A 55808-nucleotide genomic window follows, 5' to 3' on the forward strand; every position below is an offset into this window, starting at 1 on the left:
ACTTCGGAGTTCTGCTTGCACTCTTTCAGCCAGACGTCGTAGATCGGATGCTCAACGGCATTGAGGCCCGGGCTGTCGGCAAACATCCAGCCGGAAAAGATGCGGCGGATCTTGCGATCGAGCGTGATCTCGTCGACTTCGACGAAAGCGTCGATCTTCTGCGCTTCGGTTTCATCGCGGGAATAACAGACCTTCGGCGTTACCTGCAGGGCACCGAACTGCACGGTTTCGTCAATGTAGACGTCGAAGGTGGTGATGCGGCCGGTGATCTTGTCGATCCCGGAAAACACGGCGACCGTGTTGGAAATACGCGCCGCATGGCTGCTCGCTGCGGGAAGAAACAGACCCGAAGCGACCGTCATCACTGCAATCAATGACACACGCCAAGAACGATCTTGCGTGAAAAGACCCATATTCTCCCGTCTCCAGCATATGCCAACCCCAAACGATCGGCTTTGGAGCTAAACCCCAAATGTGGCCAAAACCGGGGTCAGTTCCCCGGGGTCCAGGCGTCGTAGTCGCCGGTAACGCGCGGCCGTTCGCCGGGAACGGCCAGCGAGCCCGGCGGACGGTAGGCCTGCGGCGTGCCGGTCAGATTGGCGCGGTGCTGCTTCTGCCAGTCGCGGGCGACGTAGTTTTCCTTGCTCGGGGGAACGTCGGTGCGGTGGTGCATCCAGCCGTGCCAGCCAGGCGGGATCGCCGAGGCTTCTGCATAACCGTTGTAGATCACCCAGCGGCGCGTGCGGCCCTCGGAATCCTTGCCGCCCTGGTAATAGACATTGCCGAATTCGTCCTGGCCGACGCGTTCGCCGTGACGCCAGGTGTGGAACCGCGTGCCGATGGTCTGGCCGCTCCACCAGGTGAAAATCTGCAACAGGAGATTCTTCATGTCTTTTCCTTCGGCTTCGCAAAAACGCTTAAAGCGCGCGAAATCTGTTCCTTCGCTTATGCCGCCTGAGGCCGGAATTGTCTAGTGATTCCCGCCGCTGGTCCGCGTCATTTCTCCGCTACTGCGACGTCAAATCGCCGCGCCTCGGCTTACAATATCTTCCTTAAAATAGCGTGGCAGCCGCAAGCCCGGTCATGGAAAACAAGCGACGCGGGGCGTTGTCAAAGCCCAAGCGGCTTTTCGAGAACCACCGTCAGCGGAGCGGGATCGCCGGCAACCTCGATGCGGTCGATCTCGCGCATGCCATGCGCGTGGAAGAAAGCGATAGCGCCGGCATTGCGGAAATCGATCTCCAGCCGGAGGATTTCCGCATCGGGGAAGCAGGTCTCGATTTCCGCAAACAGGTCGCGCCCAACACCCTGCCGCTGGTGGGAGGGATGCACGTAAAGCTGGCGGATGACCGCCGTCTTGGCAAGTCGGTCGGACATTCCGGCAAACGCCATGCCGCCGATCTTGCGGCCGTCGTCGGCGACGAGGAACTCGCCACCCTTTTCGCGCAGAGCGGCCTTCAGCGCCGCCGGCGAAGCGATGGCGGTTGCCATCGCCTCCACCTCGTCGGCGCTGTAGAGCGTGTTGTAGGTGGCGTGCAGCGTTTCCGTCAGCAGCGTGCCCACCTGCGCCAGATCGCGCTCGCCACCGGTGCGGACGAAAAACACCGCTTTACTCCTCGATGCCGAGTTTGGCCTTGACCAGCGCCTGCACCGCCTGCGGATTGGCCTTGCCGCCGGTCGCCTTCATCACCTGGCCGACGAACCAGCCGGCAAGCGTCGGCTTGGCCTGGACCTTGGCGACCTGGTCCGGATTGGCGGCGATGATCTCGTCGACGGCCTTTTCGATCGCCCCGGTATCGGTGACCTGCTTCATGCCGCGGGCCTCGACGATTTCCGCCGGGTCGCCGCCTTCGGCGAGCACGATCTCGAACAGGTCCTTGGCGATCTTGCCGGAAATGGTTTCGGCCTTGATCAGATCGATGATGCCGCCAAGCTGGGCAGGAGAAACCGGAGTCTCTTCAATATCTTTGCCGATTTTGTTCAAGGCGCCCAAGAGGTCGTTGATAACCCAGTTTGCGGCGATCTTGCCGTCGCGGCCTTCGGCAACGGCTTCGAAATAATCGGCAATCGCCTTTTCCGATACCAGCACCGAGGCGTCGTAGACCGAGAGACCGAGTTCACGCACGAACCGCGTCTTCTTGTCGTCGGGCAGTTCCGGCAGATGCTTTTCCAGCCCGGCGACGAAGGCGTCGTCGAATTCCAGCGGCAGCAGGTCGGGATCGGGGAAATAGCGATAGTCGTGCGCATCTTCCTTGGAGCGCATCGACCGCGTCTCGCCCTTGTTCGGATCGAACAGGCGGGTTTCCTGGTCGATGCTGCCGCCGTCCTCCAGGATTCCGATCTGGCGGCGCGCCTCGTATTCGATCGCCTGGCCGATGAAGCGGATGGAATTGACGTTCTTGATCTCGCAACGCGTGCCGAAGGCCTCGCCGGGGCGGCGGACGGAAACGTTGACGTCGGCGCGCATCGAGCCTTCATCCATGTTGCCGTCGCAGGTGCCGAGGTAACGTACGATCGAGCGCAGCTTCGTCATGTAGGCTTTCGCCTCGTCGGACGAGCGCATGTCGGGCTTGGAGACGATTTCCATCAGCGCCACGCCGGAGCGGTTCAGGTCGACATAAGACATGGTGGCGTGCTGGTCGTGCATCGACTTGCCGGCATCCTGCTCCAGGTGCAGGCGTTCGATGCCGATTTCGATGTCTTCGAAATTGCCCTGGCGATCGGGGCCGAGCGAGATGACGATCTTGCCTTCGCCGACGATCGGATCCTTGAACTGCGAGATCTGGTAGCCCTGCGGCAGGTCGGGATAAAAATAGTTCTTGCGGTCGAAGACCGAACGCTTGTTGATCTGCGCCTTGAGGCCGAGACCGGTGCGCACCGCCTGGCGGACACATTCCTCGTTGATGACCGGCAGCATGCCGGGCATGGCGGCATCGACGAGCGACACGTTGGAATTGGCAGGCTTGCCGAACTCGGTCGAGGCCCCGGAGAAGAGCTTGGACTTGCTCAGGACCTGCGCATGGACTTCCATGCCGATGATGACTTCCCAGTCGCCAGTGGCACCGGGAATAAAGCGCTTCGGATCGGGTGTGCGGACGTCAACAAGGGTCATCTTACGCTCGTGATAGGCTGTTTTTTCAGATCCGTGAGGTAGAGCAATTGCGTTGGCGGCGCAAGGCTTCTGACGGCAAACCGGGTGAGAAGGCGGTGGCGCAAGGCTCAGAACCCCGGCCCATAGGTATCCGGCTCCTCGACGGCGAAATATTTGACAAGGCCGACCGTCTCGACATCGCGATCGAGCTTCGGGGAATAGACGAAAGACAGCCATTGAACCGAATAACCGCGCGCGGTGAAAAAACGCACCGCCTGTTCGTTACGGGCATGCGTCTGCAGGCAAGCCTTGTCAAAACCCCTGCTGCGGATTTCTTCCTCGACGACGTCCAGCAGCGCCTTTCCCAGCCCCTGGCCCTCCTGGCTCGGGTCGATCCAGAAATCGGTGATGTTTTCGTCAAGCATTTCGCGGGCAGCCCAACCGACGGGGACGCCATGACGTTCGACGACGGTGATGGTGCGCCAGGAGCCGCGGGTGAAGTTGGTAAAGGCGCTCTCGGCGCCCTTCTCCATCGCCTCGATGTCCCCGACGCTCAGCATCGCCCTGCCCCACGCCCTGATGCCGATCTCGGCCAGAAGGCTCGCTTCGTCGTCGTGTGCATGGCGAATGTTGATCATGGGCACCCCTTTGTTATTCCAGCATTAAACCATCCACATTTCGGTTTTTCCAGCAGCGGCGCGGAATTTCGACAGTCCGCCGCTGCCGGCAACCGGCGCCATCAACGCGTGCTTGACCTGACACGGCCAAACTTCTAGAAAAACATGTCCATTCACGGAGCTTTGATGTTCTCGCCTGAGACCCGGTAAAGGCCCCTGCTCGCGGTATTCTGCGGGCACGGGCCCGAAAAACGAAATCCCTGACGTTTGCAAAAACGCCAGATCGTTTTTCTGCGCCATTACGGCGCCTGTTCGGATCTCACATCAATGGATATTTCCCGCGCAGAACAGCGCATCCTGCATCTCATGGCCCAGGGCGGCCGAATCGAAATCGAACGCGACGACCGCAAGAAGGTCGAAACCGTCAGTTGCTTCACGCGTGACGGCTGGCTTTATCCGGATATCGACATGGCGCTGTTCAGGAAGCTGAAACGGCTGAAAGCCATCCGCTCGTCGGGCGGACAACCCTATCGCATCACCGACAAGGGTTTGCGGCTGGTACGTGCGCAACTCGACAATCGCTGAAGCGGTAAAGGCGCCGCCGGTTTCCCGGCGGCGCCCCGTTCATTCGCCGCGCAACTTGACGATGTCGTTCATCAATCCGCCCGTACCGTTGTGGATGGTCAGGCGCTCGACCTTGCCGGCGATGGCTTCCAGAGCTTCCAGTTCCTTCAGCCGCAGCATCACCGGGTTCTCGGCCATCACCTTTGCCGTGTTGAGCAGCGAACGGGTGGCGTTCGTTTCCTCGCGGCGGCGGATGACGTTGGCCTCGGCCTGCTTCTCGGCCGCGACCACCTGGTTGAGGATCTCGCGCATCTCGCCCGGCAGGATCACATCCTTGAGCTCGATGCCGAGGATCTCCAGGCCGATCTCCGCCATATCAGCGCGCACCTTGTCGGTCGCCTCGGCATGCACGGAAACGCTGCGCTCGAGGATCTGGTCGAGCGTCATCGTGCCCAGCGTCCGGCGGAAGGCGAATTGCAGGGCGCGGTAAAGCGCATCCGCAAAATCCTTCACCGACGTCACGGCCTTCACCGGATCGACCACACGGTATTCCGCCGTGATGTTGACGCGGATGGTTACGCGGTCACGGGTCAGCAACTCCTGCCCCGCGACATCGAGCGACTGCCGCTTCAGGTCGACGGCCTTGACCTGGACGCTGCGACCGACGTTCCAGAAGCCGTGCAGACCCGGCTGCAACAGGCGCTGGTAGATCCCGTCGATGAACAGCAGACCGACCTGGCCGTCCTGCACGGTGCTGTTGGTCAGCAGTTCCGCGCGGCGGGCGGCGACCAGCCGGCGCACCAGCGCCGGATCGACCGAAAGATCGCCGGTGACGTCGAAGCGCGTTTCCTTCCACGGTCCGGCGTCGTTCCAGACGGTCATCTTCTGGTTCGGCGCAAACACCGTGTAGATCTGGCCGTCGCGCTCCAGCACCATCACCTCACCGGTTCCGGTGCGGTACGCCGTCAGATGATGCGCCGCCACGTCCGGCAACCTGTCGAACAATGCCTTTTCGTAGGCCGAGGTGAACGTGACGGAGGCAAGGTCGTGGCGGATCACCTCGAGGTCACCGCCGCGCCGCGGCAGCATGTGCTCGCCCGGTCCGTAGATCCCGAGGATCCGGCCCTTGTGCAAGACAACAACCCGTTCGTTTTCCTTCACCAGGACGCGCTGGCGCCCCAAAATCAATTCAAGAATGCTCGTCATCGTTCCTACTCCTCGGCATGGCTCACGGCATGAACCGATCTTCCTTTCTTTCTCTTTTCCTGGTCCGGACGCATGTGATCCGGAAACCGGTGGCAGGACAAACCCGTGGGCCGGCGGGAGCGGATCGTACGGCGTCACGGCGGGCGCGGGAGAAAACTCCGTTGCCGGCCGTCACGCGGCTTGATCCTCACCGCCGGACGGCGGGCAGTCCCGGCATCGAACTCCAGGTTCCGCCTTTCGGCTTTCCCAAAACTCTCCGCATGCCGGTTTCCGGACCGTATTGAACAGCGTGGTGGCTGGTGCTGGTGTTACCCAGCTTTGAGAAGGATTCGAACCTTCAACAATCAGATTAACAGTCTGATGCTCTCACCCATCGAGCTATCCCTGGAGCATACAGTAGGAATCGAACCTACGACCTCCGGACAAGGTCCGGCGCTCTACCGCTGAGCTAGGTCCGCAAAGACGTCCGGTGCGTCATCCGTACACAGGACGGCAAAGCCGCCTGCGCGGGAGGAGGTTTTGATCTCATCCGTTGATGTGCGCACCCTGCCTATACGCAGCGCCACGCGGCTTTATTCTGGCTCCGGGAAAGATTTGTCGCGACATCGCGAATATGTTGCCGTCCGGCAACACCGGATCAACCGAGCGGTCGCTCCAACAGGATGCGCCGGATGGGAAGGCCCAATGTCTCCGAAAAGGTATCTCCGCGCCACATTTCCGCAAAGCCGCGCTTCAGGTAGAGGCGATGCGCCTTGTGATTGGCCTCGACGACCTCGATGGTCGCCGTCTCGATCGTTTCTGCGCGCATGCGCGACAGCAATTCGTCAATGATAGCCGTACCGATACCTTTTCCCTGCCAGAGCGGGGCAGTCCAGAGATCGGATATGTAGTTCCAGGGCTGCGAGCGGTCGCCCGGGTGATCGCGACTGTCGCGTGCGCCCCAGCCTGCAATCTCATCCGTGACCTGGCAGACGACGACGTCCGCCTGCGGATCATCGGCAAATTTGCGGAAGGCGTCATGGACCCGGCGCTCGACGGCGGGCTCGAACCATTCGGGGTGGAACCGGTCCTCCACCCAGGATTCATAACCGATGCGGGCGACCGCATCGGCGTCTTCCGGCATCATGGTGCGAAGGAAAAACCCTTCGCTCACCACCACTTGTCCGGCGAGAAGCGGCCGGCGGCCTGCTCGATGACATGCGCGGTCCTGAACAGGGTCTCTTCCTCGAACGGCTTGCCGATGAGCTGCAGGCCGAGCGGCAGGCCCTTGTGGTCGAGGCCGGCGGGAACGGCGATGCCCGGCAGGCCGGCCATGTTCACCGTTACCGTGAAGATGTCGTTCAGGTACATCTTCACCGGATCGGATGCGAGGTCCTCGTCGGCGACGCCAAAGGCGGACGACGGTGTGGCCGGCGTCAGGATGGCATCGACGCCCGCATGGAAAGCCAGTTCGAAGTCGCGCTTGATCAGCGTGCGAACCTTCTGGGCGCGCAGGTAATAGGCGTCGTAATAACCGGCCGACAGCACGTAGGTGCCGATCATGATGCGGCGCTTGACTTCCTTGCCGAAACCGGCGGCGCGGGTCTTCTCATAGAGATCGACGATGTCCTTGCCGTCGAGACGCAGGCCGTAACGCACGCCGTCGTAGCGCGCGAGATTCGACGAGGCTTCGGCGGGAGCGACGATGTAGTAGGCCGGCAGGGCATACTTGGTATGCGGCAGCGAGATGTCGACGATCTCGGCGCCGGCGTCCTTCAGCCAGGCGATGCCCTGTTGCCAGAGCGTTTCGATTTCTTCCGGCATGCCGTCGACGCGATATTCGTTGGGAATGCCGATCTTCATGCCCTTGAGCGACTGGCCGAGCGAGGCTTCGTAATCCGGCACCGGCAGGTCCACCGACGTGGTGTCCTTGGCATCGACGCTTGCCATCGACTTCAGCAGGATGGCGGCGTCGCGCACGTCGCGGGCGATCGGGCCGGCCTGGTCGAGCGACGAGGCGAAGGCGACGACGCCCCAGCGCGAGCAGCGGCCATAGGTCGGCTTGATGCCGACGGTGCCGGTGAAGGCGGCCGGCTGGCGGATCGAGCCGCCGGTATCCGTGGCGGTGGCGCCGGCGCAGAGGAAGGCGGCGACGGCAGCGGCCGAACCGCCCGACGAGCCGCCCGGCACGAGCTGCTGGTTGGAGCCCTTGGCGCGCCACGGGTTGATGACCGGGCCGTAATAGGAGGTTTCGTTGGAGGAGCCCATGGCGAACTCGTCCATGTTCAGCTTGCCGAGCATGACGGCGCCGTCATTCCAGAGGTTCTGGGTGACGGTCGATTCGTAATGCGGCTTGAAGCCGTCGAGGATGTGACTGCAGGCCTGGGTGTGGATGCCTTCGGTGCCGAACAGGTCCTTGATGCCGAGCGGGATGCCTTCGAGAGCGCCGGCCTTGCCGCTGGCTATGCGCGCGTCGGACACTTCCGCCATCTGCAATGCCTTTTCCGGCGTTACCTTGACATAGGCATTGATCTTGTCGTTTGCCGCCTCGATCGCCGAGACATAGGCTTCGGTCAGTTCGGTCGCTTTGATCTCCTTGGCAAGGAGCTTTTCGCGCGCTTCGGCAATGGTCAGGCGGATGAGGTCGGTCATGGGAGTCGAGCTTTCGGAGTAGCGGGCGTTTTTCGGCGGAACAGGTCGGCTTATTCGACCACTTTCGGCACCAGGAAGAAATTCTGGTCGGTGACCGGCGCATTGGCGACGATGTCGGCGGCCTTGTTGCCGTCGGTCACCGCGTCGATACGCTTCTTCATTGCCATCGGGGTTACCGAGGTCATAGCCTCGACGCCGTCGACATCGACTTCGGACAATTGCTCCACAAAGCCCAGGATACCGTTCAGCTCGCCCACAATGCGATCAGCCTCTTCTTCGCTGACGGCGATACGGGCAAGGCGCGCAACACGCTTCACGGTGGCGAGGTCTACGGACATCGATTTTCTCCGGTTCATAAGATGCCGTAAATTCCAAACGGCATCTTGTTTTCCCCCGCTATAAATGCCCAGCCGCGCCCGCGCAACGGGGATTTGTCAGAGAGACAGGCTCACACCGGCCTTCGGCGTCTCCACCTTCGTCTTGGCGCCATCCATGCCGGCGACGAATTTTTCCGGCGTCTGGTCGATGATTCCGAACGAGCCGTAGTGGCAGGGAATGGCCGTCTGGAACGAGAAGAAGCGCTGGCAGGCAAGCGCGGCCACGGCACCGCCCATGGTGAACCGGTCGCCGATCGGCACCAGGCCGATCTCCGGCTGGTGCAACTCGTTGATCAGGCCCATGTCGGAGAAGATGTCGGTATCGCCCATGTGGAACAGCGTCGGCTCGTCGTCGAAATGCAGCATCAGGCCGTTGGCATTGCCGAGCGCATGCGAAACGCCGTCCTCGGTGATCTGCGCCGACGAATGCAGCGCATTGGTGAAGGTGACGGTAAAACCGCCGAAACCGATGGTGCCGCCGGTATTGCCCATCTCGATCTTCGGGACGCCCTTCGAGCCGAGCCAGGAAGCGAGGTCGGCATTGGCGAGCACCGTCGCACCGGTTTCACCGGCAAGTGCGATCGTATCGCCGACATGGTCGCCGTGGCCGTGGGTCAGGAGGATATGAGTGATGCCGGCAGCTGCCTCCTTGGCGTCAAGACCGCCGAAACCCGGATTGCCGCTGAAGAAGGGATCGATCAGAATACTTGCCTTGGCAATGTCGAGACGAAAGGCCGAATGGCCGAGCCATGTGATCTTCATGGGGTACTCCTTTGGATTCTCTGGAAGAATATGACATAGGTGGATATACGCAAATGACAGTGAGTGTGAATTGGAAATGACCATGGCGACTGACGATGACGAATATGTGTATGACGAAGCGACCGGCGAATGGCGGCCGGCTTCCGAACTTGCCGCCGCGGCGGCGAAGGAGGCGCTTGTCTACGACAGTGCCGGCAACGTGCTCGCCGACGGCGATTCGGTGACGCTGATCAAGGATCTCAAGGTCAAGGGCGCCGGCACGACGCTGAAGCAGGGCACGGTGATCAAATCGATCCGCCTGACCGACAACAAGGACGAGATCGACTGCAAGCACGACGCCATCAAAGGCCTCGTCCTGCGCACCGAATTCGTGCGCAAGCGCTGAGCACCGGCGTATGGCGACACTGACCATCGAAGACCTGGCCGGCATTCTGACCCGCGGCCAGGCCGTCGCCGGCCTCGATCTCGGCACCAAGACGATCGGGCTGGCGGTCTCGGACATCGGGCGGCGATTCGCCAGCCCGCGGCCGGTAATCAAGCGGGTGAAATTCACCCGGGATGCCGAGGTGCTGCTCGATTTCGCCGCTCGCGAAAAGATCGTGGCTTTCATCATCGGCCTGCCCGTCAACATGGACGGCAGTGCCGGGCCGCGCGTCCAGGCGACACGCGCCTTCGTTCGGTCGATGAGCGAAAAGACCGCCCTGCCCTTCGTCTACTGGGATGAACGGCTCTCGACCGTCGCAGCCGAGCGCGCGCTTCTGGAAATGGACGTGTCACGCAAGAAGCGGGCAGAACGCATCGATTCGGCCGCCGCCAGTTTCATCCTTCAGGGCGCGCTCGACAGGCTGTCGTCCCTGGAAAGGGCCGCCTCCGACGACGCCGGATGACGGCGTCGCCACCAGGCGGCGATCGCCTTGCGGCGACGAAAGCCGATGATGGCGAAGACAACGAGGCTGTCGACGACGATGGCGCGGGCAACGAGCGGCGGAATGGTTTCCGGCGGAATGCCGAGCACGTTGCCGTAGATCTGGAAGACGAGGTCATGCGCCTTGCGGGTCAGCATGAAGATGCCGAAGCTCATGTCGTAATAGGATAGGCCGTACCAGCTGCCGAGCAGCAGGATCGGCCCGGCCCATAGGATCAGAAACCACTTCATGCGGTTTCCTCCTTCCATCCGCCCTCGCCGGATAACAAAAGCCCGTTGACCAGCGCCATGACGCCCAGAACCGTTGCCGGCACGGCGATATCGAGAGCGAGCGCTGCAAAAAACATCATCATGATGAACAGCAACGCAAATCTTGCCAAACGGCTCCGCATGGAATGTCCGGTCGTTAAAATTATCGTTAACCGGACCTTGGCGCGTTAACCCTTTTTTCGCAACGTAAACCCTTTGTTAAGGTTAACGGCGTGGCGGCGAAGCTGTGGATGGCTTGCGGGACACCACCGATGTGTATAGTTTTCCCAACTCATACACATCGGAGATGGTGATGCGTACGAATGTCGATATAGATGACGACCTGATGCGCGAGGCGATGGAAGCCAGCGGCCTGCCGACGAAAAAGGCAGCGATCGAGGCGGCGCTGAAGGAGATGATCCGCCGCCATGCCCAGCGCCAGGCTCTGGATGAGCTCTGGGGTATCGGCTGGGACGGAGATCTCGAAGTGATGCGCGACGAGACAAAGCTCGGCAAGACGGGATGATCGTCGTCGACAGCTCCGTCTGGATCGCCTATTTCCGGGCGATGGATACGGCAGCGACACGGTTTTTGCGGATGAGCGGCCAGGAACATCTGATCGTCGTCGGCGACCTTGTGCTGCTGGAGTTGCTGCAGGGCGCCCGTGACGATCACCATGCCCGTTTTATCGAAGCGCGACTGCGCCAGTTTTCGATCCGGCCGATGGTCGATGCAGATCTTGCCGTCGCCGCTGCCCGCAACTATCGCCTGCTTCGCGAAAAAGGTTTGACCATCCGCAAGACGATCGACCTGATCATCGGCACCTACTGCATCCGCAATGGTTACGGCCTGTTGCACGACGACAGGGATTTTTCGCCGATGGCCCAGCACCTCGGCCTCCGGATCGTCACGCCGTAGGACCACGATTCTCGGAAAATCGGCGCGTTACGCCGCCGGCGGATACAACAGATCGACGATATGGCCCGCGTCGAAGCGGGAATCGAGCATGCCGTAGGTCGAGCGCCAGCCGGCAGCAAGCCGTGTTTCCAGGAAGGCATCGGCGATGCGGCCGGCGCCGAGGCGGTACAGTTCCGCAGCGGCGGCGGCCAGCGCCAGCTGTTCGATCAGCAGGCGCCCTGCCCCCTCGTCGCGCTCGCACAGCGCCATGGCGGCGCGCAGCACCTCGACCGTCTTGCGTCCCGACGGACCGATATCGCGGGCAATGCCGGCAAAAACCGTTTCGAAGAGGTCGCGGCCGCGGCTCAGCACCCGCAGCACGTCGAGCGCCATGACATTGCCCGAGCCTTCCCAGATGGCATTGACGGGCGCCTCGCGGTAATGCCGGGCGATCGGCCGTTCCTCGATGTAGCCGCTGCCGCCGATGCATTCCATCGCCTCGTAGATCAAGGCCGGCGCGATCTTGCAGCACCAGTATTTCGTCACCGGCGTCATGACGCGGGCATAGGCCGCATCCTCGGCGCTGTCGCGCGCCCGGTCGAAGGCATCGGAAAGACGAAACGCGAGCGCGGTGGCGGCGGCGACGTCGAGCGCCATGTCGGCCAGAACCCGGGTCATGATCGGCTGGCTGACCAGCATCTTGCCGAAAACGCTGCGGCCGCGAGTATGATGCACGGCTTCGGCCAAGGAGGCGCGCATGATGCCGGCGGAGGCCAGCGCGCAATCGAGCCGCGTCAGCGTCACCATGTCGAGAATGGTGCGCACGCCGGCATCCGGCTCGCCGAGCAGGAAACCGAAGGTATCGGTGAATTCCACCTCAGACGACGCATTGGAACGGTTGCCGATCTTGTCCTTGAGGCGCTGGAACTGCAGGCCGTTGCCCGACCCGTCTTCCAGTAACCGCGGCACCAGGAAGCAGCCGAGGCCCTCGCGCGTCTTCGCCAGCATGACGAAGGCATCGCTCATCGGCGCCGACATGAACCATTTGTGGCCGGAGAGACGGTAAATGCCCTCGCCGACACGCTCGGCGACAGAGCGATTGGCGCGCACATCCGTGCCGCCCTGCTTTTCCGTCATGCCCATGCCGATGGTGACGGCGGTCTTCTGCATCGCCGGCTTGTTGGCCGAATCATATTTCCGCGACAGGATTTTTGGCGCCCATTCCTTTTGCACCGCCGGCGATGCCATCAAGGCGGCTACGGAAGCGCTGGTCATCGTCAGCGGGCAGAGATGGCCGCATTCTGCCTGCGCCGTCAGGTAGAAGCGCGTGGCGCGCAGCTTGTGCGCCTTGCCCTTGGCCTCCGGATCGGCCTGGCTGTCCCACAGCGAGGAATGCAGGCCGTTCGCCATCGAACGGCGCATCAGCGCATGCCAGGCGGGATGGAACTCCACGACGTCGAGCCGTTCGCCGCGCGGTCCGTGGGTGCGCAGCTTCGGCACGCCTTCATTCGCCATGCGCGCCAGATCCTGCACTTCCGGCGAGGTGACGTAACGGCCGATCGCATCGAATTCGTCGCGCACGCCGCGCGGCAGGGTGGCGGTCATATCCACCAGCAGCGGGTCGAGCCGATAGGCGTTGACGCCGGACCAGGGTTTCGGCTGGTTCAGTTCGGCGAGTTTTTCTTCCGTCCGGCTCATCTTGGTCATGGGGTCTTCTGTTCCTGTCCGCATCCCTGCGTCTAGTGCGATTTGTTTAAGAATGTTTTGGGGATCGCATTGCACTGGGGATCACACGCCAATCCTCATAGCAGAAGCTTGCCCGCCGTGCCGCCAGTCTTTATAGACCGCCTGAACATTGCCCGGAGGCGCCTCATGGTCTTTTTTCCCCACCGCCACCTCATCGGTATCAAGGGTCTCAGCCAGCAGGATATCGGTTATCTTCTCGACAAGGCCGATGAAGCCGTGAAGATCAGCCGGCAGCGGGAAAAGAAAACCTCGACCCTGCGCGGCCTCACCCAGATCAACCTGTTCTTCGAAGCCTCGACGCGCACTCAATCGTCTTTCGAGCTGGCAGGCAAGCGCCTCGGCGCCGACGTTATGAACATGTCGGTCGGCAATTCCTCGGTGAAGAAGGGCGAAACCCTGATCGACACGGCGATGACGCTGAACGCCATGCATCCGGACGTGCTGGTGGTGCGCCATTCCTCCGCTGGTGCTGCCGCGCTTCTGGCGCAAAAGGTCTCCTGCTCGGTGATCAATGCCGGCGACGGCGCCCACGAGCACCCGACGCAGGCGCTGCTCGATGCGCTCACCATCCGCCGCGCCAAGGGCAAGCTGGCGCGCATCATCGTCGCCATCTGCGGCGACGTGCTGCATTCGCGCGTGGCCCGCTCCAATATCCTGCTGCTCAACGCCATGGGTGCGCGCGTGCGCGTCGTCGGCCCGGCGACGCTGCTGCCGGCCGGCATCGCCGACATGAGCGTCGAGGTCTATCACTCGATGGAGGAAGGCCTGAAGGATGCCGACGTGGTGATGATGCTGCGCCTGCAGCGCGAGCGCATGTCCGGCTCCTTCGTGCCGTCGGTGCGGGAATATTTCCATTATTACGGCCTCGATGCCGAGAAGCTGAAATATGCCAAGGAAGACGCGCTGGTGATGCATCCGGGGCCGATGAACCGCGGCGTCGAGATCGCCTCCGAGATCGCCGACGGGCCGCAGAGCGTCATCGAGCAACAGGTGGAAATGGGGGTCGCCGTGCGCATGGCCGTCATGGAAGCCCTGCTGCTGTCGCAGAACAACGGAGAACGGGCATGAGCACGACCACCGTCCTGAAAAACGCCCGCATCATCGACCCCTCGCGCAACCTCGACGAGGTCGGCACGATCGTCATCGAAAACGGCCGGATTGCGGCCGCGGGTGCCGCGGCGCAGAACCAGGGCGTGCCGGAAGGTGCGACGGTGCGCGATTGCAGCGGTCTCGTCGCCGTGCCGGGCCTGGTCGATGCCCGCGTCTATGTCGGCGAACCCGGCGCCGAACATCGCGAGACCATCGCCTCGGCCAGCCGTGCGGCGGCGGCGGGCGGCGTCACCTCCTTCATCATGATGCCGGATACCGATCCGGTCATCGACGACATCGCGCTCGTGGAGTTCGTGCTCAGGACGGCGCGCGACAAGGCGGTGGTCAACGTCTATCCGGCCGCGGCCCTCACCAAGGGGCTTGCCGGCGAAGAGATGACCGAGTTCGGCCTCTTGATGGAATCGGGCGCCGTCGCCTTCACCAACGGCCGCAAGTCGGTGCACGACACATTGGTGCTGCGCCGGGCGATGACCTATGCCCGCGAATTCGGCGCCGTCATCGCGCTCGAAAGCCGCGACAAATATCTCGGCGCCAACGGCGTGATGAACGAGGGGCTGTTTGCCAGCTGGCTCGGCCTCTCCGGCGTGCCGAAGGAAGCGGAAATCATCCCGCTGGAGCGCGACCTGCGCATCGCGGCGCTGACGCGCGCCAAATATCATGCCGCCAAGATCTCCGTGCCCGAATCAGCCGAGGCGATCCGGACGGCGCGCCGGCGCGGCGCCGACGTCACCTGCGGCATCTCGATCAACCACCTTTCGCTCAACGAGAACGACATCGGCGAATACCGCACCTTCTTCAAGCTGTCGCCGCCGCTGCGTTCGGAAGACGACCGCAGCGCCATGGTCGATGCGCTGGCCGATGGCACGATCGACATCATCGTCTCCTCGCACGATCCGCAGGACGTCGACACCAAGCGGCTGCCGTTTGCCGATGCCGAAGACGGTGCCGTCGGCCTGGAAACCATGCTGGCCGCAGCCCTGCGCTTGCATCATAACGGCCGCGTGCCGCTTGCCCGGCTGATTTCCGCCATGTCGACCCGGCCGGCAGAAATCTTCGGTCTCGATGCCGGCACGCTGAAGCCCGGCGCCAAGGCGGATATAACGCTGATCGACCTCGACGAACCCTGGCTGGTCGCCAAGGAACAGCTGCTGTCGCGCTCCAAGAATACGCCGTTCGACGACGCGCGCTTCAGCGGCAGGGCGGTTGCCACCTATGTGGCGGGCAAGCAGGTTTTCGGGGTATGAGAATTCCAGGCTGAGGCTTGGCGGTTGCCGCTTTGCCCCTAACCCTCTCCGTGCCTGCGGGGAGAAGATGCCGGCAGGCAGATGCGGGGCTGTCGCGAATAAGCAGGTGACGGTGGTCGCGAGCCGTTGGACGTCGCGATACGAATACGGGGAGCGAGACGCAATGACCGAAATTTTGATCTGGCAGATCACCCTGCCGCTGGCGCTGGCCTCCCTGCTGCTCGGCTACCTGCTCGGCTCCATTCCCTTCGGCCTGCTTCTGACACGGGCCGCCGGGCTGGGTGACGTCCGCAAGATCGGCTCCGGCAATATCGGCGCCACCAACGTGCTGCGCACCGGCAACCGCAAGCTGGCGCTCGCCACCTTACTGCTCGACGCCTTCAAGGGCACGGCGGCGGTGCTGCTCGCCGATGCGGCCTTTGGCGCCGAGGCCGGCCTGATCGCCGGCTTCGCCGCTTTCCTCGGCCACCTCTTCCCCGTATGGCTCGGCTTCAAGGGCGGCAAGGGCGTGGCGACCTATATCGGCATCCTGCTCGGCCTAGCACCGTGGATGGTGCTGGTCTTCGCGGCCATCTGGCTGACGATCGCTTTCCTTAGCCGCTATTCTTCTCTGTCCGCTCTGGTTGCAACCCTTGTCATTCCGGTTGCATTGTGGATACTGGGGGCTGAAAAAGTGGCACTCGTTCTGGCGTTGATGACCATCATAACCTGGTGGAAACACAAGCCCAACATCGAGCGGCTGATACTCGGCACCGAAAGCAAGATCGGAAAGAAGGGATAAATGTCCAACAGCGGCGCAAGGAAGACGGGAATTGCGCTGACGGACAAACAAAGGATCGCCTGGCTGCGGTTGATCCGCACCGAAAAAGTCGGTCCCGCCACCTTTCGCGACCTCATCAATCATTGCGGATCGGCGGAACTGGCGCTGGAAATGCTGCCGGACCTTTCGCGCCGGGGCGGCGCCGCCCGTCCCATGCGGATCGCAACCGTCGATGAGGCCGAACGCGAACTGGCGGTCGCCCGCAAATTCGGCGCCGCCTTCGTCGGCATCGGCGAACCGGACTATCCCCCTGCCCTGCGCCAGATCGACGGCGCCCCTCCTCTTCTCGCCGTCAAGGGCGATCTCTCGACTGCCGTCCTGCCCGCCGTCGGCATTGTCGGCTCGCGCAATGCCTCGATCAGCGGCGCCAAGTTTGCGGCGATGATCGCCAGGGATACCGGGCGGGCGGGTTATGCCGTCATTTCCGGCCTGGCGCGCGGCATCGACACCGCCGCCCACCGCGCCAGCCTGGAAACCGGCACGATCGCCGCCATGGCCGGCGGGCTCGACCAGCCCTATCCGCCCGAAAACATCGGCCTGCTGCAGGAAATCTGTGACGGACGCGGATTGGCGATCAGCGAAATGCCATTCGGATGGGAGCCGCGGGCACGCGATTTTCCGCGGCGCAACCGGCTGATCGCCGGCGTCGCGCTGGGGGTGGTGGTGGTCGAGGCCGCAAGCCGCTCCGGTTCGCTGATCACCGCCCGGCTGGCCGGCGAGTTCGGGCGGCTGGTGTTTGCCGTACCAGGCTCACCGCTGGACCCCCGCTGCCACGGCACCAACGGATTGTTGAAGGACGGGGCAATCGTCACGACGGAGGCCGCGGATGTGCTGAATGCACTGTCGCCGATCTCGCAAATCGATCTGTTTTCCGATCCCTCCGTCCGGGAGCCGCCCTACGAAAGCGAAAGGCCGATGCTCCTGCCGCCCGGGGAAGAGGAGCGCGACCGCATCATCGATGCGCTCGGCCCGACACCGGTCGAGATCGACGACATCATCCGCCATACGCAAATTCAGCCGGCGACCGTCTACCTGGTCTTGCTGGAACTGGATCTTGCCGGACGGCTGCATCGCCATGCCGGCGGCCTGGTATCATTGGCGATGCCGGATTGAACGGCGGCCAGCCTGGATATCGCCGGCCTCCATATAGGCCATTTCGATGAAGTAGCATAACGTCTCGGCGCCCTCGCTCTGGGCGACCTGACGCAACTCGCCGAGCATCTGCCGGATATAGGCGATGTTCTGCCTCCAAGCTTCACCATCATCGGCCTGTGCTGTCTTGGGGGTCATTTCCACTCTCGCCTTCGTGAGAACCGATATTAGATTAGCGGAACCGGAAAAACCTGTTCGATTCCATGTGGTATGGAAGATAGATCAATTATCTCAAATTGCAATAACTGTCGAAGCTCTCAATGGTTGTATTTTGGTGTGCAGCCCGTAAACGGCATATAAATTGCCCTAAGCCTCTTGACCGCGACGAAATCACTGTCCATGTCGGAAATCCGGAAAACCGCGCTCCTTCCCTCCATGAGTTCCGGTTTCATGGCGCAATCATACTGTTTTAGAGATCCGTGATGAATGTTGTTGTGGTAGAATCGCCGGCCAAGGCCAAGACGATCAACAAGTATCTTGGCCCCGGCTACAAGGTTCTGGCGTCCTTCGGCCATGTCCGCGACCTGCCTGCCAAGGACGGCTCGGTGCTTCCCGACCAGGATTTCGAGATGCTCTGGGAGGTGGACGGCGCTTCGGCCAAACGCATCAAGGATATTGCAGATGCGGTGAAATCCTCCGACGGCCTGTTTCTGGCGACCGACCCGGATCGCGAAGGCGAAGCCATTTCCTGGCACGTTCTCGACCTGCTGAAGAAAAAGAAGGTGCTCGGCGACAAGCCGGTCAAACGCGTCGTCTTCAACGCCATCACCAAGAAGGCCGTGCTCGATGCCATGGCGCAGCCGCGCGACATCGATGTGCCGCTGGTCGATGCCTATCTCGCCCGCCGCGCCCTCGATTATCTCGTCGGCTTCAATCTGTCGCCCGTTCTGTGGCGCAAGCTGCCGGGTGCCCGTTCGGCCGGCCGGGTGCAATCGGTTGCGCTTCGCCTGGTCTGCGACCGCGAGTCGGAAATCGAGCGTTTCGTTTCGGAAGAATACTGGCAGATCTCGGCGCTTTTGAAGACGCCGCGCGGCGACGAGTTCGAGGCCAGGCTGGTTTCCGCGGACGGCAAGCGCCTGCAGCCGCGCGCCATCGGCAACGGCGAGGAGGCCAACCGGCTGAAGTCGCTTCTGGAAGGCGCAAGCTACGTCGTGGAAAGCGTCGAGGCCAAGCCGGTCAAGCGCAACCCCTCGCCGCCCTTTACCACCTCGACGCTGCAGCAGGCCGCCTCCTCCAAGCTCGGCTTCTCGGCGTCGCGCACCATGCAGGTGGCGCAGAAGCTCTATGAAGGCACCGATATTGGCGGCGAGACGGTCGGTCTCATCACCTATATGCGTACCGACGGCGTGCAGATGGCGCCGGAAGCGATCGATGCCGCTCGCCATGCCATCGGCGAGCAGTTCGGTGCCCGTTACCTGCCGGAAAAGCCGCGTCTCTATTCCACCAAGGCGAAGAACGCCCAGGAAGCCCACGAAGCCATTCGCCCGACGGATTTCAATCGCACGCCGGATTCGGTGCGCCGCTACCTCGATGACGACCAGCTTCGCCTCTACGACCTCGTCTGGAAGCGTGGTATCGCCAGCCAGATGGCGTCCGCCGAAATCGAGCGCACCACCGTCGAAATCCTCGCCGACAATGGCGAGCAGAAGGCCGGCCTGCGCGCCGTCGGTTCCGTCATTCGCTTCGACGGTTTCATCGCCGCTTATACCGACCAGAAGGAAGACGGCGAACAGGCCGACGACAGCGAGGACGGCGGCCGCCTGCCGGAGATCAACGCCCGCGAAAAGCTGGTGAAGAACAAGGTCAACGCCACCCAGCACTTCACAGAACCCCCGCCACGTTATTCCGAAGCTTCGCTGATCAAGAAGATGGAAGAGCTCGGCATCGGCCGCCCCTCCACCTATGCCGCGACGCTGGCGACACTGCGCGACCGCGACTATGTGACGATCGACAAGCGCAAGCTCATGCCGCAGGCCAAGGGCCGGTTGGTGACGGCTTTCCTCGAAAGCTTCTTCAACCGCTATGTCGAATATGATTTCACCGCCGATCTCGAAGAAAAGCTCGACCGCATTTCCGCCGGCGAACTGAACTGGAAGGATGTGTTGCGCGATTTCTGGCGCGATTTCTTCGCCCAGATCGAGGACACCAAGGAACTGCGCGTCACCAACGTTCTCGACGCACTGAACGAGATGCTGGCGCCGCTGGTGTTCCCGAAGCGCGAGGACGGCTCCGATCCGCGCGTCTGCCAGGTGTGCGGCACCGGCCAGCTGTCATTGAAGCTCGGCAAGTACGGCGCCTTCGTCGGCTGCTCGAACTATCCGGACTGCAACTACACCCGCCAGCTATCGTCGGAAAACGGCGGCGAGGCGGATGCGGCGGCACTCAACGAACCCAAGGCGCTCGGCAAGGATCCGCTCACCGGCGAGGAGATCACCTTGCGCAGCGGCAGGTTCGGTCCCTATATACAGCGCGGCGACGGCAAGGAGGCGAAACGTTCTTCCCTGCCGAAAGGCTGGACGCCGGCGACCATCGATTACGAAAAGGCCCTGGCGCTGCTGTCGCTTCCGCGCGATGTCGGCCCCCACCCCGAAACCGGCAAGATGATTTCGACCGGCATCGGCCGCTACGGTCCCTTCGTGCTGCATGACGGCACCTATGCCAACCTCGAAGGAGTCGAGGACGTGTTCACCATCGGCCTCAACCGTGCCGTGACCGTGCTTGCCGACAAGCAGACCAAGGGTGCGGGCGGTCGTGGCCGCGCGACGCCTGCGGCGCTCAAGGAACTGGGCGACCATCCCGACGGCGGCGCCATCACCGTGCGCGACGGCCGTTACGGCCCCTATGTCAACTGGGGCAAGGTCAACGCCACCCTGCCGAAGGGCAAGGATCCGCAATCGGTGACGGTCGAGGACGCGCTGGCGCTGATCGTCGAAAAGGGCGGCAAGCCTTCCGGCAAGTCCGCCAAGGCGAAGGCCCCTGCCAAGACGGCAAAAGCCAAGGCCTCCGCCGAGACGAGCGAAACAAAGAAGGCCGCCAAGCCAAAGGCTGCGGCAAAACCGAAGGCCAAGACGGCCTCGAAGACAAAGAAGAGTTAAATGACGAATAGAGAACCGCGCGGCAAGGCAGCACAGACCGGCAAACGGGCTGGCAGGGCCGCCCGCGCGGAGACTGCAAGAAGCGACGACAGCATCATTCAGGGCGTGCTGCCGCCGCGGGACGTGATCCTGCGTTTCATCGCCGACCATCCCGAAAAAGCATCCAAACGCGAACTGGCCAAGGCCTTCGGCCTGAAAGGCGAAAGCCGCGTCGAGCTCAAGAACCTGCTGCGTTCGCTCGAAGAGGACGGCCTCGTCCAGAAGAACCGCAAATCCCTGATCCGCCCCGGCGCCCTGCCGCCCGTTACCGTGATCGACATCACCACCCGCGACAAGGACGGCGAACTGATCGGCCGGCCGGCCGAGTGGCCGGAGGACGCCGGTGTCGCACCGGCGGTGCTGATCCGCCAATCCTCCGAAAAGCGCGGCAAGGGCAAGACGCCGGCCGCCGGCCTCGGCGACCGCATCCTGGCGAAGATCTTCCCGGCGAGCGAACGCGGCGGGCCGGCCTATACGGCGCGCATCATCAAGGTCATCGACAAGCGCATGAACGCCGTGCTCGGCGTGTTCCGCGAGACGCCCGGCGGCGGTGGACGGCTGATGCCGATCGAAAAGCGCGGCGAGGAAATGGTCATCGATCCGGACTCGACCGGCGAAGCCAGGGACGGCGATCTCGTCGAGGTCGAAGTGGCGCGGCTCGGCCGTTTCGGCCTGCCGCGGGCGAAGGTCCTGACGGTGGTCGGTTCCGTCGCCTCGGAAAAGGCGATCTCGATGATCGCCATCTATGCGCACGGCATCCCCTACATCTTCCCGCCGCCCGTCGAGGCCGAGGCAGAAGCCGCCAAGGCCGCGACCATGGCGAGCCGCGAGGACTGGCGCACGCTGCCGCTGATCACCATCGACCCGGCCGACGCCAAGGACCATGACGACGCCGTCTATGCCGAAGCCGATCCTTCGCCGGACAATGTCGGCGGCGTCGTCGTCACGGTGGCGATCGCCGATGTCTCCTGGTACGTCAGGCCTGGCTCGCCGCTCGACCGCGAGGCGCTGAAGCGCGGCAATTCCGTGTATTTCCCGGATCGCGTCGTGCCGATGCTGCCCGAGCGCATCTCCAACGATCTCTGCTCGCTGAAGGAAGGCGTCGACCGGCCGGCACTCGCCGTGCGGATGGCCTTTTCTTCCGAAGGCCGCAAGATCGGCCACACCTTCCATCGCATCATGATGAAGAGTGCGGCCAAACTCTCCTACAGCCAGGCCCAGGCGGCCATCGACGGCGCTCCCGACGACAAGACCGGCCCGCTGCTCGAGCCGATCCTGAAGCCGCTATGGCACGCCTACCACGTGATGAAGCGCGGCCGCGACCGGCGCCAGCCGCTGGAACTCGACATGCCGGAGCGCAAGATCCTGCTCAAGCCCGACGGCACGGTGGACCGCGTCGTCGTGCCGCCGCGGCTCGATGCCCACAAGCTGATCGAGGAGATGATGATCCAGGCGAACGTCGCCGCCGCCGAGACGCTGGAGAAGAAGCGCCAGCCGCTGATCTACCGCATCCACGACGCGCCGTCGCTTGCCAAGCAGGAGACGCTGCGGGAGTTCCTGGCGACGCTCGGCATTCCGCTCGCCAAGGGCGGCAATGTGCGCGCCAACTCCTTCAACGGCGTCCTCGCCAAGGCGGAAGACACGCCGCACCAGACCATGGTCAACGAGATGGTGCTACGCTCCCAGAGCCAGGCGATCTACAGCCCCGACAATATCGGCCATTTCGGCCTCAACCTGATGAAGTACGCCCATTTCACCTCGCCGATCCGCCGTTATGCCGACCTGATCGTGCATCGTGCCCTGGTGGGGTCGCTCGGCTTCGGCGAAGGCGGGATCACGCCGGACGAGGAGGCGTCGCTCGACGATATCGCCGCGGAAATCTCGACCTTCGAGCGCCGCGCCATGGCGGCCGAACGCGAGACGGTCGACCGGCTGATCGCCCATCATCTCGTCGGTCGAATCGGCGAGGAATTTGCCGGCCGCGTGCAGGGTGTCACCAAATCGGGGCTGTTCATCAGCCTGCCGGATTACGGCGCCGACGGCTTCGTGCCGATCTCGACCCTCGGCAACGACTATTTCATCTACGACGAGGCGCACCAGGCGCTGTCGGGCGAGCGCACCGGTCTCGGCTATCGCCTCGGCGATGAGGTGCAGGTGCGCCTGGCCGAAGCGGTGCCGCTCGCCGGCGCCCTGCGGTTCGAGATGCTGAGCGAGGGGCGCAAGATGCCGACGGCGGTGCGTTCGTTCCACAAGACATCGCGGCGTGGTGCCGGGCAACGCAAGCAGCCGGGCACCCGTCCGCCGCGCGGTCGCCGCTAAGGCAATCGCAAAAGACGCTTTCAGGAAGGATCCGATATGGCCACCCAACAGGACAACGAACCGATCCGCTTCGGCGGTCCGGATGTCGCGGAACGACCGGTGGGACGCTCCATCGTCCGCGGTCTGCGCAACACCTGTCCTGCTTGCGGCAGCGGCCGGCTGTTCCGCGCTTTCCTCAAGCCTGTCGATCATTGCGCCGCCTGCGGCGAAGAAATGTTCCACCAGCGCTCCGACGACCTGCCGCCCTATCTCGTCATCTTCGTCATCGGCCACGTCACGGTCGGCGGCTACATGATGACGGATCTGGTCTGGCCGCTGTCGATGTGGACACATCTGGCAATCTGGGCACCCATTACGGTGCTGACGGCGATGCTGTCGATCCAGCCGATCAAGGGCGGCGTCATCGGATTGCAATGGGCACTGCGTATGCACGGCTTCGGCGGGCACAAGGACGAGCTCGACGATCCCAATATCGGAGAACAGCACGAGTGAAACGGCCGGGCGAAAAGACCGAATGGGGCGTCGAAGTCTCTGCCGAGCGCCCGGCCGGTCCCTCCGTTCGTCCGCGCGACGCCGCGACGATCGTCCTGATCGATCGGACGACGGGCTTTCCGCGCGTGCTGGTCGGCAAACGCAGCAGCCGCCATGTGTTCATGCCGGATACCTATGTCTTTCCCGGCGGGCGGCGGGATGCATCCGACCATGCTCTGCCCTTCGCATCCGATCTCCATCCCCTAGTTCTCGCCAGGCTCACCGGCGAACGGGGAACGGAGAAGAGCGCCCGGGCAATCGCGCTGGCAGCCCTCAGGGAACTGCACGAGGAAACCGGCCTTACGCTGGGGGATGCCGCCGGCGGCAGACTCCGGGCAAGCCTGCATACGCTGCGATATGTCGCCCGTGCCGTCACGCCGCCGGGCAACGTGCGGCGTTTCGACACGCGCTTCTTTTCGACCTTTGCCGACGAAGCCGGAATAAATCCCGATCTCATCCGTGATACAGGGGAACTGCATGATCTGCGCTGGCTCGATCTGCGCGATGTCGACAGCCTGAGCATGCCACGGATAACCCGCACCGTTCTCGAAGACTTGAAAAAACTGATGAGCATGGACCCGGCTTTACCGTTTGGCAGCCCAGTGCCGTTTTATTATAGCCGTCGCGGGCAGTCATTCCGCAGCACAGTGTAAGCAGGATCATTTTATGTCTCAGCCGTCCAACGGCGCACCGGGTCACGTCGAGGAAATTCATTGGCCGTCGCTGTTTGCGGCCATTTCGGCGATCAGCGCCGTCGGCATCGCCATCGGCCTCGGCCTGCCCCTGCTCAGCATCATCCTGGAAAAGCGCGGCATTTCCTCGACGCTGATCGGCTTCAACTCCGCCATGGCCGGCGTCGCCGCCATGGCCGCGGCCCCGGTGACGACATGGCTCGCCCACCGTTTCGGGGTGGCCAATACCATGCTCTGGGCCGTGCTGCTGGCGGCCGTCAGCGCGCTCGGCTTCTATTACGCCGAAGCCTTCTGGATGTGGTTCCCGCTGCGGGTGGTCTTCCACGGCGCCACCACCACGCTCTTCGTGCTTTCGGAATTCTGGATCAACGCCGCCTCCCCGCCCTCCCGGCGCGGCATGGTGCTCGGCATCTATTCGACGGTGCTGTCCATCGGCTTTGCCGCCGGGCCGCTGATCTTCTCCATCGTCGGCAGCGAGGGCGTATTTCCGTTCCTGATCGGCGCCGGCGCGATCCTGCTCGCTGCCATACCGATCTTCATCGCCCGCTACGAAAGCCCCGTGCTGGACGAGAAGCCGGAACTGCACTTCTTCCGCTACGTCTTCCTGGTGCCGAGCGCCACGGCGGCGGTCTTCGTCTTCGGCGCGGTCGAGGCCGGCGGCCTGTCGCTGTTTCCGATCTATGCCACCCGCTCGGGCTTCACCGAGGCGCAGGCGGCGCTGCTTCTGACCATCATGGGCATCGGCAACGTCATCTTCCAGATCCCGCTCGGCATGCTCTCGGACCGGATCTCCGACCGTCGTACACTGCTCTTCATCATGGCCGTCATTGGCCTCGTCGGCGCGATGACCTTGCCGCTGCTGGCCGGCAACTGGCTGATGATGGCGGCCGTGCTGTTGTTCTGGGGCGGCTGTGTCGCCGGTCTCTACACGGTCGGCCTCAGCCATCTCGGCTCGCGACTCACCGGCGCGGACCTGGCGGCCGCCAATGCCGCCTTCATCTTCTGTTATGCCATCGGCACCGTCGCCGGCCCACAGGCCATCGGCGCCACCATCGACATGACCGGCAATGACGGGTTTGCCTGGGCAATTGCCGCCTTCTTTGGCCTCTACGTGCTGCTTTCGGTGGCTCGCCTGCTTTTCGGGCCAAAACGGACTTGACTTTTCACGCGCGATTTGTAGTTTCGCGCCAGAAATAGCCGTGGACCCTTTCCGGCCGTCCACGGCTTCGTTTTTATTAAAGGCAGGACCACGACCATGGCGAAAGCTACAACCATCAAGATCAAGCTGCTGTCGACCGCCGACACCGGGTTCTTCTACGTCACGACGAAGAACAGCCGTACGATGACGGACAAGATGACGAAGACCAAGTACGACCCGGTTGCCAAGAAGCACGTCGAATTCAAGGAAACCAAGATCAAGTAAGATCTGCTTTCTGGAAGTTTAAAAGAAAGCGCGAGCCCTCGGGTTTCGCGCTTTTTTATTACCGCCTGCCAGCCGCCGTTTCCCTCCCATGCCTGAACCGCCGGAAATAAAAAACGCCGCCTCCCGGGGGAAGCGGCGTTTGAAAAGGGGGCCGGTTGACATGCAGCGGCACGAGGAACCGCGTGTAGCATATCAACCGGCCAACCCCACGACCCAGGAGATGCGGCGGACCTGAGCATCATGGGGTAAGACTGCCCTCTTTCCGAGGAGCGTTGTCTCTTTGTATGACGCATAATTTGCTCAAAATGAAAAGAAAATCAACAAATTCTTAATGCTTAGACGGACCCTTGTCCCTTTATGGTTAAAAACGACGGATAATGGTAAGGAAAGCGATTTATTTTCCAATTAAAACAACCAAAATACTAAAAATATTGATTCATTGCCGGCACGTATATTTTGGGACCCGCACAAACAATATTTTGTTAAGTTTTTAGATACCCAATTGAATCAAAGCTTAATCGTGCCTTCGAAAGTCCGGACCGCCATCACGGCAGATGCAGCCGCGCCATTTCGCTTCAACTGTGTTGTATGCGCGAAATTTTCACGGTCGCAATTGTGGGAATCTTCACGCGCTATACGATTGATCAATAATGGGTGAAAAACGCCACCATCTGCACAACCTTATAGCAAAAAGGCCGCGTTCCTTCGGAAAAGTTATCCACAGACGCGCCGAATGCTCCAGCCGATCCGACTGTTCTTCAAAATACTGTCGTCATGACGAGAATTGATTCGTTCAGGCCGCTGCCGCCACGACCCGGTTGCGTCCGCCATTCTTGGCTTCGTAGAGTGCCCGGTCGGCCTGCTTGAGCAATTGCTCCGGAGTTTCCATGCTGCCGGTGGTCGAGGATATGCCCATCGAGGCCGTGAGCTTCAGCAGATCGCCGCCCGGCAGGCTGAAAGGCTCGCCTTCGATACGACCGCGCAGCCGCTCCGCCACGGCCGCAGCCATTTCCGGCGGCGTATCCGGCATCACAAGCACGAACTCCTCGCCACCATAGCGGCAGGCAAGATCGGCCCCGCGCACTGTCCCGCGGATGCGTTGGGCAAACTCCTTCAGCACCTCGTCGCCGGCATCGTGGCCATAGGTGTCGTTCACGCTCTTGAAGCGGTCGATGTCGGTGATGCAGACGGACAGCGGCCGGCCGCGGGCGATCGCCCGGCTGAACAGCAGCTTCAGGTGATTGTCGAGATAGCGCCTGTTGTTCAGGCCGGTCAGGCCGTCGGTTACCGCCAGTTCGATCGTCTGCTTGACGCTGGTGCGCAGGCGGTCGTTGAAGCGCTTGCGGCGTATCTGGGTCAGGCAGCGCGCCACGAGTTCGTTCGGATCGAGCGGCCGGACGATATAGTCGTTGACGCCGAGATCGAGCGCCCGCACGATCATGCTGTCGGCACCCTGCTCTGTGATCAGCAGGATCGGTATGAAACGCGTCCGCTCCAGCGACCTGAGCTGCGAGCACAGGCGCAACGGATCGTAATCGTCGAAATTCGAGTTGACGATGACCAGTTCGAACGGGTTTTCCGCTGCCTCGAACAATGCTGCCTGCGGATCCGACATCGCCATGACATCGGCGATCGGTTTCAGCGCCTTGACGATACGCTCCTGCGAGCTGCCGCGGCCATCAACCAGCAGCACCTGCGCCGCCTCTTCGCTCCGGCTGTCCGTCTTCAGCATTTCCTCCAGGCCGATAGTGTGGGCGGTTTCGGCGCGGAAGCGCAATTCATCGCTCAGCGTCTTGAGGCGCAGGAGGCTTTTGACGCGCGAGATCAGCTGCAGGTCGTTGACGGGCTTGGTGAGAAAATCGTCGGCACCCGCCTTCAGTCCCCTCACCCGGTCGGACGGCTGGTCCAGCGCCGTCACCATGACGACCGGAATATGCGTGGTGCGCGGATTGCCCTTGATACGTTCGCAGACCTCGAATCCGTCCATGCCCGGCATCATGATGTCGAGGAGGATGAGGTCGACCTGGGTGCGGTCGCAGATCTCCAGCGCCGTCTTGCCGTCGGCAGCGGTCAGCACATCGAAATATTCGGCGAGAAGGCGCGCTTCGAGCAGTTTGACGTTGGCGGGAATGTCGTCCACGACCAGGATACGTGCAGTCATCGTGTCGTCCCTGCTCCCTTAGGCATCGCCGAGATAGGTCTTGATCGTTTCGATGAATTTCGGCACGGAAATCGGCTTGGACACGTAGGCTTCGCATCCGCCCTGCCGTATCCGCTCCTCGTCGCCCTTCATGGCGAAAGCGGTCACGGCGATCACCGGAATGACATGCAGGTCGTCATCTTCCTTCAGCCATTTGGTGACTTCCAGTCCCGAGACCTCCGGAAGCTGGATATCCATGAGAATGAGGTCCGGACGGTGCTTGCGCGCCAGATCCAGGGCTTCCATTCCGTTGCGGGTCTGGATGGTCGTATAGCCGGAGGCTTCGATCAGATCCCGAAAGAGCTTCATGTTGAGCTCGTTGTCTTCTACGATCATGACCTGTTTCGGCATTACGGCTTGTCCTTGAATGCTTTTCCGGCCGGCCCATCCTCTATATAGGTGTCCGGCGGATTCATTCTACAATCTCGCCCGACAGAGTAGATGGATTTGGTTGAGAAAAAGGTAACCGATCGTCAAAATGCATAACAGTTCGAAAATAGGCGCGGCGGCGGCCGCAGATCCGCAGGAAACGGCGATCGCCGTGCTGTCCTGGCTGGCAAACGAACCGGACATGCTGTCGCGTTTCCTGGCCCTGACGGGCGTCGCACCCGGCGAGCTGCGCCACGCCATGGGCGATACCGGCTTCCTTGCCGGGCTCATCGACTTCATCATGGGGCACGAACCGACCCTGATGGCCTTTTGCGCCGCAACGGATACCGCGCCCGAAACCGTTGCAGCCGCCTGGCGCACGCTCTCGAAACCGGGACTGGACTCCGGAGAATACTGATGGCGACTCGGCAGGATTACGATCTCGACCACATCCGGCTGACAGACAGGCCGCTGATCGTCTGCGATATCGACGAGGTGGTGCTGGAGTTCATTTCGCCATTTGCCGCTTTCCTGCGCAGCCAGAATCACGAGCTTCTGCCGCGCTCCTTCCATCTCCACGGCAACATCGTCTCGACCCTGGACGGCTCCGTTCCGGAGGCGGCCATCGTATCGGCCTTCCTCGATGCGTTCTTCGCGGCGCAGGACAAGTGGCAGATGCCGGCGGAACAGGCGGTCGAGACGCTGCACCGGCTGGCGGATGACGCCGATATCGTGTTTCTCACCGCCATGTCGCCGCGCCACCGGATCGTGCGGCGCAACCTGCTCGACCGCTTCGACCTGCATTTTCCCATGGTGGCGACGGAGGGGCCGAAAGGCCCTGTCGTCACGGCCCTGCACGGCGCCCGTCCGCTGCCGGTCGCCTTTATCGACGACATCGAGCGCAACCTCCTGTCTGTCCGCGAGCACGTGCCGGATTGCCTGCTTCTGACGATGCTCGCCAATGCGGATTTCCGCGCCCTCGCTCCTGAGCCCTGCGCCGGCATTCGCGCCGTCGCAGGATGGACCGAGGCCTTCGGCCTGCTGCAGGCGCATGTCTGCGCTGACGTCCGTTCGCAGACGGGTTGACGGAGACGGGTAACTCCAGCCTCGCGTCTTTTCCCGGGAAAACGCCGGCCGGATCCAGCTTGGCCTTGAGGATTCGCCTGTCCTGGCGTAGCGTCGCTCTGTTCAACCTTTGTTCCGAACATGAGCACTGAACCCAAGTCCAATTCCGGTTTCTGCCGCGACTGCCTGGCCGAGCAGGCACCGACCAGGCGTTGCCGCGCCTGCGGCAGCCCGCGGCTGGTCTATCATGACGAACTCTACGACCTGACGCTTGCCCATATCGACTGTGACGCCTTTTATGCGGCGATCGAAAAACGCGACAATCCCGAGCTTCTGGACAAGCCGCTCATCATCGGCGGCGGCAAGCGCGGCGTCGTCTCCACCGCCTGTTACATCGCCCGCATCCATGGCGTACGCTCGGCGATGCCGATGTTCAAGGCGCTCGAAGCCTGTCCCGAAGCGGTGGTCATCCGTCCGGACATGGAAAAATACGTCAGGGTCGGCCGGCAGATCCGGGCGATGATGCAGGATCTGACGCCGCTGGTTCAGCCCTTGTCGATCGACGAGGCGTTCCTGGAACTCGACGGGACACAAAGGCTGCATCACGACCCGCCGGCGCGCATCCTCGCCCGTTTTGCCAAACGGGTGGAAAACGAGATCGGCATCACCATCTCGATCGGCCTTTCCTATTGCAAGTTCCTCGCCAAGGTCGCCTCCGACCTGCAGAAGCCGCGCGGCTTTTCGGTCATCGGCCAGCGGGAGGCGCTCGATTTCCTCGCTCCCCGCCCCGTCACGACGATCTGGGGCGTCGGCAAGGCGTTTGCCGCAACGCTGGAACGCGACGGCATCCGCACCATAGGGCAGTTCCAGACGATGGAGGAAAACGAACTGATGCGCCGCTACGGCACCATGGGCCAGCGCCTCTATCGCTTGTCGCGCGGCATCGACGATCGCGAGGTGCATCTCAACGACACCGCCAAGAGCGTTTCGGCGGAGACGACCTTCTTCGACGACATCGCCCGTTTCGACGACCTCGTGCCGCTGCTGCGCAACCTTTCCGAAAAGGTCGCCTGGCGGCTGAAGAAGAACGCAGTCGCCGGCAATACCGTGGTGCTGAAGCTCAAGACCGCGGACTTCAAGATCCGCACCCGCAACAAGCGGCTGGAGGATCCGACGCAGCTTGCCGACAGGATTTTCCGCACCGGGCTGAGCATGCTGGAGAAAGAGGCCGACGGAACGAAATTCCGCCTTCTCGGCATCGGCGTCACCGATCTCACCGATCCCGGCCGGGCCGACCCGCCCGACCTCGTGGACGCACATGCCGCGCGTCGCGCCGCCGCCGAGGCCGCCGTCGACAAGCTCCGCGAAAAATTCGGGAAAAACACTGTCGAAACCGGTTATACCTTCCAGACGGGACGCCGCGATCAATAATTCGTGATGTTTCGAAGCCACCCGGCGGTGGATATGTACAAGATCGTTTACGGATGCTTAGTTGTTGTGCAGGAACGGCGCTGTCGATTGTTTCAGCTGGTTCTCGAAATTCCTCTACGCTTCAAAACTTCCTTAAACTTCACGACATATTTTGTCGGCATATGTTTTGCGTCAGGAATAGCACGATGGTTTCTCGTTTGATCTTGGGCGTCAGCCTTTCCCTGCTTGCCGCAACCGCCTACACGCCGCCTGCGCTGGCGAATGATGGCCGGACGTTGCAGATCATCGTCTCGCGCGACGCCCAGTCGCTCGTCGTCTACAACGGCGACCAGGTGGTGGCAACCTCGAAGGTCTCGACCGGCAAGCCCGGCCATTCGACGCCGACCGGCATCTTTTCCATTCTGGAAAAGAAGAAGTATCACGAATCCAACCTCTATTCGAACGCGCCGATGCCCTACATGCAGCGCATCACCTGGTCCGGCGTCGCCCTGCACGAATCCAACCATGTGCCGAACTATCCGGCCTCACATGGTTGCGTGCGCATGCCCGGCAAATTTGCCAAGGCGCTGTTCCAGATGACGCAGCGCGGCGCGCATGTGATCATCACCGACGAACCGGTGGTGCCGGTCGCCTTCAGCCACTCGAACCTCTTCAAGCCGCACAATCCGCTGATCGAGGAACAGTTGATGTCGGACGCGGAACTGCGGCCGACGACGCCCGATCCCGTGCTGCGGCCGGTCGAACTCGCCATGAACGAGGTTCTGCCGAAGTTAGGCGCCACGGCGACGGCCGTGATCGAGGACATGCCGCCGATCCGCATTCTCATCACCCGCCGCGGCGCGCGTGAAGCGATGATTGACGCCCAGACGCTGCTCAACACGCTGGGTTACGCCGCCGGCGATGTCGACGGCCAGGCCGGCAGCGTGACCATCGCCGCCATCAATGCCTTCAAGACGGCCAACAACCTGCCGGCCAAGGGCGAGTTGCTCAGCCCGGAATTCATGGCAGCACTCTACAAGGCCGCCGGCAAGGGCACGCCGCCCTCCGGCCAGATCCTGGTGCGTCAGAAATTCAAACCGATCATCGAGGCGCCCGTGGTCATCGACCAGCCGGAGGTGGCGCTCGGCACGCTGTTCTTCGAGGCAACTGACGTAATGCGCACCGCCGGCAAGGTGGAATGGCATGCGCTCAGCCTCGACAACCATCTGAGCGAGCAGCAGATGAAGCGCCTCGGCATTACCGAAAGCGCCGATGCCAAGGATCCCGATCTGCTGTCGAAGACGCTCGATCGCATCCGCATTCCCGACGACGTGCGCCGCAAGATCGAAACGCTTCTGAGCGACGGCTCGTCGCTGACGATCGCCGATGTCGGCCTGGGATCGGAAACCGGCCAGGGGACCGACTTCATCACGCTGACGAAAAAGACGCCGAAGGGCAAATCCAAGAGCTGAGCCGCAGGGCAGCATCCTCATCCAAAAGCAAAGGCGCCTGAAACATAGATTCAGGCGCCTTTCTTATGTGCTTGTAATCCTGTGATCTTTTCCAGACCGTTCACACCAGCTCGACGTCGATCACACCCGGTGCCGAACGTAAGGCAGCGGCGATTTCCGGCGAGATACGGTATTTTTCCGTCAATGCCACCTCGATCTCGCGCTGGCCCTCTTCCTTGATGACGATGAAGGACACCAGGCCGTCACCCTTGGCGTTGAGATGGGCGGCGACCGTTCGAAGCGGTCCGGCGTCGCGCACATAGATGCGCAAGGCCTTCTGCATCTGGATCGATTTTTCCTCGAGCGATTGTGCCGTCTGGATTCGGAGACCGATGCCTTCGGGACGTTCTTCGGCATTGACCGTGAGGATCAGCGATTTTCCGGGCTCCAGAAGGTCCCGGTACTGGTTGAGGCCTTCGGAAAACAGCACCGCCTCGTACTGACCGGACGGATCGGAAAAGGAGACGATGCCCATCTTGTTGCCGGTGCGCGTCTTGCGCTCCTGCTTCATCGTCACCGTGCCGGCCAGTCGTCCGGCGGAAGCACCCTGTTTCACCGCAGCGGAAAAATCGGCAAAACTCTGCACCCGCATCTTCGACAGCAGGCTCGCATAGGAATCCAGCGGGTGTGCCGACAGATAGAAGCCGAGCACCTGAAATTCGCGGTGCATCTTTTCCGAGGCAAGCCAGGGCGCGAAGGTGGGGAAGGTGATGGTTTCCGGCCCGGTCGCGGCCCCCGAGCCGAACATGTCCGATTGGCCGCTCGTCTTGTTTTCCTGTGCCCGCTGGGCATAACCGATGATGCGGTCGAGGCCGGCGATCATTTCGGCGCGGTCACGGCCGAAACAATCGAAGGCGCCTGCCGAAATGAGGCTTTCGAACACTCGCCGGTTCACCTGCTTCGGATCGATACGCAGGCAGAAATCCTCGATGCTGGCGAAAGGCTTGTCGCCGCGCACCGCAACGATGTGCTCGACGGCCGCTTCGCCGACGCCCTTGATGGCGGCGAGCGAATAGAAGATGCAGTTGTCGCCCGTTTCGAACATCCGGAACGAGGTCTGAACCGATGGCGGCACCACCTTGATGCCGAGCCGCTTGGCATCCTGCCGGAAATCGTTGAGCTTGTCGGTGTTCGACATATCGTAGGTCATCGACGCGGCGAGGAATTCCACCGGGTAATGCGCCTTGAGATAGGCCGTCTGGTAAGACACGATGGCGTAGGCCGCCGCGTGCGACTTGTTGAAGCCGTAATTGGCGAACTTTGCCAAGAGGTCGAAGATCAGGTCCGATTGCGGTTTCGACACGCCGTTCTTGACGGCGCCGGTGACGAAACGCTCGCGCTGCTTGTCCATCTCCTCCTTGATCTTCTTGCCCATGGCGCGGCGCAAAAGATCGGCCTCGCCGAGCGAATAGCCCGAAAGGACCTGGGCGATCTGCATCACCTGTTCCTGGTAGACAATGACGCCCTGCGTTTCCTTGAGCAGGTGGTCGATCATCGGATGGATGCTCTCGATCTCCTCCTCGCCGTGCTTGCGGGCGTTGTAAACCGGGATGTTTTCCATCGGACCCGGGCGATACAGCGCCACCAGCGCGATGATGTCCTCGATGCAGTCCGGCCGCATGCCGATCAGCGCCTTGCGCATGCCGGCACTTTCCACCTGGAAGATGCCGACCGTTTCGCCGCGCGACATCATTTCGTAGGTTTTCGCGTCGTCCAGCGGCAGGCTTTCGAGTTTCACCTCGATGCCGCGCTTGGCGATGAAATCGACGCCGGTCTTCAGCACGGTCAGCGTCTTGAGGCCGAGGAAGTCGAACTTCACCAGGCCCGCCTGCTCGACCCATTTCATGTTGAACTGGGTGACCGGCATGTCCGACCGCGGATCGCGGTACATCGGCACCAGCTTCGACAGCGGCCTATCACCGATGACGATGCCGGCGGCGTGGGTCGACGCGTGCCGGTAAAGGCCTTCGATCTTCTGGGCGATATCCAGCAGTCGGGCGACGACGGGTTCTTTTTCCGCCTCCTCCCGCAGTTTCGGCTCCTCCTCGATCGCCTTGTACAGCGGCGTCGGATTGGCAGGGTTGTTGGGCACGAGCTTGCAGATCTTGTCGACCTGGCCGTAAGGCATCTCCAGCACGCGGCCGACGTCGCGCAGTGCCGCGCGCGCCTGCAGCGAACCGAAGGTGATGATCTGCGCCACCTGCTCGCGGCCGTATTTCTGCTGGACGTAGCGGATCACCTCTTCGCGCCGGTCCTGGCAAAAGTCGATGTCGAAGTCCGGCATCGAAACGCGGTCCGGATTGAGAAAGCGTTCGAACAGCAGCGAGAATCGCAACGGATCGACGTCGGTGATCGTCAGCGCATAAGCGACGAGCGAGCCCGCACCCGAACCACGCCCCGGACCGACCGGGATATCCTGCAGCTTCGCCCATTTGATGAAGTCGGCAACGATCAGGAAGTAGCCCGGAAACTTCATGCGTTCGATGACGCCGAGTTCGAACTGCAACCGCTCGCGATAGTCCTTCTCGTCGTACCCTTCCGCCATGCCGAGCGTCGCCAGGCGGTGGTCGAGGCCTTCTTCGGCCTGTCGGCGCAATTCTGCCCCTTCGGCGCGATCAGCCTCCTCCTCGTCGCTTGTCGCCGCGCTGGTGAAGCGCGGCAGGATCGGCTTGCGGGTCTTGAGTACGAACGAGCATCGCCGGGCGATCTCCACCGTATTTTCCAAAGCTTCCGGCAGGTCCGCAAACAGCCTGGCCATATCCGCGCGGCTTTTCAGATAATGGTCCGGCGTCAAGCGGAACCGGCTGTCGTCGGAGACGATCGCATTGTGCGCCACCGCCATCAGCGCATCATGGGCATCGAAATCATCGGGAGACGGAAAAAACGCTTCGTTGGTGGCCACCAGAGGTACGTCATGAGCGTAAGCGAGATCTACCATTCTCGCTTCGTGTCGGCGGTCGTAATTACCATGCCGCTGCAGCTCGATGTAAAGCTGATCGCCGAACAGCGCCTTCAGCGTCAAGAGGCGTTGCTCGGCCATCGCCGCATGCCCCTCCCTCGAGGCGATGTCAACGGGACCGCCGACGCCGCCGGTCAGCACGATCAAGCCGTCGGTGCCACCTTCCTGCAGCCAGGACAGGCGAATATTGACGGAGCCGTTGCCCTCGCCGCCGAGATAGGCGCGGCTGACGAGGTCGACGAGATTTTCGTATCCGACCGCATTGGCGGCGAGCAATACCACCGACGGCAGCTTGACGAAGGATTGCAGGCCGCGCTTGTCGGTCTCCTGTCCGTCCTCCATGTCGATCGACACCTGGCAACCGATGATCGGTTGCAGACCCTCACCGACAGCCTTTTCGGAAAATTCCAGCGCAACGAAGAGATTGTTGGTATCGGTGATGGCAATTGCCGGCTGGCCGTCGGCAGCAGCCTTGCTCAGGATCTTCTTGAGAGGCAAAGCGCCCTCAAGCAGGGAATAGGCAGAATGAACCCGCAGATGAACGAATTCCAGCGCGCCCCGGCTTTCGCCTCCGACGCCCGACACAGCCCCTACCGTTGCCATCGCATGCCTTCCAATCATTCACTTGAATCAAGCCTGATTGTCGGCTTCCCAGGCAGCAGAGTCCAGTACGGCCCAAAGGTTCTGCAGGAAATTATCACGGACGCGAGCTTGCGTCCTCACATCGCCATCATGATCACCGACAGGCTGGCGATAAACGTCACAATGGAAGCGAAGGCAGCGATATCACGAATAAAATCAGTCATTGCATCTCTCCTTACCTCTTATGTTTTTATTTTGTTCTCTTTTGGTTCCGGTGTCAATCCCAATTTTGAGCCGTTCCCCGCTATTCTCCCATCACGCGGATGCTGGACCCCTCCTCGGGGTTTGGATATGAAAACACAGTCGAAAAAGAGGAGTACGAGAATGATCCGAGCCCTGCTCGCCGCCGTGGCGCTCGTCACGGGCACATCCGCTGCCCTGGCTGCCGAACCGATCGCCCCGGAGCGCATCATCGATGCCGTGACCGGCGACTGGAACAAGGACGACCAGTCGGACCTTGCCCTTCTCGTGGCGCCGGCGGAAGGCGAGGACATGATCGGCATCTACATCTATGTCCGCGACAAGGATCATCCGCTGCTCAAGCTGGTGGCCGAAGCGCCGGGCAAGATCTGGGGCAACAGCAGCCTGGACGGCATGTTCGGCCAGGATCCGTCGCTGACCGCGCTGGCGAACGGCTCCATCGCCGTGCATTCGCAAAACAGCGGTATCGGCCGCAACCGCTGGGAACAGAGGATGACGCTCGCTTATCGCAACGGCGATTTCGTCGTCGCCGGCTATACCTACAACGACTACGACACGCTCGACCCCAATGCCGGAACGACCTGCGATTACAACGTGCTGACCGGCAAGGCCAAGGTGAACGACAAGGAACTGCGTGTCGAACCGAAGTTCATCACCATCCAGGATTGGGACGATACCAAGGATCGCGGTCCCTGCAGCAGCGATTGAGCCGCAGGAAAAACCGCAAGATCAGATCTCGTGCACCTTGCCGTCGCTGATCGTCACGCGACGGTCCATGCGGCGGGCAAGGTCGAGATTGTGCGTGGCGATGACGGCTGCCAAGCCCGACTGGCGCACCAGGGCTTCCAGCGCGTCGAAGACATAATGAGCCGTTTCCGGGTCGAGATTACCCGTCGGCTCGTCGGCCAGCAGCACCAGCGGCGCATTGGCAACGGCGCGGGCAATCGCCACGCGCTGCTGCTCGCCGCCGGAAAGCTCCGCCGGGCGATGGGTGGCGCGATGGCCAATCCGCATGTAGTCGAGCAGCTGGCTGGCACGCTCGCGGGTCTCGTTCCAGGCAAGCCCGCCGATCAGCTGCGGCATCATGATGTTTTCCAGCGCCGAAAATTCCGGCAGCAGGTGATGGAACTGGTAAACGAAGCCGATCTCCGAGCGGCGGATCGCCGTCCGCTGGTCGTCGGGCAGATTGTTGCAGCTCTTGCCGTTGATGAAGACCTCGCCCTTGTCGGGATGCTCCAGCAGCCCGGCGACGTGCAGCAGCGTCGACTTGCCGGTGCCGGACGGCGCCACCAGGGCGACGATCTCGCCGGAATGCAGCGTGAAATCCGCGCCCTTGAGAATCGACAGGACGGTGTCGCCCTGGCCGTAGTGGCGTTCGACCCCGGATAGCTGCAGTGCGATTTTACGTTTCATGTATGCGTGTCGTCCTTATTCGTAACGCAGCGCCTGCACGGGATCGAGCCGTGAAGCGCGCCAGGCGGGAACGATCGTGGCGAGGAACGACAGGGTCAGCGCCATGATCACCACCGATACGGTTTCGCCAACATTCATGTCGGCGGGAAGCTGGCTGAGGAAATAGAGTTCCGGGTCGAACAGCACCGTGCCGGAAATCCAGGAGAAAAACTGCCGGATCGATTCGATGTTGAGACAGACGATAACGCCAAGCAGCACGCCAGCCAGCGTGCCGGCAATGCCGATGGCCGCCCCGGTCATGAAGAAGATCCGCATGATCGAGCCCGACGTCGCCCCCATGGTGCGCAGGATGGCGATGTCGCTGCCCTTGTCCTTCACCAGCATGATCAGGCCGGAAATGATGTTGAGCGCCGCCACCAGCACGATCAGCGTCAGGATCATGAACATGACGTTGCGTTCCACCTGCAGGGCGGAGAAGAAGGTCTGGTTGCGCTGGCGCCAGTCGGTGATGAACACCTGGCGGCCGGCCGCTTCCTCGAGCTTCGGACGCAACTCATCGACCGTATCGGGATTGGCGACGAACAGCTCGATCGACTGCACCACGCCTTCGGCGTTGAAATACAGCTGCGCCTCCTCGAGCGGCATGTAGATGATCGAGGAATCATATTCCGACATGCCGATCTCGAAGATGCCGGAGACGACATAGGACTTGATGCGCGGGTTGACGCCGAGCGGCGTGATATCGCCCTCGGGCGACATCAGCGTGATCTGGTCGCCGGCGTTGAGGCCGAGTTGGCTTGCCATGCGAGAACCGATCAGCACGCCCTGCCCCGCGGCAAAACCGACGAGATCGCCGCTCTTGACGTTGCTGGAGACGGTCTTCAGCGCCTCGATGTCTTCGGGCCGAATGCCGCGCACCAGAGCGCCGGTTCCCGCGCCGCCGCGGCCGGAGGCCAGCGTCTGCCCCTCGACCAGCGGCAGGGCCATGGTGACGCCGGGCACGGCCGCGAATTTCCTGGCCAGTTCGTCGTAATTGTCGAGCGGCGTGTCGATCGGCTGGACGATCATGTGGCCGTTGACGCCGAGAATGCGGGAAATCAGCTCGGTGCGGAAACCGTTCATCACCGCCATGACGATGATCAGCGTCGCGACACCGAGCATGATGCCGATGAAGGAAAAGCCGGCGATAACGGAGATGAAGGCTTCCTTGCGCCGCGCCCGGAGATAGCGCCAGGCCACGATCCGTTCGAAGGCGGAAAACGGGCGGCCGGCCTTGCTCTTGCCAGGCTGTTCCGCCGTTTCCTTCACCGCATCTACCGCCATGTTTTCCCCTTCTGTCAGCCGGTCAGCTTGTTCAATGCCGCTTCAACGGTCAGCGTCTCGCGTGCCCCGGTCTTGCGGTCCTTGAGCTCCACTTCGCCATTGGCGATGGAGCGCGGACCGACGATGACCTGCACCGGAACACCGATCAGATCGGCGGCGGCGAACTTCGTGCCGGCGCGATCGTCCGTATCGTCGTAAAGCACATCCTGACCGGCGTTGCCGAGAGCCGCATACAGCCTTTCGCTGGCCGCATCGCAGGCCTCGTCGCCCGCCTTCATGTTGATGATCACGGAATCGAACGGCGCGACGGATGCCGGCCAGATGATTCCGTTTTCATCATGCGATGCTTCAATGATGGCTGGAACAAGGCGGGTGGGGCCAATACCGTAGGAACCCATGTGGACAACATGTTCCTTGCCGTCTGGCCCCTGCACCTTGGCGCCCATCGGCTCGGAATATTTCGTGCCGAAATAGAAGATATGGCCGACCTCGATGCCGCGGGCCGAAAGGCGATCGCCTTCCGGTATGGCATTAAAAGCCGCCTCGTCGTGCATTTCGGAGGTGGCGGCGTAGACCGACGTCCACTTGTCGAAGATCGACTGCATGCCGGCGACGTTGTCGAAATCGGTATCTTCGGCCGGAATGTCGAAATCGACGAAATCCTTGTGGCAGAAGACCTCCGATTCGCCGGTATCGGCAAGGATGATGAATTCGTGGCTGAGATTGCCGCCGATCGGGCCGGTGTCGGCGCGCATCGGAATGGCGCGCAGGCCAAGCCGCGAGAAGGTGCGCAGGTAGGCGGCGAACATCTTGCGGTAGGAATGTTCGGCACCTTCCTTCGTCAGGTCGAAGGAATAGGCATCCTTCATCAGGAACTCGCGCGACCGCATGGTGCCGAAGCGCGGGCGGATCTCGTCGCGAAACTTCAGCTGGATGTGGTAGAGGTTCAGCGGCAGGTTCTTGTAGGATTTGACGTAGGACCGGAAGATATCGGTGACCATCTCCTCGTTGGTCGGGCCGTAGAGCATCGGGCGCTCCTGACGGTCCTTGATCCGCAGCATTTCCTTGCCATAGGCGTCGTAACGGCCGCTTTCCTGCCAGAGTTCGGCGGATTGCAGCGTCGGCATCAGCAGTTCGATGGCGCCGGAGCGATTCTGCTCCTCGCGGATGATCTTGTTGACCTTGTCCAGAACCCGCTTGCCCATCGGCAGCCAGCTATAGATGCCCTGCGACTGCTGGCGGACCATGCCGGAGCGCAGCATCAGCCGATGGGAGACGATCTCGGCTTCCTTGGGATTTTCCTTCAGGATAGGCATGAAAAAGCGGGAAAGGCGCATAGGCTGGTCCAGAAATTTTTGGGATTCCCTCGACTGCCGGGAATCAATGAACAGGGGCGATTTTGGAAGATGTTCTTAGCCGCTTCGCGGGGCGAAAGAAACCCGCCTGAAACACGCATTTGCGGCGTGAAGCTCGAATGATGGCCACTCGAAATATGATTTCACGGCAGAATTGAGGCGAGCCAGAACTGAAATTACACTTCTCGCTTGTCAACAGAAAAAATGTATCGAAGTGTAGCAAAAATGCAAAAAAATCGGATGACAAAGCCCAATCTCTGAGCTAGTTTCGGCTCACAAAAGAGGCAAGGAGATTAAATTCTTGTCGTTTCGCGGTCAAAGTCTTGGGAGGATTAGGTCTTAGGCGCGCTCGCTCGCAGCCCCGGTAACGGTTAGAGATCACGCGATACTTTAAAAACAAGGCTTCCAGCCTTGTTTTTTTTTGCTTTTTGCCTGCGACTTATCTTTTGCAACGCTGCTTTTCAAAAGCAGCCTCTCATCGCAGGCTTTTATGAAATCCGTATGACGAAAGGCCGTAGCGGGCCTTTGTCGGCAGGCCGCAACAAAACTCAATCGAATTTGGGAATGAAGCGCGGCAGGGCATCGATGCTGAAGCCGAGATAGACGGAACAGAGATACCAGAGACCGTAGAGCACGGCGGAGACCAGCGTCGTCAGCAGCAGAACCTTCTTCGCCTGGAAACGCGTCGGGGCGCTTTCGACGGTGCCGGGCACGACATGATCGTCCTCCGCCTGCGTGCGCAGGCCGATCGGCAGGATCGCGAAAAGCGTGATCCACCAGACGATGAAATACACTGCAAAGATGGAAAAAAGCTGCATCGGTCGTCCTTCCGGGCCTTGCCGCTCCGTATGCGGAGATGCCCTTGGTTTCAGCCGGGCGAACGGCCTCTGGATAAGCTGCTACGGCGTCCTTGGCGCGACTTGAAAGACGCGCGGCGCTGTAGAGGCCTTATAAGGCCAAAGCCGGTCAAGCTCAAACCGGCCTTATTGTCACAGTTGCTCGAGTTCGATCAGCGTGCCGAAAAAATCCTTGGGGTGCAGGAAAAGAACCGGCTTGCCGTGCGCGCCGATCTTGGGATCGCCGTTGCCGAGCACGCGGGCACCGGCGGCGACAAGGCGGTCGCGGGCGACAAGGATGTCATCCACTTCGTAGCAGATATGGTGCATGCCGCCATCGGGGTTTTTCGCCAGGAAGGCGGCAATGGGCGAGGTCTCGCCAAGCGGCTCCAGCAGTTCCACCTTGGTGTTCGGCAGTTCCACGAAGACCACGGTCACGCCATGCTCCGGCAAGGCCTGCCTTTGCGAGACCGCCGCGCCCAGCGTGTCGCGATAGGCATCGGATGCCTTGCCGATATCCGGCACGGCGATGGCGATGTGATTGATGCGTCCGAGCATGACGGTCTCCTCCCCCGGTCCGGTCAGATCTTCGTCAGGAAGACGGTGACGACGGGTTTTTTGCCCCATGCCTCGTTGGCGGCGGCGCGGACGGCACGGCGAACCGCCTCGCGCACCGTTTCGAGATCCTTGCGACGGGCACGCGGGATGCTTTCGACGGCGCCGAGCACGGCGTCATAGAGCGTGTCGTTCATGTCCTCGCCTTCATAATCGAATTCCGGCAAGCCGACCGGCACGACAACCGGATCGCCGACGAAATCGAAGCGGCTGTCGAGCAGGACATTCACCGCGACATGGCCGACAAAGGCCAGCTTGCGACGCTCGCCGATGCCCATCTCGTCGAAATCGCCGATCAGCTTGCCGTCCTTGAAGATGCGGCCGTGCGGCGCTTCGCCGACGACCTCGACCGGGCCCGGCGCTAGCCGCAGGATGTCGCCGTTGCGCACGCGCGGCACGGTGGCGATGCCTGACTGCAGGCCAAGTTCGCGCTGCGCCGTCAGATGCGCGGCTTCGCCGTGCACGGGAACGAGGATTTCCGGCCGCGTCCAGGCATACATCTGTTGCAGCTCGCTGCGGCGCGGATGGCCGGAGACATGCACCAGCGCTTCGGAATCGGTCAGCACGTTGACGCCCTGCTCGATGAGGCCGTTCTTGATGTCCTGGATCGCCTTCTCGTTGCCGGGAATGGCGCGGGAGGAAAAGACCACGAGATCGCCGGCGCTGAGCGCGATGTTGCGCATCTCGTCGCGCGCCAGCTTGGCCAGCGCCGCCCTCGGCTCGCCCTGGCTGCCGGTCAGGATGACGACGACCTTATCCCGCGGGATGTAGCCATATTCGTCCTCGCCGATGAACGGCTTGATGCCTTCCATGATGCCGACGTCTCGCGCCACGTCGACGACGCGCTTCAGCGAACTGCCGAGCAGCAAGACTTCGCGGCCCGCCCTGTCGGCGGCTTCAGCGACCGAGCGGATACGACCGACATTCGAGGAAAAAGTAGTAATCGCCACACGGCCTTCCGCGGACTCGATCACCTTCTGCAGGCTTTCGGAAACTTCCTTTTCCGAAGGCGAAACGCCATCGCGCAACGCATTCGTGCTGTCGCACATCAGCGCCAGCACGCCCTCGTCGCCGATTTCGCGCAGCCGCTTTTCGTTGGTCAGCGGACCGAGCGACGGTTCGAGGTCGATTTTCCAGTCGCCGGTGTGGACGACGTTGCCGAGCGGCGTGCGGATCACCAGCGCCATCGGCTCGGGGATCGAGTGGTTGACAGCGACGGCCTCGATGCTGAACGGACCGACATTGATGATATCGCCCGCTTTGAACGGCGTCACGGGAATATCGCCGCGCGATTCCTCATAGCGCCGCTTGGCCTCCAGCAGGCCGGCGGTGAAGCCCGAGGCATAGACCGGCACGTTGAGGCCGGGCCAGAGGTCGTTCAGGCCGCCATAATGGTCTTCATGCGCATGGGTAATGATGATCGCCTTGAGATTCTTGCGCTCGCTGGCGAGGAAGCTGATATCGGGGAGAACGAGATCCACGCCCGGCAGGTCCGGACCTGGAAACGTCACGCCGCAATCCACCATGATCCATTGGCGGTTGCTGGGCGCTCCGTAACCGTAGAGCGCGAGATTCATGCCAATCTCGCCGACGCCGCCGAGCGGCAGAAACACCAGTTCTTCTTTATTTGTCATGTTATCTGGTTCCAAATCATTCGAAAAAGACGTCGCCCGCAGCAATCGGCAATAGCCGGCCGCCACCGGTATCGAGCATCAGCAAACCGTTGTCATCAATACCTGCGAACTGGCCGGAAAGCGACTTGTCCGGCAGGTTGACGGTGATCTTTTCCCCAACCCCGCAGGCCCCCCTGCGCCATAACTCCACCACAGATGCGATGCCGCGTCCGCGGTTCCAAAGCACCAGCATATCGTTCATCGAAACATAGAGATGCGCGAACAGTTCGTCGGGCGAAACGGAGGCGCCCTGTGCGGCCAGCGAGGTGACGGGATACTGGCCGCTATCCGGCATGACGGCGATGTTGATGCCGATGCCAATCACCAGCGCCTGACGCCCGTCTGCAAGGTTTTCGCTTTCGAGCAGGATGCCGCAGGTCTTCTTGCGGCCGATCAGGATGTCGTTCGGCCACTTGATCTCGACGGGTTCGCCGCCCGGCGGCACCACCTTGCGGATCGCATCGTGCACGGCGACGGCGACGGCGAGCGGCAAGGAGGGCAAGCGGTCGAGCGGTGCCGGATCGATCAGGAGAAGGGAAGCGTAGAGATTGCCGGGCTCCGAGGCCCAGGGTCGCCCGCGGCGACCGCGTCCGCCGGTCTGGCGGCGGGCGGTGATCCAGAGAGGGCCTGGATCGCCGGCGCGCGCACGCGCCAGGCATTCCGTGTTGGTGGAAGAGACGTCGCCGAGAGCCTCGTGCCGGACGTCGCTCAGCGTCGTCCGGCTATGTCTCCTGTCATCCATCAAAAGAACGAAGCGGAGGCCGCTTCCGCAGCAGCCCCGAGCGGGCCGCCGATCAGCACGTACCCGGCGACGAACAGGCCGGAGAGGCCGAAGACCAGCCGCAGCACGCCCGCCGTGCGGGCAAACTCGCCCTTGGCTTCATCGAACCACATCAGCTTGATGACGCGCAGATAGTAGTAGCAGCCGACGACGGAAGCGAGCACGCCGATGATCGCCAGCGCATAAAGCTTGGCTTCGATGGCCGCGACGAAAACGAAATACTTCCCAAAGAAGCCGGCGAGCGGCGGGATGCCGGCAAGCGAGAACATCAGCGCCGTCAGCACCACCGCCATGAACGGGTTGGTGGCGGAAAGGCCGGCGAGATCGTCGATGTTTTCGGTCACGCCACCATCCTTGCGGCGCATCGCCATGATGCAGGCGAAAGTGCCGAGCGTCATGACCATGTAGATGGTCATGTAGATCAGCACGCCCGAGACACCGGTCTTGGTGCCGGCAGCGAGGCCGACAAGCGCGTAACCCATATGGCCGATGGACGAATAGGCCATCAGTCGCTTGATGTTGCGCTGGCCGATGGCGGCGAAGGCGCCGAGCACCATGGAGGCGATGGCGATGAAGGAGATCACCTGCTGCCAGTCGAGCTTGATCGGTTCGAAAGCTGTGCCGACGATGCGCACCAGCATCGCCATGGCGGCAATCTTCGGCGCGGCAGCGAAGAAGGCGGTCACCGGCGTCGGCGCGCCCTCGTAGACGTCCGGCGTCCACATGTGGAACGGCACGGCGGAAATCTTGAAGGCAAAGCCGGTCAGCACGAAGACGAGGCCGAACAGCAGGCCGAGCGAACGGCTTTCGCCGGAAAGCGCCGTGGCGATTTCGGCAAAGCCGGTGTGGCCGGTGAAGCCGTAGACCAGCGACATGCCGTAGAGCATCATGCCCGAGGACAAGGCGCCGAGAACGAAATATTTCAGGCCGGCCTCGGTCGACTTCAGGCTGTCGCGGTTGATAGCCGCGACGACGTAGAGCGCCAGCGACTGCAGTTCCAGCGCCAGGTAGGCGGAGATCAGGTCGTTGGCCGAGATCATCAGCAGGATGCCGAGCGTCGCCAGCACCAGGAGCACCGGGAACTCGAACTGGTTGAGGTGCTCCGAGCGCGATTGCCCGAGCGTCATGATGATCGCCGTCACCGAACCGATCAGCGCCACGACCTTGAGGAAGCGGGCGAAGGCGTCCGATACGAAGACGCCGCCGAACGCCAGGCCGTCCGCGCCCGACAGGATCATCCAGCCGCCGGAAATCACCAGCAGCAGGATGGCCAGAACGGTTACTGTCGTCCCCGACTTTTCGCCGGAGAACACACCGATCATCAGAAGCGCCAAGGCGCCGATCGCCAGAATGATTTCCGGCGTTGCGAGATGCAGACTTGCGAGCAGAATTTCAGCCGTCATGTCTTAGATTCCTGTCGTCATTTCACCGACAGCGCGACATCGTGCGCTGCCTGCAAGGCTGCAGTATAATTGTTGACCAGCAGATCCACGGAGGCTGCCGTCGCATCGAAGATCGGTGCCGGGTAGACGCCGAAGAAGATCGTCAGAACGATCAGCGGGTAAAGAAGCGCCTGTTCGCGCGGGGACAGGTCGAAGAGCGCCTTGAGGCTTTCCTTTTCCAACGCGCCGAAGATGATGCGGCGATAGAGCCACAGCGCATAGGCGGCCGAAAGGATCACGCCCGTCGCAGCGAAGAGCGCAACCCAGGTGTTGGCGCGGAAGACGCCGATCAGGGTCAGGAATTCGCCGATGAAACCGGAGGTGCCGGGCAGTCCGACGTTCGCCATGGTGAAGACCATGAAGGCGAAGGCGTATTTCGGCATGTTGTTGACCAGGCCGCCGTAAGCGGCGATCTCGCGGGTGTGCAGGCGGTCGTAGACGACGCCGACGCAGAGGAACAGCGCGCCGGAAACAAAGCCGTGCGAAATCATCTGGAACAGCGCGCCCTGGACGCCCTGCGTATTGGCCGCGAAGATACCCATTGTCACGTAACCCATATGGGCGACGGAAGAATAGGCGATCAGCTTCTTCATGTCCTCCTGCATCAGCGCCACCAGCGAGGTGTAGATGATGGCGATGACGGAGAGCGCGAAGACCATCGGCGCGAAATAGTCGGAGGCGAGCGGGAACATCGCCAGCGAGAAGCGGATCATGCCGTAGCCGCCAAGCTTCAGGAGAATGCCGGCCAGGATGACCGAACCCGCGGTCGGCGCCTGGACGTGCGCATCCGGAAGCCAGGTGTGCACCGGCCACATCGGCATTTTCACCGCGAAGGAGGCGAAGAAGGCGAGCCACAGCCAGGTCTGCAGACCGGCGGGGAACTGGTACTTCAAGAGTTCCGTGATGTCGGTGGTGCCGGCCTGCCAGTACATCGCCATGATGGCGAGCATCATCAGCACCGAGCCGAGCAGCGTATAGAGGAAGAACTTGTAGCTGGCGTAGACGCGGTCCTTGCCGCCCCAGACGCCGATGATCAGGAACATCGGGATCAGGCCGCCTTCGAAGAAGACGTAGAACAGCACGATGTCGAGCGACACGAAGACGCCGATCATCAGCGTTTCGAGCAGCAGGAAGGCGATCATGTATTGCTTCAGCCGCTTCTCGATCGTTACCCAGCTGGCGAGGATGCAGAAGGGCATCAGAAGCGTCGTCAGGATGACGAACAGCATGGAGATGCCGTCGACGCCGACGTGATAACCGATACCGGTGCCGAGCCAGGTGGTCTTCTCGACCATCTGGAAGCCCGGGTTCGAATTGTCGAAACCGATCCAGATGAACAGCGACACGAGAAAGGTGAAGAGCGTGGTGAACAGCGAGACGTTCAGCACGTTCCGCCGGCCGTTCGGCGTGTCATCCCTCGTGAGCAACAGGAAGAGGACGCCGACCAGCGGCAGGAACGTGACCGTTGAAAGAATAGGCCAATCGGTCATCAGAAGGAACTCCCGAGCATCATCCAGGTGACGAGCGCCGCAACGCCGATCAGCATGGCAAAGGCATAATGATAGAGGTAACCGGTTTGCAGGCGCACCACGCGGTTGGTCACGTCGACGACGCGGGCGGCGATGCCGTTCGGGCCGTACCTATCGATGACCGCGACGTCACCCTTCTTCCACAGGAAACGGCCGAGCGCCTTGGCGGAACGGACGAACAGGAAGTCGTAGAGCTCGTCGAAGTACCACTTGTTGAGCAGGAACTGGTAAAGCACGCGATGCTGCTGGGCCAGGACCTTCGGCGTTTCCGGCGACTTGATGTACATGTACCAGGCGGTGACGAAGCCGGTGACCATGGCGATGAACGGGCTCCACTTCACCAGAAGCGGCACATGGTGGAAATGTTCGAGGATCTCGTTTTCCGGCAGGGTGAACAATGCGCCCTTCCAGAATTCAGCATAGTGGTGACCGAAGAAGTAGCCCTCGAAAATCACGCCGGCGAGAACCGCACCGACCGCCAGGATATAAAGCGGCAGCAACATCACCATCGGCGATTCATGCACGTGATGCATGACCTCGTGGCTGGCACGCGGCTTGCCGAAGAAGGTCAGGAAGGCCAGGCGCCAGGAATAGAAGCTGGTGAACAGCGCGGCGATGACCAGCAAGGTAAAGGCGAAGCCCGAAACCGCCGAGTGCGAGGCGTAGGCGGATTCGATGATCACGTCCTTGGAGAAGAAGCCGGCAAAGCCGAACATCGTGCCGGGGATACCGACACCGGTCAGCGCCAGCGTGCCGATGGTCATCATCCAGAAGGTGATCGGGATATGCTTGCGCAGGCCGCCCATGTAGCGCATGTCCTGCTCGCCGTCGACGGCGTGGATGACGGAGCCGGCACCGAGGAACAGCAGCGCCTTGAAGAAAGCGTGCGTGAACAGATGGAAGATCGCCGCGCCGTAAGCGCCGACGCCGAGCGCCACGAACATGTAACCGAGCTGCGAGCAGGTCGAGTAGGCGATGACGCGCTTGATGTCGTTCTGCACCAGACCGACGGTCGCCGCGAAGAAGGCGGTGATGGCGCCGATGACGGTGACGACGGTCAGCGCATCATGCGACAGTTCGAACAGCGGCGACATGCGGGCGACGAGGAAGACGCCGGCGGTGACCATGGTTGCGGCATGGATGAGCGCCGAGACCGGCGTCGGGCCTTCCATAGCGTCCGGCAGCCAGGTGTGCAGCAGGAACTGCGCCGACTTGCCCATGGCACCCATGAAGAGCAGCAGGCAGACGGCGGTGATGGCGTGCGCCTTGTCGAGATGCATGCCGAAGAGGTTGATGACGGCTTCGCCGCCCTCGGCCGCCCCTTCGGCCGGCAGGTAGGTGGCGGCCGTCGCGAAGATCGTTTCGAAGTTGATCGAGCCGAACAGCACGAAGACACCGGAAATGCCGAGGATGAAACCGAAGTCGCCGACGCGGTTGACGATGAAGGCCTTCATCGCCGCCGCATTGGCCGAGGGCTTCTTGAACCAGAAGCCGATGAGCAGGTAGGACGCCAGGCCCACGCCTTCCCAGCCGAAGAACATCTGCAGCAGATTGTCCGACGTGATGAGCATCAGCATCATGAAGGTGAACAGCGACAGGTAGGCGAAGAAACGCGGCCGATGCGGATCGTGGTGCATGTAGCCGATCGAATAGAGGTGCACCAGGGTCGAGACGGTGTTGACGACGACGAACATCACCGCGGTCAGCGTGTCGACGCGGAAGGCCCATTCGACGTCGATGCCGCCGGACTGGATCCAGCGCAGGACGGGAACCTTGATCACTTCGCCGGCCTCGCCATGGCCGAGCGCCACGGTGAAGAAGGCGATCCAGGAAAGGATCGCAACGACGATCATCAGGCCGGTGGTGACGTATTCCGATGCCTTGGCGCCGATGGCGCGACCGAACAGGCCGGCGATCAGCGCGCCGATCAGGGGAAGGAAAACGATGGCTTTGTAAAGGATCATAGCCGGTTCAGCCCTTCATCACATTGACGTCTTCGACGGCGATGGAGCCGCGGTTACGATAGAAGACCACGAGAATTGCAAGACCGATCGCCGCCTCCGCCGCCGCGACCGTCAGGATGAACAGGGCGAAGACCTGACCCGTGATGTCGTTGAGGAAGGAAGAGAAGGCGACCATGTTGATATTGACCGCAAGCAGGATGAGTTCCACCGACATCAGGATGACGATGACGTTCTTGCGGTTGAGGAAAATGCCGAAAACACCGAGCGTGAAGAGGATGGCACTGACCGTCAGGTAATGGGAAAGACCGATTTCCATAATTTCGTTTCCTTGACCTCGTGCGCGCTTCAGACGCCCTGCCCGGGCTTGACCTTGACCACCTCGACGGCGGTCGCGGGCGTGCGGGCAACCTGCTGGGAAATATCCTGCCGCTTGATGTTCTGGCGGTGACGCAGCGTCAGCACGATGGCGCCGATCATCGCGACCAGCAGCACAAGGCCGGCGATCTGGAAGAAATAGACATAATGGGTGTAGAGCACGTCGCCGAGGGCGGCGGTATTGGTGCGTTCCGTCAGCGCGGGGATGGGCATCGCCACCGTCTTGCCGATGTCGGGCGAAATGACGCTGCCGCCGATGACGACGATCAGTTCCGCCGCCAGGATCACCCCGATCAGCGCGCCGACCGGCGCGTATTCGAGCACGCCCGAGCGCAACTCCGTGAAGTCGATGTCAAGCATCATCACGACGAAGAGGAAGAGCACCGCCACAGCGCCGACATAAACGACCAGCAGGATCATCGCCAGGAATTCGGCGCCCGTCAGCAGGAAGAGGCCGGCGGAGTTAAAGAAGGTGAGGATCAGGAACAGAACCGAATGGACCGGATTCCGAGCCGAAATCACCATGAACGCCGACGCCACAGCGATGAAGGCGAAGAGATAGAAAAAAAGAGCCTGCAGACCCATGTTGGTGCCTTTTCGTCTTCCCCCGGGCGGACTGTCCCCTGCCCGATGGAGTTTTGCCGGCCTCGATGACGCTGCCGGCGCTCCGTTTTAACTGGACCGCGACGGGATGCTCCCGGGGCGGCATACATTCAATAGCCGATCAGCGGTACGGCGAGTCGATCGCGATGTTGCGCGCGATTTCGCGCTCCCAGCGGTCGCCGTTGTCGAGCAGACGGGCCTTGTCGAAATAGAGCTCTTCGCGCGTTTCCGTCGCGAATTCAAAGTTCGGACCTTCGACGATGGCATCGACCGGGCAGGCTTCCTGGCAGAAGCCGCAATAGATGCACTTCACCATGTCGATGTCGTAACGCACCGTGCGGCGGGTGCCGTCGTTGCGGCGCGGCCCGGCTTCGATGGTGATCGCCTGGGCGGGACAGATGGCTTCGCACAACTTGCAGGCGATGCAGCGTTCTTCGCCGTTGGGGTAACGGCGCAGGGCGTGTTCGCCGCGGAAGCGCGGGGAAACCGGACCTTTTTCGAAAGGATAGTTGATCGTCGCCTTCGTCCGGAAGAAGTAGCGCATCGACAGGAAGAAAGCGCCGACGAATTCCTTCAGGAAGAGCGAACTGACGGCTTGCGAAAAACCGGCCATCTTAATCTCCAAATTTGCCAGAAACGGACGGGCGCATGATCAGGCCCAACCCATCAGTTTCAGCACGAATGCAACAATGACCACCATGGCGAGCGAAATCGGCAGGAAAACCTTCCAGCCCAGGCGCATCAGCTGGTCATAGCGGTAGCGCGGCACGAAGGCCTTCACCATGGCGAACATGAAAAACACCATTGTCGCCTTGATGACGAACCAGATGATACCCGGCACCCAGTTGAGCACGGCGATGTCGACCGGCGGCAGCCAGCCCCCGAGAAACAGGATCGTCGTCAGCGAGCACATCAGAACGATGGCCGCATATTCGCCGAGCATGAACATCATGTAGGGCGCCGACGAATATTCGACCATGAAGCCGGCAACCAGCTCCGATTCCGCTTCCGGAAGATCGAAGGGCGGACGGTTGGTTTCAGCCAGCGCCGAGATGAAGAAGATGATGAACATCGGGAACAGCGCCAGCCAGTGCCAGTCGAGGAACGAGGCAGGCAGGCCCATCATGGTGCCGAGACCATCCTTCTGGGCGATGACGATGTCCGTCAGGTTCAGCGAACCGACGCAGAGCAGCACGGTGACGATGACGAAGCCGATCGAGACTTCGTAGGACACCATCTGCGCGGCGGAACGCAGCGCGCCGAGGAACGGGTACTTCGAGTTCGAAGCCCAGCCGCCCATGATGATGCCGTAGACTTCCAGCGACGAGATCGCGAAGACGTAGAGGATGCCGACGTTGATATTGGCGACCACCCAGCCCTCGTTGAGCGGGATCACCGCCCAGGTGGCGAGCGCCAGCGTCACGGCGACGAGCGGGGCCAGCAGGAAGACGCCCTTGTTGGCGCCGGCCGGAATGATCGGCTCCTTGAAGACGAACTTCAGAAGGTCGGCGAAGGACTGGAACAGACCCCACGGACCGACGACGTTCGGACCGCGGCGAAGCTGCACGGCGGCCCAGATCTTGCGGTCGGCAAGCAGGATGTAAGCGATGAAGACGAGCAGGCAGACGAGAAGCAGCAGCGACTGTCCGACCATGATGGCCGCCGGCCAGACGTAGTTAGAAACGAAAGAGTCCATGGTCCCTGCCCTTACTCTGCCGCGACTTTGAAATTGTTGCGGGCAAGCGCCGAGCACTCCGCCATGACGGCCGAAGCGCGCGCTATCGGGTTCGTCAAATAGAAGTCTTTCACGGTCGACGCAAACCCGGATTTGTTGATGACACCGCCTTTTTCCGCCACTGCGGCAATTTCGCCTGCATTGCCCGGAGCGATCTCGTCCGTATGGGCGAAATGCGGGTGCGCGGCATAGAGTTTGGCACGCAAAGCACCAAGCGAATCAAAGGGAAGGCGCTTGCCGAGCACGTCCGACAGCGCGCGGATGATCGCCCAGTCTTCCTTGGCGTCGCCAGGCGCAAAACCGGCACGGTTACCCATCTGAACGCGGCCTTCGGTGTTGACCCAGATGCCCGACTTTTCGGTGTAGGTCGCAGCCGGCAAGATGACGTCGGCGCCATGCGCCCCGTTATCGCCGTGCGAGCCGATATAGACGGTGAACTTGGCGGTCTTGGCCGAGGTTTCGAATTCGTCGGCGCCGAGCAGGAAGAGCACGTCCATCGACTTCAGCATCTCGGCGGCGTTGGCGCCGTTGGCGCCCGGTACGAAACCGAGATCCAGGCCGCCGACGCGCGATGCTGCGGTGTGCAGCACGGCAAAACCGTTCCACTCTTCGGTGATCGCACCGACGGCGACGGCGAGAGCCGCTGCCTGCGACAGGATCGCTGCGCCATCGGCACGGGCGAGCGCGCCCTGGCCGATGAGGATCAGCGGGTTCTTGGCGCCCTTCAGCTTGTCGAGGAAGGAGTGGTTGCCGGCGACAAGATCCGCCAGGCTGTCGGTACCGGCACCGATGTAGTCATAATCATAGCGCAGTTCGCCGGCTTCGCCGATCAGGCCGATCGGGAAACCGCCGCGGCGCCAGCGCTTGCGGATGCGGGCGTTGAGAACGGCCGCTTCGTAACGCGGGTTGGCGCCGATGATCAGCAGCGCGTCGGCAGCTTCGATGCCTTCGATACCGGGATTGAAGAGGTAGCTTGCGCGACCGAGCGACGGATCAAGCGCCGTCCCGTCCAAACGACAGTCGAGGTTTTCCGAGCCGAGCGATTTTATCAGCTCCGACAGGGCATACATTTCTTCGACGGAGGCCAGGTCACCGGCAATCGCGCCGATCTTGTTGCCGGAGGTGCCGGCGACGGCAGCCTTGATGGCACCGAAGGCTTCGCCCCAGCTGGCAGCCTGCAGGCGGCCGTCACGGCGAACGTAAGGCCGGTCGAGACGCTGGGTCTTCAGGCCGTCCCAGATGAAGCGGGTCTTGTCGGAGATCCACTCTTCGTTGATCGCCTCGTTGACGCGCGGCAGGATGCGCATGACTTCGCGGCCGCGGGTATCGACACGGATCGCCGAGCCGAGCGCGTCCATGACGTCGATCGATTCGGTCTTGTTCAGTTCCCACGGACGGGCGGTGAAGGCGAAGGGCTTCGAGGTCAGCGCGCCGACCGGGCACAGGTCAACGACATTGCCCTGCAGCTCCGACGTCATTGCCTGCTCGAGATAGGTGGTGATTTCGGCGTCTTCGCCGCGGCCGATCAGGCCAAGCTCGGTGATACCGCCAACTTCGGTGGTGAAGCGGACGCAACGCGTGCAGTGGATGCAGCGGTTCATCACCGTCTTGACCAGCGGGCCGATATATTTGTCTTCGACGGCGCGCTTGTTTTCCTGGTAGCGCGAGGTGTCGATGCCGAAGGCCATCGCCTGGTCCTGCAGGTCGCATTCGCCGCCCTGGTCACAGATCGGGCAATCCAGCGGGTGGTTGATCAGTAGGAATTCCATGACGCCCTCACGGGCCTTCTTCACCATCGGCGTGTTGGTGAAGATCTCGGGAAGTTCGCCGTTCGGGCCGCCGCGGACGTCGCGCACACCCATGGCGCAGGAGGCTGCCGGCTTCGGCGGGCCGCCCTTCACCTCGATGAGACACATGCGGCAATTGCCGGCGACCGACAAACGCTCGTGAAAACAAAAGCGCGGAACCTCGGCGCCGGCTTCTTCGCACGCCTGCAGCAGCGTGAAATGATCCGGTACCTCGATCTCTTTACCGTCAACTTTTAGCTTCGCCATCGTACCTTACGTCCTGTTTTGTCTGCTGCCGCAAACCTGTCCTTCGTCCGCCCGCCGGGGCGTCTTATGTCTTCGCCGTCTTCGTGCCGGCAAGTGCCTTCGCCTGGCCGATCCAGTCGTCGCGGCCGATGCGGCCCTCGACACCGAGTTCGGCGTCGAACCGCTTGATGTCGTCCTCGCTCCAGCCTGCAATATCGGCAAAACGAGAAACACCCTTGCCGTTCAGAACCTGTTCCAGCTTCGGGCCGATGCCGGAAATGCGCTTGAGATCGTCGGCCTTGGCCCGGCGCACCGTCTTGACGGGTGCAGCGATCACCGGCTTTTCTTGCTTGGCCTTCGGTGCTGCCTTGGCGGTCACCGCCGACTTCACCTTTTCTTTCGAAACGGTCTTTACGACGGGCTTCGCCTTCGTTTCCACAACAGGCGCAACCTCTTCGACCGCCCGCAGCACCGGCTTCAACGGCACGACCTTCGCCGTCTCCGTGCGTGTCACGACCGGCTTGGCTTCCTTGACAACGGGTTCAACCTTCACGGCCGCCCCCTGCCCTTCCGCCATCTGTTTTTCCAGGAGAGCGGAAAAGCGCTGGCTGGTTTCGACCGCGCTCTGCAGCGCGCCGAGAAACGCGCCGGCCATCTGCGTGGAAAAACCGAACCCGATCGTCGCGGCGGCCGCAAATGCCGCAGCCGGATGCGCGGCGAACGGATGCAACGGCGGCAGCGCAGTGCCAGCGGTGTCGTTCGCCGTCTGTTTCGTGCTCTTGCCTGCCGTTTCCGTCATGTCGTTTACTCCGCTGCTTCCAGGACGGCGCCGTGCGCCGTGGCGTTGCGTGTGAACTCGTCGATACGCTTTTCCATCTCCGGACGGAAGTTGCGGATCAGGCCCTGGATCGGCCAAGCCGCGGCATCGCCCAAGGCACAGATCGTGTGGCCTTCCACCTGCTTCGACACCTGGAAGAGCATGTCGATCTCGCGCTTCTGGGCATTGCCCTTCACCATGCGCTCCATCACCCGCATCATCCAGCCGGTGCCTTCGCGGCACGGCGTGCACTGGCCGCAGCTTTCATGCTTGTAGAAAGCCGCCAGACGCCAGATCGCCTTCACGATATCCGTCGACTTGTCCATGACGATGACAGCGGCCGTACCGAAGGACGACTTCACGTCACGCATGCCATCGAAATCCATCGGCGCATCCAAGATATCCTCGCCCTTCACCACCGGACAGGAAGAGCCGCCGGGGATGACGCCGAGAAGATTGTCCCAGCCGCCGCGGATGCCGCCGCAATGGCGCTCGATCAGTTCGCGGAAGGGAATGCCCATCGCTTCTTCGACGGTGCACGGCTTGTTGACGTGACCGGAAACCATGAACAGCTTGGTGCCGACATTGTTCGGACGGCCGATCGCCGAGAACCAGGCGGCTCCGCGGCGCAGGATGGTCGGCGCAACGGCGATCGATTCGACGTTGTTGACGGTGGTCGGGCAGCCGTAGAGACCCATGTTCGCCGGGAAAGGCGGCTTCAGGCGCGGCTGGCCCTTCTTGCCTTCGAGGCTTTCGAGCAACGCGGTCTCTTCGCCGCAGATATAGGCGCCTGCACCGTGATGCAGAAAAATGTCCATATCCCAGCCATGCTTGTTGTTCTTGCCGAGCAGGCCGGCATCATAGCATTCGTCGATCGCCGCCTGCAGGGCCTCGCGCTCACGCATGTATTCGCCGCGGATATAGATGTAGGCGGTATGGGCACCCATGGCGAAGGAGGCGATCAGGCAGCCTTCGATCAGCGTATGCGGATCGTGACGCATGATGTCCCGGTCCTTGCAGGTGCCGGGCTCCGATTCGTCGGCGTTGACGACGAGGTAGTGCGGCCGGCCGTCGCTTTCCTTCGGCATGAAGGACCACTTCAGGCCGGTGGGGAAGCCGGCACCGCCGCGGCCGCGCAGGCCCGACGCCTTCATCTCGTTGATGATCCAGTCGCGACCCTTTTCGAGAATCTGCTTGGTGCCATCCCAATGGCCACGGCTCATGGCGCCCTTCAGGGACTTGTCCTTGAAGCCGTAGATATTGGTGAAGATGCGATCCTGATCAGCTAGCATGGCTCTTATTCCGCCGGTTCGTCGATAATGTCGAGACGCTTCCGATGCGCTTCAACCGAGTTTCTACATACACTTATCGCGGCTTCTTGCCGAAGACCTTGATATACTCTTCCTCGCCGCCCTCGGCGAGAACCTTGGCCTGATGGACCCAGTCGTCGCGTTCGATACGACCGCG

Annotated in this window: 56 protein-coding genes and 1 tRNA gene (2 of these 57 cut by a window edge); 20 read left to right on the forward strand and 37 right to left on the reverse strand. The window is 61.9% G+C overall.

All coding sequences use genetic code 11. From position 1 onward, the window contains the following. The 6 genes from DEM27_RS28880 to DEM27_RS33725 form a co-directional block, all read right to left on the reverse strand. Window positions 1–413: the 5' portion of a DUF2155 domain-containing protein gene (locus tag DEM27_RS28880; protein WP_109461715.1), read on the reverse strand. Its footprint begins 28 nt before the window's first position; the window shows 413 of its 441 coding nt (coding positions 1–413); the start codon lies at window positions 411–413; its stop codon lies beyond the left edge, outside the window. A gap of 77 nt (window positions 414–490) precedes the next feature. Further along, window positions 491–889 (reverse strand): NADH:ubiquinone oxidoreductase subunit NDUFA12, encoded by a 399-nt coding sequence (locus tag DEM27_RS28885; RefSeq protein WP_109461716.1) that lies wholly within the window; start codon window positions 887–889, stop codon window positions 491–493. Between the two features lie 221 nt (window positions 890–1110). Then, the gene (locus tag DEM27_RS28890; RefSeq protein WP_109461717.1) at window positions 1111–1605 is read right to left on the reverse strand and encodes a GNAT family N-acetyltransferase; all 495 of its coding nucleotides are present in this window, start codon (window positions 1603–1605) and stop codon (window positions 1111–1113) included. 4 nt (window positions 1606–1609) lie between these two features. After that, entirely contained in the window at window positions 1610–3112 is a 1503-nt protein-coding gene (gene gatB / locus DEM27_RS28895; protein WP_109461718.1) for an Asp-tRNA(Asn)/Glu-tRNA(Gln) amidotransferase subunit GatB, read from the reverse strand. A 107-nt stretch (window positions 3113–3219) separates the two neighbouring features. Beyond that, window positions 3220–3729, reverse strand: a complete 510-nt coding sequence (locus tag DEM27_RS28900; RefSeq protein WP_109461719.1) for a GNAT family N-acetyltransferase — start codon at window positions 3727–3729, stop codon at window positions 3220–3222. 24 nt (window positions 3730–3753) lie between these two features. Further along, window positions 3754–4008 (reverse strand): hypothetical protein, encoded by a 255-nt coding sequence (locus DEM27_RS33725; RefSeq protein ID WP_128755592.1) that lies wholly within the window; start codon window positions 4006–4008, stop codon window positions 3754–3756. A 27-nt stretch (window positions 4009–4035) separates the two neighbouring features. On the opposite strand from DEM27_RS33725, the gene DEM27_RS28905 reads away from it, so the two are divergent. Further along, complete coding sequence (locus DEM27_RS28905; protein ID WP_109461797.1) at window positions 4036–4293, forward strand: YjhX family toxin; 258 nt, start codon at window positions 4036–4038, stop codon at window positions 4291–4293. Window positions 4294–4332: 39 nt separating this feature from the next. Here the strand turns inward: DEM27_RS28905 and DEM27_RS28910 are convergent, their stop codons facing one another. The 6 genes from DEM27_RS28910 to DEM27_RS28940 form a co-directional block, all read right to left on the reverse strand. Further along, the gene (locus DEM27_RS28910; protein ID WP_109461720.1) at window positions 4333–5478 is read right to left on the reverse strand and encodes a slipin family protein; all 1146 of its coding nucleotides are present in this window, start codon (window positions 5476–5478) and stop codon (window positions 4333–4335) included. A gap of 317 nt (window positions 5479–5795) precedes the next feature. Beyond that, a tRNA-Asn gene (locus DEM27_RS28915) sits at window positions 5796–5860 on the reverse strand. Window positions 5861–6115: 255 nt separating this feature from the next. Further along, complete coding sequence (locus tag DEM27_RS28925) at window positions 6116–6631, reverse strand: GNAT family N-acetyltransferase (RefSeq protein ID WP_109461721.1); 516 nt, start codon at window positions 6629–6631, stop codon at window positions 6116–6118. Then, window positions 6628–8109, reverse strand: a complete 1482-nt coding sequence (gene gatA / locus DEM27_RS28930; protein WP_109461722.1) for an Asp-tRNA(Asn)/Glu-tRNA(Gln) amidotransferase subunit GatA — start codon at window positions 8107–8109, stop codon at window positions 6628–6630. Before gatA ends, DEM27_RS28925 begins: the two co-directional genes overlap by 4 nt. Before the next feature lie 50 nt (window positions 8110–8159). Further along, window positions 8160–8447, reverse strand: a complete 288-nt coding sequence (gene gatC / locus DEM27_RS28935; protein WP_109461723.1) for an Asp-tRNA(Asn)/Glu-tRNA(Gln) amidotransferase subunit GatC — start codon at window positions 8445–8447, stop codon at window positions 8160–8162. A 96-nt stretch (window positions 8448–8543) separates the two neighbouring features. Next, window positions 8544–9248 (reverse strand): metal-dependent hydrolase, encoded by a 705-nt coding sequence (locus DEM27_RS28940; protein ID WP_109461724.1) that lies wholly within the window; start codon window positions 9246–9248, stop codon window positions 8544–8546. A gap of 76 nt (window positions 9249–9324) precedes the next feature. Between DEM27_RS28940 and DEM27_RS28945 the strand changes: the two genes are divergently transcribed. Both DEM27_RS28945 and ruvX read left to right on the forward strand, forming a co-directional pair. After that, complete coding sequence (locus tag DEM27_RS28945) at window positions 9325–9633, forward strand: zinc ribbon domain-containing protein YjdM (RefSeq protein ID WP_109461725.1); 309 nt, start codon at window positions 9325–9327, stop codon at window positions 9631–9633. Between the two features lie 10 nt (window positions 9634–9643). Next, window positions 9644–10135 carry a Holliday junction resolvase RuvX gene (gene ruvX, locus DEM27_RS28950; protein ID WP_109461726.1) on the forward strand — a complete coding sequence of 164 codons (492 nt, stop codon included), beginning with the start codon at window positions 9644–9646 and terminating at the stop codon, window positions 10133–10135. Here ruvX and DEM27_RS28955 read toward each other — a convergent pair. Together DEM27_RS28955 and DEM27_RS34225 are read right to left on the reverse strand one after the other, a co-directional pair. Further along, window positions 10075–10404 carry a DUF6105 family protein gene (locus DEM27_RS28955; protein ID WP_109461727.1) on the reverse strand — a complete coding sequence of 110 codons (330 nt, stop codon included), beginning with the start codon at window positions 10402–10404 and terminating at the stop codon, window positions 10075–10077. The two genes, ruvX and DEM27_RS28955, sit on opposite strands and share 61 nt — an antisense overlap. Beyond that, entirely contained in the window at window positions 10401–10565 is a 165-nt protein-coding gene (locus DEM27_RS34225) for a hypothetical protein (protein WP_165823665.1), read from the reverse strand. Before DEM27_RS34225 ends, DEM27_RS28955 begins: the two co-directional genes overlap by 4 nt. Before the next feature lie 170 nt (window positions 10566–10735). Between DEM27_RS34225 and DEM27_RS28960 the strand changes: the two genes are divergently transcribed. After that, entirely contained in the window at window positions 10736–10948 is a 213-nt protein-coding gene (locus tag DEM27_RS28960; protein WP_109461728.1) for a type II toxin-antitoxin system VapB family antitoxin, read from the forward strand. Further along, on the forward strand, window positions 10945–11340 hold the full coding sequence (gene vapC, locus DEM27_RS28965) for a type II toxin-antitoxin system VapC family toxin (RefSeq protein WP_109461729.1): 396 nt from the start codon (window positions 10945–10947) through the stop codon (window positions 11338–11340). The genes DEM27_RS28960 and vapC overlap by 4 nt, the downstream gene beginning before the upstream one ends. Window positions 11341–11367: 27 nt before the next feature. Here vapC and DEM27_RS28970 read toward each other — a convergent pair whose 3' ends face one another. Next, window positions 11368–13026, reverse strand: a complete 1659-nt coding sequence (locus DEM27_RS28970; RefSeq protein ID WP_109461730.1) for an acyl-CoA dehydrogenase family protein — start codon at window positions 13024–13026, stop codon at window positions 11368–11370. 165 nt (window positions 13027–13191) lie between these two features. Between DEM27_RS28970 and DEM27_RS28975 the strand changes: the two genes are divergently transcribed. The 4 genes from DEM27_RS28975 (at window position 13192) to dprA (ending at window position 17352) form a co-directional block, all read left to right on the forward strand. Further along, window positions 13192–14133 (forward strand): aspartate carbamoyltransferase catalytic subunit, encoded by a 942-nt coding sequence (locus DEM27_RS28975; RefSeq protein ID WP_109461731.1) that lies wholly within the window; start codon window positions 13192–13194, stop codon window positions 14131–14133. Next, window positions 14130–15419, forward strand: coding sequence for a dihydroorotase (locus DEM27_RS28980; RefSeq protein WP_109461732.1), 1290 nt, complete (start codon window positions 14130–14132; stop codon window positions 15417–15419). The genes DEM27_RS28975 and DEM27_RS28980 overlap by 4 nt, the downstream gene beginning before the upstream one ends. A gap of 163 nt (window positions 15420–15582) precedes the next feature. Beyond that, entirely contained in the window at window positions 15583–16200 is a 618-nt protein-coding gene (gene plsY, locus DEM27_RS28985; RefSeq protein ID WP_109461733.1) for a glycerol-3-phosphate 1-O-acyltransferase PlsY, read from the forward strand. Continuing rightward, entirely contained in the window at window positions 16201–17352 is a 1152-nt protein-coding gene (dprA, locus tag DEM27_RS28990; protein WP_109461734.1) for a DNA-processing protein DprA, read from the forward strand. It begins immediately after the preceding gene. Here dprA and DEM27_RS28995 read toward each other — a convergent pair. Continuing rightward, entirely contained in the window at window positions 17332–17529 is a 198-nt protein-coding gene (locus DEM27_RS28995) for a hypothetical protein (RefSeq protein WP_109461735.1), read from the reverse strand. The two genes, dprA and DEM27_RS28995, sit on opposite strands and share 21 nt — an antisense overlap. A 284-nt stretch (window positions 17530–17813) precedes the next feature. Here DEM27_RS28995 and topA point away from each other — a divergent pair, with 284 nt between their 5' ends. From topA to rpmG, 6 genes are all read left to right on the forward strand, one after another. Further along, window positions 17814–20486, forward strand: coding sequence for a type I DNA topoisomerase (gene topA / locus DEM27_RS29000; protein ID WP_109461736.1), 2673 nt, complete (start codon window positions 17814–17816; stop codon window positions 20484–20486). Further along, on the forward strand, window positions 20487–22844 hold the full coding sequence (gene rnr / locus DEM27_RS29005; protein WP_109461737.1) for a ribonuclease R: 2358 nt from the start codon (window positions 20487–20489) through the stop codon (window positions 22842–22844). 36 nt (window positions 22845–22880) lie between these two features. Further along, window positions 22881–23336 carry a DUF983 domain-containing protein gene (locus DEM27_RS29010; RefSeq protein WP_109461738.1) on the forward strand — a complete coding sequence of 152 codons (456 nt, stop codon included), beginning with the start codon at window positions 22881–22883 and terminating at the stop codon, window positions 23334–23336. Further along, window positions 23333–24028 carry an NUDIX hydrolase gene (locus DEM27_RS29015; protein WP_245446205.1) on the forward strand — a complete coding sequence of 232 codons (696 nt, stop codon included), beginning with the start codon at window positions 23333–23335 and terminating at the stop codon, window positions 24026–24028. The genes DEM27_RS29010 and DEM27_RS29015 overlap by 4 nt, the downstream gene beginning before the upstream one ends. A 13-nt stretch (window positions 24029–24041) precedes the next feature. Continuing rightward, window positions 24042–25226, forward strand: coding sequence for an MFS transporter (locus DEM27_RS29020; RefSeq protein WP_109461740.1), 1185 nt, complete (start codon window positions 24042–24044; stop codon window positions 25224–25226). A gap of 96 nt (window positions 25227–25322) precedes the next feature. Continuing rightward, complete coding sequence (gene rpmG / locus DEM27_RS29025; protein ID WP_003547442.1) at window positions 25323–25490, forward strand: 50S ribosomal protein L33; 168 nt, start codon at window positions 25323–25325, stop codon at window positions 25488–25490. Window positions 25491–26283: 793 nt separating this feature from the next. On the opposite strand, the gene DEM27_RS29030 is transcribed toward rpmG, so the two are convergent. Beyond that, window positions 26284–27651, reverse strand: coding sequence for a PleD family two-component system response regulator (locus tag DEM27_RS29030; RefSeq protein ID WP_109461741.1), 1368 nt, complete (start codon window positions 27649–27651; stop codon window positions 26284–26286). A gap of 18 nt (window positions 27652–27669) precedes the next feature. Next, window positions 27670–28041 carry a response regulator gene (locus tag DEM27_RS29035; protein WP_028754034.1) on the reverse strand — a complete coding sequence of 124 codons (372 nt, stop codon included), beginning with the start codon at window positions 28039–28041 and terminating at the stop codon, window positions 27670–27672. A gap of 127 nt (window positions 28042–28168) precedes the next feature. On the opposite strand from DEM27_RS29035, the gene DEM27_RS29040 reads away from it, so the two are divergent. The 4 genes from DEM27_RS29040 to DEM27_RS29055 all read left to right on the forward strand — a co-directional run bounded on the left by DEM27_RS29040 (window position 28169) and on the right by DEM27_RS29055 (window position 32006). After that, window positions 28169–28477, forward strand: a complete 309-nt coding sequence (locus DEM27_RS29040) for a DUF3572 domain-containing protein (RefSeq protein WP_109461742.1) — start codon at window positions 28169–28171, stop codon at window positions 28475–28477. Continuing rightward, entirely contained in the window at window positions 28477–29145 is a 669-nt protein-coding gene (locus DEM27_RS29045) for a hypothetical protein (RefSeq protein WP_109461743.1), read from the forward strand. Before DEM27_RS29040 ends, DEM27_RS29045 begins: the two co-directional genes overlap by 1 nt. A gap of 120 nt (window positions 29146–29265) precedes the next feature. Continuing rightward, window positions 29266–30555 carry a DNA polymerase IV gene (locus DEM27_RS29050; protein ID WP_109461744.1) on the forward strand — a complete coding sequence of 430 codons (1290 nt, stop codon included), beginning with the start codon at window positions 29266–29268 and terminating at the stop codon, window positions 30553–30555. Window positions 30556–30740: 185 nt separating this feature from the next. After that, on the forward strand, window positions 30741–32006 hold the full coding sequence (locus DEM27_RS29055; RefSeq protein ID WP_109461745.1) for a L,D-transpeptidase family protein: 1266 nt from the start codon (window positions 30741–30743) through the stop codon (window positions 32004–32006). A gap of 100 nt (window positions 32007–32106) precedes the next feature. Here DEM27_RS29055 and dnaE read toward each other — a convergent pair whose 3' ends face one another. Further along, window positions 32107–35607: a DNA polymerase III subunit alpha gene (gene dnaE / locus DEM27_RS29060; protein ID WP_109461746.1), complete on the reverse strand. Its 3501-nt coding sequence runs from the start codon at window positions 35605–35607 to the stop codon at window positions 32107–32109. A gap of 363 nt (window positions 35608–35970) precedes the next feature. On the opposite strand from dnaE, the gene DEM27_RS29065 reads away from it, so the two are divergent. Beyond that, a complete protein-coding gene (locus DEM27_RS29065) occupies window positions 35971–36555 on the forward strand; it encodes a hypothetical protein (protein ID WP_109461747.1) in 585 nt (194 codons plus the stop codon). Window positions 36556–36576: 21 nt separating this feature from the next. Here DEM27_RS29065 and DEM27_RS29070 read toward each other — a convergent pair whose 3' ends face one another. The 18 genes from DEM27_RS29070 to DEM27_RS29155 all read right to left on the reverse strand — a co-directional run. Next, window positions 36577–37260 carry an ABC transporter ATP-binding protein gene (locus DEM27_RS29070; RefSeq protein ID WP_109461748.1) on the reverse strand — a complete coding sequence of 228 codons (684 nt, stop codon included), beginning with the start codon at window positions 37258–37260 and terminating at the stop codon, window positions 36577–36579. Window positions 37261–37275: 15 nt separating this feature from the next. Continuing rightward, complete coding sequence (locus DEM27_RS29075) at window positions 37276–38583, reverse strand: lipoprotein-releasing ABC transporter permease subunit (protein ID WP_109461749.1); 1308 nt, start codon at window positions 38581–38583, stop codon at window positions 37276–37278. Between the two features lie 14 nt (window positions 38584–38597). After that, complete coding sequence (gene proS, locus DEM27_RS29080; protein WP_109461750.1) at window positions 38598–39920, reverse strand: proline--tRNA ligase; 1323 nt, start codon at window positions 39918–39920, stop codon at window positions 38598–38600. A 566-nt stretch (window positions 39921–40486) separates the two neighbouring features. Beyond that, on the reverse strand, window positions 40487–40756 hold the full coding sequence (locus DEM27_RS29085) for a DUF1467 family protein (RefSeq protein ID WP_109461751.1): 270 nt from the start codon (window positions 40754–40756) through the stop codon (window positions 40487–40489). 171 nt (window positions 40757–40927) lie between these two features. Next, window positions 40928–41332 carry a methylmalonyl-CoA epimerase gene (gene mce, locus DEM27_RS29090; protein ID WP_109461752.1) on the reverse strand — a complete coding sequence of 135 codons (405 nt, stop codon included), beginning with the start codon at window positions 41330–41332 and terminating at the stop codon, window positions 40928–40930. Between the two features lie 23 nt (window positions 41333–41355). Next, window positions 41356–43023 carry a ribonuclease J gene (locus DEM27_RS29095; RefSeq protein WP_109461753.1) on the reverse strand — a complete coding sequence of 556 codons (1668 nt, stop codon included), beginning with the start codon at window positions 43021–43023 and terminating at the stop codon, window positions 41356–41358. Between the two features lie 16 nt (window positions 43024–43039). Then, entirely contained in the window at window positions 43040–43804 is a 765-nt protein-coding gene (locus tag DEM27_RS29100; protein WP_109461754.1) for a biotin--[acetyl-CoA-carboxylase] ligase, read from the reverse strand. Further along, on the reverse strand, window positions 43804–45246 hold the full coding sequence (nuoN, locus tag DEM27_RS29105; RefSeq protein WP_109461755.1) for an NADH-quinone oxidoreductase subunit NuoN: 1443 nt from the start codon (window positions 45244–45246) through the stop codon (window positions 43804–43806). Before nuoN ends, DEM27_RS29100 begins: the two co-directional genes overlap by 1 nt. 17 nt (window positions 45247–45263) lie before the next feature. Next, a complete protein-coding gene (locus DEM27_RS29110; RefSeq protein WP_109461756.1) occupies window positions 45264–46775 on the reverse strand; it encodes an NADH-quinone oxidoreductase subunit M in 1512 nt (503 codons plus the stop codon). Continuing rightward, a complete protein-coding gene (gene nuoL / locus DEM27_RS29115) occupies window positions 46775–48778 on the reverse strand; it encodes an NADH-quinone oxidoreductase subunit L (protein WP_165823667.1) in 2004 nt (667 codons plus the stop codon). The genes DEM27_RS29110 and nuoL overlap by 1 nt, the downstream gene beginning before the upstream one ends. Window positions 48779–48785: 7 nt before the next feature. Next, window positions 48786–49094 (reverse strand): NADH-quinone oxidoreductase subunit NuoK, encoded by a 309-nt coding sequence (gene nuoK, locus DEM27_RS29120; RefSeq protein ID WP_109461757.1) that lies wholly within the window; start codon window positions 49092–49094, stop codon window positions 48786–48788. A 29-nt stretch (window positions 49095–49123) separates the two neighbouring features. After that, entirely contained in the window at window positions 49124–49738 is a 615-nt protein-coding gene (locus tag DEM27_RS29125) for an NADH-quinone oxidoreductase subunit J (protein ID WP_109461758.1), read from the reverse strand. A gap of 139 nt (window positions 49739–49877) precedes the next feature. Continuing rightward, window positions 49878–50369 carry an NADH-quinone oxidoreductase subunit NuoI gene (gene nuoI, locus DEM27_RS29130; protein ID WP_109461759.1) on the reverse strand — a complete coding sequence of 164 codons (492 nt, stop codon included), beginning with the start codon at window positions 50367–50369 and terminating at the stop codon, window positions 49878–49880. 39 nt (window positions 50370–50408) lie between these two features. Then, on the reverse strand, window positions 50409–51452 hold the full coding sequence (gene nuoH / locus DEM27_RS29135; RefSeq protein WP_109461760.1) for an NADH-quinone oxidoreductase subunit NuoH: 1044 nt from the start codon (window positions 51450–51452) through the stop codon (window positions 50409–50411). Between the two features lie 11 nt (window positions 51453–51463). Continuing rightward, window positions 51464–53545 (reverse strand): NADH-quinone oxidoreductase subunit NuoG, encoded by a 2082-nt coding sequence (nuoG, locus tag DEM27_RS29140; protein ID WP_109461761.1) that lies wholly within the window; start codon window positions 53543–53545, stop codon window positions 51464–51466. Between the two features lie 64 nt (window positions 53546–53609). Then, window positions 53610–54323 (reverse strand): 5' DNA nuclease, encoded by a 714-nt coding sequence (locus tag DEM27_RS29145; RefSeq protein WP_109461762.1) that lies wholly within the window; start codon window positions 54321–54323, stop codon window positions 53610–53612. 5 nt (window positions 54324–54328) lie between these two features. Further along, window positions 54329–55633, reverse strand: a complete 1305-nt coding sequence (gene nuoF, locus DEM27_RS29150; RefSeq protein WP_109461763.1) for an NADH-quinone oxidoreductase subunit NuoF — start codon at window positions 55631–55633, stop codon at window positions 54329–54331. 73 nt (window positions 55634–55706) lie between these two features. After that, window positions 55707–55808, reverse strand: the end of a protein-coding gene (locus DEM27_RS29155; RefSeq protein ID WP_109461764.1) for an NADH-quinone oxidoreductase subunit E. Its footprint extends 1020 nt past the window's final position; only the last 102 of its 1122 coding nucleotides appear in the window; the start codon falls outside the window, past its right edge; the stop codon is at window positions 55707–55709.

Origin of the sequence: Rhizobium album (assembly GCF_003122325.1) — a bacterium.
GTDB lineage: Bacteria > Pseudomonadota > Alphaproteobacteria > Rhizobiales > Rhizobiaceae > Metarhizobium > Metarhizobium album.

Bases quoted from the DNA above. Each gene is read 5' to 3' on its own strand.
- DEM27_RS34225 (WP_165823665.1), bottom strand. From the start codon at position 10,565: ATGCGGAGCCGTTTGGCAAGATTTGCGTTGCTGTTCATCATGATGATG.
- DEM27_RS28945 (WP_109461725.1), top strand. From the start codon at position 9,325: ATGACCATGGCGACTGACGATGACGAATATGTGTATGACGAAGCGACC.
- gatA (WP_109461722.1), bottom strand. From the start codon at position 8,109: ATGACCGACCTCATCCGCCTGACCATTGCCGAAGCGCGCGAAAAGCTC.
- gatC (WP_109461723.1), bottom strand. From the start codon at position 8,447: ATGTCCGTAGACCTCGCCACCGTGAAGCGTGTTGCGCGCCTTGCCCGT.
- DEM27_RS29065 (WP_109461747.1), top strand. From the start codon at position 35,971: ATGATCCGAGCCCTGCTCGCCGCCGTGGCGCTCGTCACGGGCACATCC.
- DEM27_RS29010 (WP_109461738.1), top strand. From the start codon at position 22,881: ATGGCCACCCAACAGGACAACGAACCGATCCGCTTCGGCGGTCCGGAT.
- DEM27_RS28975 (WP_109461731.1), top strand. From the start codon at position 13,192: ATGGTCTTTTTTCCCCACCGCCACCTCATCGGTATCAAGGGTCTCAGC.
- nuoG (WP_109461761.1), bottom strand. From the start codon at position 53,545: ATGGCGAAGCTAAAAGTTGACGGTAAAGAGATCGAGGTACCGGATCAT.
- DEM27_RS29070 (WP_109461748.1), bottom strand. From the start codon at position 37,260: ATGAAACGTAAAATCGCACTGCAGCTATCCGGGGTCGAACGCCACTAC.
- DEM27_RS29125 (WP_109461758.1), bottom strand. From the start codon at position 49,738: ATGGGTCTGCAGGCTCTTTTTTTCTATCTCTTCGCCTTCATCGCTGTG.
- dprA (WP_109461734.1), top strand. From the start codon at position 16,201: ATGTCCAACAGCGGCGCAAGGAAGACGGGAATTGCGCTGACGGACAAA.
- nuoH (WP_109461760.1), bottom strand. From the start codon at position 51,452: ATGGACTCTTTCGTTTCTAACTACGTCTGGCCGGCGGCCATCATGGTC.
- nuoF (WP_109461763.1), bottom strand. From the start codon at position 55,633: ATGCTAGCTGATCAGGATCGCATCTTCACCAATATCTACGGCTTCAAG.
- nuoK (WP_109461757.1), bottom strand. From the start codon at position 49,094: ATGGAAATCGGTCTTTCCCATTACCTGACGGTCAGTGCCATCCTCTTC.
- DEM27_RS28940 (WP_109461724.1), bottom strand. From the start codon at position 9,248: ATGAAGATCACATGGCTCGGCCATTCGGCCTTTCGTCTCGACATTGCC.
- topA (WP_109461736.1), top strand. From the start codon at position 17,814: ATGAATGTTGTTGTGGTAGAATCGCCGGCCAAGGCCAAGACGATCAAC.
- DEM27_RS28905 (WP_109461797.1), top strand. From the start codon at position 4,036: ATGGATATTTCCCGCGCAGAACAGCGCATCCTGCATCTCATGGCCCAG.
- DEM27_RS29085 (WP_109461751.1), bottom strand. From the start codon at position 40,756: ATGCAGCTTTTTTCCATCTTTGCAGTGTATTTCATCGTCTGGTGGATC.
- nuoI (WP_109461759.1), bottom strand. From the start codon at position 50,369: ATGGCCGGTTTTTCGCAAGCCGTCAGTTCGCTCTTCCTGAAGGAATTC.
- mce (WP_109461752.1), bottom strand. From the start codon at position 41,332: ATGCTCGGACGCATCAATCACATCGCCATCGCCGTGCCGGATATCGGC.
- DEM27_RS33725 (WP_128755592.1), bottom strand. From the start codon at position 4,008: ATGGCGCAGAAAAACGATCTGGCGTTTTTGCAAACGTCAGGGATTTCG.
- DEM27_RS28980 (WP_109461732.1), top strand. From the start codon at position 14,130: ATGAGCACGACCACCGTCCTGAAAAACGCCCGCATCATCGACCCCTCG.
- DEM27_RS28910 (WP_109461720.1), bottom strand. From the start codon at position 5,478: ATGACGAGCATTCTTGAATTGATTTTGGGGCGCCAGCGCGTCCTGGTG.
- nuoL (WP_165823667.1), bottom strand. From the start codon at position 48,778: ATGATCCTTTACAAAGCCATCGTTTTCCTTCCCCTGATCGGCGCGCTG.
- rpmG (WP_003547442.1), top strand. From the start codon at position 25,323: ATGGCGAAAGCTACAACCATCAAGATCAAGCTGCTGTCGACCGCCGAC.
- DEM27_RS29095 (WP_109461753.1), bottom strand. From the start codon at position 43,023: ATGACAAATAAAGAAGAACTGGTGTTTCTGCCGCTCGGCGGCGTCGGC.
- DEM27_RS28955 (WP_109461727.1), bottom strand. From the start codon at position 10,404: ATGAAGTGGTTTCTGATCCTATGGGCCGGGCCGATCCTGCTGCTCGGC.
- DEM27_RS28995 (WP_109461735.1), bottom strand. From the start codon at position 17,529: ATGACCCCCAAGACAGCACAGGCCGATGATGGTGAAGCTTGGAGGCAG.
- DEM27_RS29075 (WP_109461749.1), bottom strand. From the start codon at position 38,583: ATGGCGGTAGATGCGGTGAAGGAAACGGCGGAACAGCCTGGCAAGAGC.
- DEM27_RS29050 (WP_109461744.1), top strand. From the start codon at position 29,266: ATGAGCACTGAACCCAAGTCCAATTCCGGTTTCTGCCGCGACTGCCTG.
- vapC (WP_109461729.1), top strand. From the start codon at position 10,945: ATGATCGTCGTCGACAGCTCCGTCTGGATCGCCTATTTCCGGGCGATG.
- DEM27_RS29030 (WP_109461741.1), bottom strand. From the start codon at position 27,651: ATGACTGCACGTATCCTGGTCGTGGACGACATTCCCGCCAACGTCAAA.
- DEM27_RS29100 (WP_109461754.1), bottom strand. From the start codon at position 43,804: ATGGATGACAGGAGACATAGCCGGACGACGCTGAGCGACGTCCGGCAC.
- ruvX (WP_109461726.1), top strand. From the start codon at position 9,644: ATGGCGACACTGACCATCGAAGACCTGGCCGGCATTCTGACCCGCGGC.
- DEM27_RS28960 (WP_109461728.1), top strand. From the start codon at position 10,736: ATGCGTACGAATGTCGATATAGATGACGACCTGATGCGCGAGGCGATG.
- DEM27_RS29110 (WP_109461756.1), bottom strand. From the start codon at position 46,775: ATGACCGATTGGCCTATTCTTTCAACGGTCACGTTCCTGCCGCTGGTC.
- DEM27_RS29040 (WP_109461742.1), top strand. From the start codon at position 28,169: ATGCATAACAGTTCGAAAATAGGCGCGGCGGCGGCCGCAGATCCGCAG.
- DEM27_RS29055 (WP_109461745.1), top strand. From the start codon at position 30,741: ATGGTTTCTCGTTTGATCTTGGGCGTCAGCCTTTCCCTGCTTGCCGCA.
- proS (WP_109461750.1), bottom strand. From the start codon at position 39,920: ATGCGCCTTTCCCGCTTTTTCATGCCTATCCTGAAGGAAAATCCCAAG.
- dnaE (WP_109461746.1), bottom strand. From the start codon at position 35,607: ATGGCAACGGTAGGGGCTGTGTCGGGCGTCGGAGGCGAAAGCCGGGGC.
- DEM27_RS28900 (WP_109461719.1), bottom strand. From the start codon at position 3,729: ATGATCAACATTCGCCATGCACACGACGACGAAGCGAGCCTTCTGGCC.
- DEM27_RS28885 (WP_109461716.1), bottom strand. From the start codon at position 889: ATGAAGAATCTCCTGTTGCAGATTTTCACCTGGTGGAGCGGCCAGACC.
- DEM27_RS29145 (WP_109461762.1), bottom strand. From the start codon at position 54,323: ATGACGGAAACGGCAGGCAAGAGCACGAAACAGACGGCGAACGACACC.
- DEM27_RS28970 (WP_109461730.1), bottom strand. From the start codon at position 13,026: ATGACCAAGATGAGCCGGACGGAAGAAAAACTCGCCGAACTGAACCAG.
- gatB (WP_109461718.1), bottom strand. From the start codon at position 3,112: ATGACCCTTGTTGACGTCCGCACACCCGATCCGAAGCGCTTTATTCCC.
- rnr (WP_109461737.1), top strand. From the start codon at position 20,487: ATGACGAATAGAGAACCGCGCGGCAAGGCAGCACAGACCGGCAAACGG.
- nuoN (WP_109461755.1), bottom strand. From the start codon at position 45,246: ATGACGGCTGAAATTCTGCTCGCAAGTCTGCATCTCGCAACGCCGGAA.
- DEM27_RS29020 (WP_109461740.1), top strand. From the start codon at position 24,042: ATGTCTCAGCCGTCCAACGGCGCACCGGGTCACGTCGAGGAAATTCAT.
- DEM27_RS29045 (WP_109461743.1), top strand. From the start codon at position 28,477: ATGGCGACTCGGCAGGATTACGATCTCGACCACATCCGGCTGACAGAC.
- DEM27_RS29035 (WP_028754034.1), bottom strand. From the start codon at position 28,041: ATGCCGAAACAGGTCATGATCGTAGAAGACAACGAGCTCAACATGAAG.
- plsY (WP_109461733.1), top strand. From the start codon at position 15,583: ATGACCGAAATTTTGATCTGGCAGATCACCCTGCCGCTGGCGCTGGCC.